Origin of the sequence: Mesorhizobium argentiipisi (SeqCode), assembly GCF_037179585.1 — a bacterium.
Classification (GTDB): domain Bacteria; phylum Pseudomonadota; class Alphaproteobacteria; order Rhizobiales; family Rhizobiaceae; genus Mesorhizobium; species Mesorhizobium argentiipisi.
This window is the reverse complement of record NZ_JAPYKO010000029.1, coordinates 1-55,573: the sequence shown is the minus strand read 5'-3', so window position 1 is coordinate 55,573 and position 55,573 is coordinate 1. Positions and strand designations below refer to the sequence as shown.

Annotated in this window: 53 protein-coding genes (1 of these 53 cut by a window edge); 23 read left to right on the top strand and 30 right to left on the bottom strand. The window is 64.8% G+C overall.

Annotated elements, in window-relative coordinates; translation table 11 throughout:
- Positions 1 to 829 carry the 5' portion of a LysR family transcriptional regulator gene (locus O7A05_RS28265; protein WP_337096371.1) on the bottom strand. It extends 122 nt beyond the left edge of the window, so the window shows 829 of its 951 coding nt (coding positions 1-829); it begins with the start codon at positions 827 to 829; its stop codon lies beyond the left edge, outside the window.
- A 13-nt stretch (positions 830 to 842) separates the two neighbouring features.
- Entirely contained in the window at positions 843 to 1,745 is a 903-nt protein-coding gene (locus tag O7A05_RS28260) for a S1C family serine protease (RefSeq protein WP_337096370.1), read from the bottom strand.
- A 202-nt stretch (positions 1,746 to 1,947) separates the two neighbouring features.
- Between O7A05_RS28260 and yghU the strand changes: the two genes are divergently transcribed.
- Complete coding sequence (yghU, locus tag O7A05_RS28255; RefSeq protein WP_337096369.1) at positions 1,948 to 2,817, top strand: glutathione-dependent disulfide-bond oxidoreductase; 870 nt, start codon at positions 1,948 to 1,950, stop codon at positions 2,815 to 2,817.
- A 43-nt stretch (positions 2,818 to 2,860) separates the two neighbouring features.
- Here yghU and O7A05_RS28250 read toward each other — a convergent pair whose 3' ends face one another.
- The gene (locus O7A05_RS28250) at positions 2,861 to 3,406 is read right to left on the bottom strand and encodes a YbhB/YbcL family Raf kinase inhibitor-like protein (RefSeq protein ID WP_337096367.1); all 546 of its coding nucleotides are present in this window, start codon (positions 3,404 to 3,406) and stop codon (positions 2,861 to 2,863) included.
- A gap of 419 nt (positions 3,407 to 3,825) precedes the next feature.
- Positions 3,826 to 4,995 (bottom strand): aminotransferase-like domain-containing protein, encoded by a 1,170-nt coding sequence (locus O7A05_RS28245; RefSeq protein WP_337096391.1) that lies wholly within the window; start codon positions 4,993 to 4,995, stop codon positions 3,826 to 3,828.
- A gap of 276 nt (positions 4,996 to 5,271) precedes the next feature.
- Between O7A05_RS28245 and O7A05_RS28240 the strand changes: the two genes are divergently transcribed.
- Complete coding sequence (locus O7A05_RS28240; protein ID WP_337096366.1) at positions 5,272 to 6,012, top strand: sulfotransferase family protein; 741 nt, start codon at positions 5,272 to 5,274, stop codon at positions 6,010 to 6,012.
- A gap of 58 nt (positions 6,013 to 6,070) precedes the next feature.
- Here the strand turns inward: O7A05_RS28240 and O7A05_RS28235 are convergent, their stop codons facing one another.
- The 3 genes from O7A05_RS28235 to O7A05_RS28225 all read right to left on the bottom strand — a co-directional run bounded on the left by O7A05_RS28235 (position 6,071) and on the right by O7A05_RS28225 (position 7,880).
- On the bottom strand, positions 6,071 to 6,202 hold the full coding sequence (locus tag O7A05_RS28235) for a DUF1127 domain-containing protein (protein WP_337096365.1): 132 nt from the start codon (positions 6,200 to 6,202) through the stop codon (positions 6,071 to 6,073).
- Between the two features lie 578 nt (positions 6,203 to 6,780).
- On the bottom strand, positions 6,781 to 7,236 hold the full coding sequence (locus O7A05_RS28230; protein WP_337096364.1) for a GFA family protein: 456 nt from the start codon (positions 7,234 to 7,236) through the stop codon (positions 6,781 to 6,783).
- A gap of 86 nt (positions 7,237 to 7,322) precedes the next feature.
- A complete protein-coding gene (locus tag O7A05_RS28225) occupies positions 7,323 to 7,880 on the bottom strand; it encodes an isochorismatase family protein (RefSeq protein ID WP_337096362.1) in 558 nt (185 codons plus the stop codon).
- 128 nt (positions 7,881 to 8,008) lie between these two features.
- Here O7A05_RS28225 and O7A05_RS28220 point away from each other — a divergent pair, with 128 nt between their 5' ends.
- Positions 8,009 to 8,419: a hypothetical protein gene (locus O7A05_RS28220; RefSeq protein WP_337096360.1), complete on the top strand. Its 411-nt coding sequence runs from the start codon at positions 8,009 to 8,011 to the stop codon at positions 8,417 to 8,419.
- Entirely contained in the window at positions 8,383 to 8,769 is a 387-nt protein-coding gene (locus tag O7A05_RS28215) for a hypothetical protein (protein WP_337096392.1), read from the top strand. The genes O7A05_RS28220 and O7A05_RS28215 overlap by 37 nt, the downstream gene beginning before the upstream one ends.
- A gap of 348 nt (positions 8,770 to 9,117) precedes the next feature.
- Here O7A05_RS28215 and O7A05_RS28210 read toward each other — a convergent pair whose 3' ends face one another.
- The 3 genes from O7A05_RS28210 to O7A05_RS28200 all read right to left on the bottom strand — a co-directional run bounded on the left by O7A05_RS28210 (position 9,118) and on the right by O7A05_RS28200 (position 13,791).
- Positions 9,118 to 11,115 (bottom strand): amidase, encoded by a 1,998-nt coding sequence (locus tag O7A05_RS28210; protein ID WP_337096358.1) that lies wholly within the window; start codon positions 11,113 to 11,115, stop codon positions 9,118 to 9,120.
- 232 nt (positions 11,116 to 11,347) lie between these two features.
- Entirely contained in the window at positions 11,348 to 12,028 is a 681-nt protein-coding gene (locus O7A05_RS28205) for a hypothetical protein (RefSeq protein WP_337096357.1), read from the bottom strand.
- Between the two features lie 182 nt (positions 12,029 to 12,210).
- Complete coding sequence (locus tag O7A05_RS28200) at positions 12,211 to 13,791, bottom strand: WD40 repeat domain-containing protein (protein ID WP_337096356.1); 1,581 nt, start codon at positions 13,789 to 13,791, stop codon at positions 12,211 to 12,213.
- Between the two features lie 280 nt (positions 13,792 to 14,071).
- Here O7A05_RS28200 and O7A05_RS28195 point away from each other — a divergent pair, with 280 nt between their 5' ends.
- Positions 14,072 to 14,170, top strand: a complete 99-nt coding sequence (locus tag O7A05_RS28195; protein WP_337096355.1) for a putative RiPP precursor — start codon at positions 14,072 to 14,074, stop codon at positions 14,168 to 14,170.
- A gap of 115 nt (positions 14,171 to 14,285) precedes the next feature.
- A complete protein-coding gene (locus tag O7A05_RS28190; RefSeq protein WP_337096353.1) occupies positions 14,286 to 14,375 on the top strand; it encodes a putative RiPP precursor in 90 nt (29 codons plus the stop codon).
- 70 nt (positions 14,376 to 14,445) lie between these two features.
- Here O7A05_RS28190 and O7A05_RS28185 read toward each other — a convergent pair whose 3' ends face one another.
- The 10 genes from O7A05_RS28185 to O7A05_RS28140 form a co-directional block, all read right to left on the bottom strand.
- Positions 14,446 to 15,636: a hypothetical protein gene (locus tag O7A05_RS28185; RefSeq protein WP_337096351.1), complete on the bottom strand. Its 1,191-nt coding sequence runs from the start codon at positions 15,634 to 15,636 to the stop codon at positions 14,446 to 14,448.
- A 285-nt stretch (positions 15,637 to 15,921) separates the two neighbouring features.
- Complete coding sequence (gene xth / locus O7A05_RS28180; RefSeq protein ID WP_337096349.1) at positions 15,922 to 16,698, bottom strand: exodeoxyribonuclease III; 777 nt, start codon at positions 16,696 to 16,698, stop codon at positions 15,922 to 15,924.
- Positions 16,699 to 16,851: 153 nt separating this feature from the next.
- Positions 16,852 to 17,487 carry an alpha/beta hydrolase family protein gene (locus tag O7A05_RS28175; protein ID WP_337096348.1) on the bottom strand — a complete coding sequence of 212 codons (636 nt, stop codon included), beginning with the start codon at positions 17,485 to 17,487 and terminating at the stop codon, positions 16,852 to 16,854.
- A gap of 192 nt (positions 17,488 to 17,679) precedes the next feature.
- Entirely contained in the window at positions 17,680 to 18,786 is a 1,107-nt protein-coding gene (locus O7A05_RS28170) for a tetratricopeptide repeat protein (RefSeq protein WP_415927070.1), read from the bottom strand.
- Positions 18,787 to 18,803: 17 nt separating this feature from the next.
- A complete protein-coding gene (gene ku, locus O7A05_RS28165; RefSeq protein WP_337096346.1) occupies positions 18,804 to 19,712 on the bottom strand; it encodes a non-homologous end joining protein Ku in 909 nt (302 codons plus the stop codon).
- A 397-nt stretch (positions 19,713 to 20,109) separates the two neighbouring features.
- Positions 20,110 to 22,602 carry a DNA ligase D gene (gene ligD / locus O7A05_RS28160; protein WP_337096345.1) on the bottom strand — a complete coding sequence of 831 codons (2,493 nt, stop codon included), beginning with the start codon at positions 22,600 to 22,602 and terminating at the stop codon, positions 20,110 to 20,112.
- Between the two features lie 106 nt (positions 22,603 to 22,708).
- Complete coding sequence (locus O7A05_RS28155) at positions 22,709 to 22,933, bottom strand: hypothetical protein (protein WP_095820755.1); 225 nt, start codon at positions 22,931 to 22,933, stop codon at positions 22,709 to 22,711.
- A 96-nt stretch (positions 22,934 to 23,029) separates the two neighbouring features.
- Complete coding sequence (locus O7A05_RS28150) at positions 23,030 to 24,256, bottom strand: GNAT family N-acetyltransferase (RefSeq protein ID WP_337096343.1); 1,227 nt, start codon at positions 24,254 to 24,256, stop codon at positions 23,030 to 23,032.
- 9 nt (positions 24,257 to 24,265) lie between these two features.
- Positions 24,266 to 25,573 (bottom strand): polysaccharide biosynthesis protein, encoded by a 1,308-nt coding sequence (locus O7A05_RS28145; protein ID WP_337096341.1) that lies wholly within the window; start codon positions 25,571 to 25,573, stop codon positions 24,266 to 24,268.
- Positions 25,570 to 26,754 carry a glycosyltransferase family 4 protein gene (locus tag O7A05_RS28140; RefSeq protein WP_415927069.1) on the bottom strand — a complete coding sequence of 395 codons (1,185 nt, stop codon included), beginning with the start codon at positions 26,752 to 26,754 and terminating at the stop codon, positions 25,570 to 25,572. The genes O7A05_RS28145 and O7A05_RS28140 overlap by 4 nt, the downstream gene beginning before the upstream one ends.
- Before the next feature lie 354 nt (positions 26,755 to 27,108).
- Here O7A05_RS28140 and O7A05_RS28135 point away from each other — a divergent pair, with 354 nt between their 5' ends.
- Both O7A05_RS28135 and O7A05_RS28130 read left to right on the top strand, forming a co-directional pair.
- Positions 27,109 to 28,296, top strand: coding sequence for a DUF1972 domain-containing protein (locus O7A05_RS28135; protein ID WP_337096338.1), 1,188 nt, complete (start codon positions 27,109 to 27,111; stop codon positions 28,294 to 28,296).
- Positions 28,293 to 29,564, top strand: a complete 1,272-nt coding sequence (locus O7A05_RS28130; protein ID WP_337096337.1) for a glycoside hydrolase family 5 protein — start codon at positions 28,293 to 28,295, stop codon at positions 29,562 to 29,564. Before O7A05_RS28135 ends, O7A05_RS28130 begins: the two co-directional genes overlap by 4 nt.
- Before the next feature lie 40 nt (positions 29,565 to 29,604).
- Here O7A05_RS28130 and O7A05_RS28125 read toward each other — a convergent pair whose 3' ends face one another.
- Positions 29,605 to 30,243 (bottom strand): TetR/AcrR family transcriptional regulator, encoded by a 639-nt coding sequence (locus O7A05_RS28125; RefSeq protein WP_337096390.1) that lies wholly within the window; start codon positions 30,241 to 30,243, stop codon positions 29,605 to 29,607.
- A gap of 177 nt (positions 30,244 to 30,420) precedes the next feature.
- On the opposite strand from O7A05_RS28125, the gene O7A05_RS28120 reads away from it, so the two are divergent.
- The gene (locus O7A05_RS28120; RefSeq protein WP_337096336.1) at positions 30,421 to 31,620 is read left to right on the top strand and encodes a TCR/Tet family MFS transporter; all 1,200 of its coding nucleotides are present in this window, start codon (positions 30,421 to 30,423) and stop codon (positions 31,618 to 31,620) included.
- A 66-nt stretch (positions 31,621 to 31,686) separates the two neighbouring features.
- On the opposite strand, the gene O7A05_RS28115 is transcribed toward O7A05_RS28120, so the two are convergent.
- Together O7A05_RS28115 and O7A05_RS28110 are read right to left on the bottom strand one after the other, a co-directional pair.
- A complete protein-coding gene (locus O7A05_RS28115) occupies positions 31,687 to 33,000 on the bottom strand; it encodes a VpsF family polysaccharide biosynthesis protein (protein ID WP_337096334.1) in 1,314 nt (437 codons plus the stop codon).
- 1 nt (position 33,001) lies between these two features.
- Positions 33,002 to 35,095 carry a GumC family protein gene (locus O7A05_RS28110; RefSeq protein WP_337096333.1) on the bottom strand — a complete coding sequence of 698 codons (2,094 nt, stop codon included), beginning with the start codon at positions 35,093 to 35,095 and terminating at the stop codon, positions 33,002 to 33,004.
- Positions 35,096 to 35,340: 245 nt separating this feature from the next.
- Between O7A05_RS28110 and O7A05_RS28105 the strand changes: the two genes are divergently transcribed.
- From O7A05_RS28105 to O7A05_RS28090, 4 genes are all read left to right on the top strand, one after another.
- Positions 35,341 to 36,873 carry a glucosamine inositolphosphorylceramide transferase family protein gene (locus tag O7A05_RS28105; protein WP_337096331.1) on the top strand — a complete coding sequence of 511 codons (1,533 nt, stop codon included), beginning with the start codon at positions 35,341 to 35,343 and terminating at the stop codon, positions 36,871 to 36,873.
- A complete protein-coding gene (locus O7A05_RS28100; protein ID WP_337096330.1) occupies positions 36,870 to 38,147 on the top strand; it encodes an FAD-dependent oxidoreductase in 1,278 nt (425 codons plus the stop codon). The genes O7A05_RS28105 and O7A05_RS28100 overlap by 4 nt, the downstream gene beginning before the upstream one ends.
- Before the next feature lie 271 nt (positions 38,148 to 38,418).
- Positions 38,419 to 39,627, top strand: coding sequence for an FAD-dependent oxidoreductase (locus tag O7A05_RS28095; RefSeq protein ID WP_337096329.1), 1,209 nt, complete (start codon positions 38,419 to 38,421; stop codon positions 39,625 to 39,627).
- A gap of 122 nt (positions 39,628 to 39,749) precedes the next feature.
- On the top strand, positions 39,750 to 40,247 hold the full coding sequence (locus tag O7A05_RS28090) for a GNAT family N-acetyltransferase (protein ID WP_337096328.1): 498 nt from the start codon (positions 39,750 to 39,752) through the stop codon (positions 40,245 to 40,247).
- Positions 40,248 to 40,307: 60 nt separating this feature from the next.
- Here O7A05_RS28090 and O7A05_RS28085 read toward each other — a convergent pair whose 3' ends face one another.
- Together O7A05_RS28085 and O7A05_RS28080 are read right to left on the bottom strand one after the other, a co-directional pair.
- The gene (locus tag O7A05_RS28085) at positions 40,308 to 41,060 is read right to left on the bottom strand and encodes an ABC transporter ATP-binding protein (RefSeq protein ID WP_337096327.1); all 753 of its coding nucleotides are present in this window, start codon (positions 41,058 to 41,060) and stop codon (positions 40,308 to 40,310) included.
- Entirely contained in the window at positions 41,053 to 42,204 is a 1,152-nt protein-coding gene (locus O7A05_RS28080) for a hypothetical protein (protein WP_337096326.1), read from the bottom strand. The genes O7A05_RS28085 and O7A05_RS28080 overlap by 8 nt, the downstream gene beginning before the upstream one ends.
- A gap of 131 nt (positions 42,205 to 42,335) precedes the next feature.
- Between O7A05_RS28080 and O7A05_RS28075 the strand changes: the two genes are divergently transcribed.
- A complete protein-coding gene (locus O7A05_RS28075) occupies positions 42,336 to 43,337 on the top strand; it encodes an aldo/keto reductase (RefSeq protein WP_337096325.1) in 1,002 nt (333 codons plus the stop codon).
- Between the two features lie 38 nt (positions 43,338 to 43,375).
- On the opposite strand, the gene O7A05_RS28070 is transcribed toward O7A05_RS28075, so the two are convergent.
- The 4 genes from O7A05_RS28070 to O7A05_RS28055 all read right to left on the bottom strand — a co-directional run bounded on the left by O7A05_RS28070 (position 43,376) and on the right by O7A05_RS28055 (position 45,869).
- Positions 43,376 to 43,603 carry a hypothetical protein gene (locus O7A05_RS28070; protein WP_337096324.1) on the bottom strand — a complete coding sequence of 76 codons (228 nt, stop codon included), beginning with the start codon at positions 43,601 to 43,603 and terminating at the stop codon, positions 43,376 to 43,378.
- A 115-nt stretch (positions 43,604 to 43,718) separates the two neighbouring features.
- Positions 43,719 to 44,348, bottom strand: a complete 630-nt coding sequence (locus O7A05_RS28065) for a glutathione S-transferase family protein (protein ID WP_337096322.1) — start codon at positions 44,346 to 44,348, stop codon at positions 43,719 to 43,721.
- 108 nt (positions 44,349 to 44,456) lie between these two features.
- Positions 44,457 to 45,554, bottom strand: coding sequence for a flavin-containing monooxygenase (locus O7A05_RS28060; protein ID WP_337096321.1), 1,098 nt, complete (start codon positions 45,552 to 45,554; stop codon positions 44,457 to 44,459).
- An 84-nt stretch (positions 45,555 to 45,638) separates the two neighbouring features.
- A complete protein-coding gene (locus tag O7A05_RS28055; RefSeq protein ID WP_224584411.1) occupies positions 45,639 to 45,869 on the bottom strand; it encodes a hypothetical protein in 231 nt (76 codons plus the stop codon).
- A 117-nt stretch (positions 45,870 to 45,986) separates the two neighbouring features.
- On the opposite strand from O7A05_RS28055, the gene O7A05_RS28050 reads away from it, so the two are divergent.
- From O7A05_RS28050 to O7A05_RS28015, 8 genes are all read left to right on the top strand, one after another.
- Positions 45,987 to 46,586 carry a DUF922 domain-containing Zn-dependent protease gene (locus tag O7A05_RS28050; protein WP_337096319.1) on the top strand — a complete coding sequence of 200 codons (600 nt, stop codon included), beginning with the start codon at positions 45,987 to 45,989 and terminating at the stop codon, positions 46,584 to 46,586.
- Positions 46,587 to 47,039: 453 nt separating this feature from the next.
- Positions 47,040 to 48,116, top strand: coding sequence for an ABC transporter ATP-binding protein (locus tag O7A05_RS28045; protein WP_224548948.1), 1,077 nt, complete (start codon positions 47,040 to 47,042; stop codon positions 48,114 to 48,116).
- Between the two features lie 37 nt (positions 48,117 to 48,153).
- Positions 48,154 to 49,479, top strand: a complete 1,326-nt coding sequence (locus tag O7A05_RS28040) for an ABC transporter substrate-binding protein (RefSeq protein WP_337096317.1) — start codon at positions 48,154 to 48,156, stop codon at positions 49,477 to 49,479.
- Between the two features lie 185 nt (positions 49,480 to 49,664).
- Positions 49,665 to 50,516, top strand: a complete 852-nt coding sequence (locus tag O7A05_RS28035) for a carbohydrate ABC transporter permease (RefSeq protein WP_415927068.1) — start codon at positions 49,665 to 49,667, stop codon at positions 50,514 to 50,516.
- 1 nt (position 50,517) lies between these two features.
- A complete protein-coding gene (locus O7A05_RS28030; RefSeq protein ID WP_224529496.1) occupies positions 50,518 to 51,411 on the top strand; it encodes a carbohydrate ABC transporter permease in 894 nt (297 codons plus the stop codon).
- 295 nt (positions 51,412 to 51,706) lie between these two features.
- A complete protein-coding gene (locus O7A05_RS28025) occupies positions 51,707 to 51,940 on the top strand; it encodes a hypothetical protein (protein ID WP_337096313.1) in 234 nt (77 codons plus the stop codon).
- A gap of 63 nt (positions 51,941 to 52,003) precedes the next feature.
- On the top strand, positions 52,004 to 52,357 hold the full coding sequence (locus tag O7A05_RS28020; protein WP_337096312.1) for a winged helix-turn-helix domain-containing protein: 354 nt from the start codon (positions 52,004 to 52,006) through the stop codon (positions 52,355 to 52,357).
- On the top strand, positions 52,351 to 53,544 hold the full coding sequence (locus O7A05_RS28015; protein ID WP_337096311.1) for a transcriptional regulator: 1,194 nt from the start codon (positions 52,351 to 52,353) through the stop codon (positions 53,542 to 53,544). Before O7A05_RS28020 ends, O7A05_RS28015 begins: the two co-directional genes overlap by 7 nt.
- Here O7A05_RS28015 and O7A05_RS28010 read toward each other — a convergent pair.
- A complete protein-coding gene (locus O7A05_RS28010) occupies positions 53,534 to 53,953 on the bottom strand; it encodes a VOC family protein (RefSeq protein WP_337096309.1) in 420 nt (139 codons plus the stop codon). The genes O7A05_RS28015 and O7A05_RS28010 overlap by 11 nt on opposite strands.
- 266 nt (positions 53,954 to 54,219) lie before the next feature.
- Here O7A05_RS28010 and O7A05_RS28005 point away from each other — a divergent pair, with 266 nt between their 5' ends.
- Complete coding sequence (locus O7A05_RS28005) at positions 54,220 to 55,428, top strand: MFS transporter (protein WP_337096308.1); 1,209 nt, start codon at positions 54,220 to 54,222, stop codon at positions 55,426 to 55,428.
- The last annotated feature ends 145 nt before the right edge of the window (positions 55,429 to 55,573 follow it).

Here is a 55,573-nt window from a genome sequence, read left to right as displayed (position 1 = left end):
AGATCATAACGATGTTGGACGAGCGGGGCGAGCCGGGCCAGGCAAGCTCGGCCACCTCGCCGCGATCGATCGCGGCGGCGACCGCCAGCCGCGGCACGAGGCCAAAACCGGCGCCTGCCGCCACCAGCCCGGCGATGGCGTCGATGCTGCCGGCCTCGGCGGCCAGTCTTGGCCTGCCCAACCCTGCCTCGGCGAATGCCTTGTCGACCATGGCGCGGTAGACGCAGCCGGTCTCGGTGGCAACGAACTGCTTCTCGGCCAGCGCCGCCAGATCGACATCCGCGCGGTTGTCGCGGGGCGGCGCGATCAGCGCCAGCGGCTCGGCCGCCACAACGCGTCTGGCAAAGCGGTCCGGCACACCGGCATCTTCAAGCTCGGGGGGCCGCTCAAAGCAGAAAGCGACGTCGACCTCGCCGTCGCCCAGCCGGCGCAGCAACTCGCCGCTGCCAGCGATCCGGAGCTTGATGTCGATGCCGGGATGATCGGCGCGAAAACCAGCGAGCCATGGCGCCAGTCTTGCCGCAGCGATCGTCTCCAGCGCGCCGATCGACAGGCTGCCGGCCGCCTCGGCGCTGGTGGCATCAATGGCGGCGCGGGCCTCGTCGGCAAGCGCCAGCAAGTCCTCGGCATAAGGTTTCAGCGCCTCGCCCGCCGGCGTCAGGGTGAGCCCCTGTCGCGATCGGGTGAAGAGGCTGGCGCCAAGCTCGGTTTCCAGCGCTTGGATCTGGTCGCTGACGCTCGACTGCGCGAGATTGACCTCGCGCGCCGCGCGCGTGACGTTGCGAGTGCGCGCGACCGCCAGGAAGGTGTTCAGCAGCCTGGGATGCATCGGCGCTTCAGGGCTACTGCAGTTGCGGCTTCTTCAGGAAGGAATTGCGGTCGGCCGATTTGACGCGCAGCCAAGTCTCGCGGCCGTCGCGGACGACGCGCAGCGGGATTTCCGAGCCGGCCGGGTTCTGCCAGAGTTTTCTGTAGAAATCGGCAAGACCGTCGACCTCGCCGTCGCGCACGTCGGAGATGATGTCGCCTTGACGCAGACCAGCCTTTGCCGCGGGGCCGCCTTCGGCCACGCTCATCACCACCACCATGCCGTTCGACTCGGCCGAGAAGGCGCCGAGCCACGGGCGCGGCGCCTTCGCCGCCTGGCCGCGCTTGACGAGATCGTCGAGGATCGGCGTCAAGAGATCGATCGGCACGACCATGTTGATGTCGGCCACCTCGCCGGCCCGGCTCATCTGCAGGCGCAGCGAGCCGACGCCGAGCAGCTTGCCGTCGTGGTCGAACAGCGCGGCACCGCCCCAGGAGGGATGCGCGGGCGCCGTGAAGATCGCTTCGTCGATCAGGTATTCCCAATAGCCGGCGAATTCCTGCTTGGTGACGATGTGGGCGTCGACCTGCTGGCCGATGCCGTCGGCCAACGTCACGGCATCGCCGATATTGGCCTTCCTGGCGCTGCCGAACTGGACCGCCGGCAGGCCGAGCGGCGCCAGCGCCTGGACGAGGCCGAAGCCGGTCTCCTGGTCATAGGCCAGCGCATGTGCCGCGACCACGCGGCCGTCCTGGTCGGTCAGCCACACTTCCTCGGCCTCGGTGATGAGATAGCCGATGGTGAGCACAAGCCCATTGTCGCGGATCACCACGCCGCTGCCCTCGCGGCGCGTACCAAGCGCATTGGCGGTGAAGGCGTCGTCCGGCACCATGGCGCGCACGGCAACGACGGAGCGCGAAATTTTCTCGATGGTCATCGATCCATCCTGCATTGCGGGTCTTTGCCTATAAGTATGGCCGAAGGAGCGCCGTGCAAGGGCGGATTTCCCCCTTGCCGGGCTGGCACAAGCGCTAGTTCAACGAAGATTGAACTTTTTTCTTTGACGCGCGCGGAACCGCACCTAAGTCTATCGCCATCAGCAGGCGTCACAGCCCTCCGAAACCAAAAGGCCTCCGCATATGGACGAATATATCCCGCCGAAAGTCTGGACCTGGAACAAGCCAAATGGCGGCGAGTTCGCTTCGATCAACCGGCCGATCGCAGGCCCGACGCATGAGAAAGAACTGCCGGTCGGCAAGCACCCGCTGCAGCTCTACTCGCTGGCCACGCCCAACGGCCAGAAGGTGACGATCATGCTGGAGGAGCTTCTGGCGCTCGGTCACAAGGGGGCGGAATACGATGCCTGGCTGATCAAGATCGGTGACGGCGACCAGTTCGGCAGCGGATTCGTCAAGGTCAATCCGAATTCGAAAATCCCGGCGCTGATGGACTATAGCGAGCCGAAGCCGGTGCGCGTGTTCGAGTCCGGCTCGATTCTCACCTATCTTGCCGAGAAATTCGGCGAATTCCTGCCGACCGAGCGCGCGGCGCGCGCGGAAACCTTCTCATGGCTGTTCTGGCAGATGGGCTCGGCGCCCTATCTCGGCGGCGGCTTCGGGCATTTCTATGCCTATGCGCCGCACAAGATCGAATATGCGATCGACCGCTTCGCCATGGAGACCAAGCGGCAGATGGATGTGCTCGACCGCAGGCTGGCGGAGAGCGAATATCTCGCCGGCCCCGACTATACGATCGCCGACATTGCGGTTTGGCCCTGGTATGGCGGGCTCGCCAAGGGCCGCAGCTACACCAACTCGGCGGAGTTCCTCTCGGTGCACGAATACAAGAACGTGCAGCGCTGGGCAGACGCGATCGACGCTAGGCCCGCTGTGACCCGCGGGCGCATGGTCAACCGTATGTCCGGTGATCCGGCCTTCCAACTGCGCGAGCGCCACGATGCCAGCGACTTCGAGACGAAGACGCAAGATAAGCTGCAGGCAGCGGAGTGAGGTAATCTCCCTCCCTGTGCGGGAGATGGCTGTCGCCAGCCCGCTACCTCCCATATGTGTACGTCACGGTCGCTTGGCCGAGCGCAGAGCTTTTGGCGGCGACCGAGATCATCTCCGGCAAGGGGTTGGCCGGTATGCGCAATGTCTTTTCACCCAGTGCATAGAGCGTGAACACATAGTGATGGTTGCCGCTGCCGGGCGGGGGGCACGGGCCGAAATAGCCGGCGCGGCCGATGCCGCCTTTGCCCTGCTCGGAGCCTTTGGGCATGCGCTTGCCACTTTGCGCGCCGGCGCCTTCGCGCAGTCCCTTGGCGCTCGCCGGGATGTTCCAGACCAGCCAGTGCCAGAAACCCTTGCCGCCATTGGCATCGGTGTCGAACATGGTCAAAGCGTAGCTTTTCGTTCCGGCCGGCGGATCCTTCCAGGCAAGCGCGATCGAGACGTTCTGTCCGCCGCAGCCGGGCTTGTCGCCGAGATATTTCGCATCCCATTTGCCGTTCGACACGGAGGGGCTGGAGATCTCGAAGGCGGACGCCTGGGTGGCGAAGGCGACGAGGGCAAGCATGGTGAAGCCGAGGCGCAAGGTCATCTGATCCTCCCTGAATGACGCAGCGTAGCCGCAAAGCGGCCCGAAAAAGGCAAGCTAGCGCGGCGGCCTGCCTGAGCAACAAAAAAAGCCCCGCCGGTGGAGGCCGTCGGGGCTCTTTCGTTCGGACCATGGAGGTGGGACCCCACGATCGGTCGATCCAGGGGGTGTTGGATCGGTCGCGACACTAGCTGAGGAATCGGCCGCGCGGACAATCACGCCTGCGCACTACCAATCACGCCTGCGCGAGTGGACGGTGACAGCGGCTGCTGATCTCCCCTCTTGAGGGGAGATGGCCGGCAGGCCAGAGGGGTCGTCTCACATAGAGCGCCAACCTCCTCACCTTTGCGGAAAGGCGTCGGCGCTCGATGCGCGGCGACCCCCTCTGTCGCGTCCGGCGACATCTCCCCCTCAAGGGGAGATTAACCCTGCAGCAGCTTTGCCAGTCTCGGCACGCCTTCGTTCACCGCACGGTCGTCGGCAAGCGTGAACGACATGCGCAGCGTGTTGCGGCCGGTGCCGTCGGCGTAGAAGGCGTTGCCCGGCACGAAGGCGACGCGCGCCTCCTTGACCGAACGCGCGAGGAGCCCGGTGGCGTCCGTGCCTTCCGGCAGCGTCAGCCAGACGAACATGCCGCCGTCCGGGCGGCTCCAGGAAATGCCGTCGGGCATGTCGGCTTCGAGCGCGGAAAGCAGCGCATCGCGGCGCTTGCGGTACGCACCGATCAGCTTGTCCACCTGGGCGTCGAAGATGGTTTCGGCAACGCGGTGCATGACCATCTGGTTGATCGAGGGGCTGTGCAGGTCGGAGGCCTGCTTCATCAGCACCAGTTTCTCCACCACATGGCGCGGCGCGCAGATCCAGCCGACGCGCATGCCGGGCGACAGGATCTTCGAGAAAGACCCGCAATAGAGCGTGCGTGCACGATCGATGCCGCCGGCGCGGGCGCAGTCGAGCGCCAGGATCGGCGGTTCGCCCTCGCCGTCATAGCGCAGCGCGCGGTAGGCGGCATCCTCGATGACGGCGATGTCGAGCTCGCCGGCGAGGTCGAGCACCGCCTCGCGCTGCTTGGCATCCAGCGTATTGCCGGTCGGGTTGGCGAAATCCGGCACCAGATAGGCGAACTTCACCTTGCCGCCATTTGCCGCCGTTGCCGCGCGATAAGCCTCGGGCGTCATGTTGCCGCCGGCGGTGTTCAGCCGGTCGTAGCGCGGCTCATAGGCGTTGAAGGCCTGCAGCGCGCCGAGATAGGTCGGCCATGTCACCAGCGCAGTGTCGCCGGGGGACAAAAAGAGCTTGCCGAGATAGTCGAGCGCCTGCTGCGAGCCGGAGGTGATGAAGATGTTGCCCTCGTCGCATTGAACGCCAAGCTTGCCCATATAGGCGGCCAGCCATTTGCGCAGCGGCAGGAAACCCTCGCTGACCTGGTACTGCAGCGCGGCGCCCGCCTCCTTGCCGCCCAGCACGGCCTGGTAGGCATCGCCGATGGCTTCGGCCGGAAACAGCGACGGGTCGGGAATGCCGCCGGCGAAGGAGATGATGTCGGGCTGGTCGAGCAGCTTCAACAGCTCGCGGATTTCCGAAGCCTTCATGCGCGAGGAACGCGAGGCCAGAAGGTTCAACAGGGTCAAGACGCACCTCCCGCAGCGTGCTTCTATTTAGGTCAGCTTAGTTGACCTATTATCAGGCCTGGCCTTTCGCGTGAATACACAAAACGGTCATGGCTCATCGTCCAGGCAACATTTGGCCCACAGATTTTCGCAAATGCTAATGAAAAGCCATTGCACGCTCGGCAAGGCCAGCGCACGATTATGACCAGAAACTGGAAGTTGATAGAAAATCAATCCGGAGCAAATGGGGGAACGCGTATGACGCTCGAGGTCATCGGGGCCGGCTTTGGCCGCACCGGCACGTGGTCGACTTTCGCCGCGCTGAACAGGCTCGGCTTTCCGAGCTACCACATGCAGGAAGTCATCATCAACAAGGCCAACAAGGGCCATCTCGACTTCTGGCGCAAGGTGGCGAACAGCCCGCCCGGCGCGCAGCATGACTGGAACCGGGTCTTCGCCAATTATCGGGCGACCGTCGACAATCCGGGCTGCTGCGTATGGCGCGAGCTGATGGCCGCCTATCCGGAAGCCAAGGTGCTTCTGACCCTGCATCCGCGCGGCGCCGAAGCCTGGTACGACAGCACCATCGACACGATCTACTTCACCGAGAATGTCTGGCAGTTCAGGGTGCTGGAATGGCTGACGCCGTTCGGCCGCAAGTTCGGCGACATGTCGCGCAAGCTGGTCTGGGGCCGAACGCTGAAGGGCGTGATGAACGACCGCGACAAAGCGGTGGCGCGCTACAACGCCTATGTCGACGAGGTGAAGGCGGCGGTGCCGCCTGAGAAGCTGCTTGTCTTCAAGGTCAGCGACGGCTGGCCGCCGCTCTGCAATTTCCTTGGCGTCGCGATGCCCAACGAACCGTTCCCCAACCTCAACGACCGCGCCAGCATCAAAAAGATCATCAACGGGATGATCATGGGGTCCTATCTGATGCTTGCCGGTGTCGCGGTGCTGATCGCGCTGGCGGCTGGCGGCTTGTGGTGGTGGCTGGGGTAGCGGACGGTATCCATTAAGCCACCACGACCGCCGATGCCGCGTCTTCGGCGCCACGCGATTAGAACGGCAGGCGGATTTCGTCGGGCTCGGCCCGCTCGGGCCAGCCGATGTCCTTCTGGATCTCTGCCGGCAGTTCGTAGAGCTCGCGCGTCGTCCTCCGGCGCTTGCTGGCCTGCGCGAAGGGGGGCACGGATCCTGTTAAGACTTTTGATCATGAGAGCCTCCATACATCTATCAGCGGCGGAAAACCGGCGCCGCCTCTTCCCGGCGTCGCTTTTGCGATGCGTCTGTAACCAGTCGATAGCGCGCGAACGGTGAAATGCTTCACGAAGCCGAAGCGGCTTGAAACATATGCATGCAAATTAGTTTGCGGGATCGGCCACGCAGGCTGCGCGAAAATTGGGAGCTTGCGTGGCCTGCAATGTCAGACGCTTGGGCTTGTCGCCTGATGGGTTGATTCATCTCCCCGAGAGGACCTTGAGGGGAGATGGCCGCGGAGCGGCCAGAGGGGTCGTCTCACATTGGGCGTCGACCTATAGCGGCCATGAAAGCCTCGCGCTCCACGCCCGCCATATACCGTTTTCGCGGAAGTTTCAGCCGGCTGCAAATGTGCCATGGTGACGTCTGCGGTACGAGGCCGCCGTGGTCGACGCGGACGCCCAAGCACATCCCCAACAATGCGCCCCCAACGGCCGCGTCGACCATGAACGGAAATGGCAATGGCGACCTTGCCCTAGGTCACCGTTTTTCGACCGGCCCGGCTTTTAGTCAGCCTTGGATGCCGGCGTATTCGGCGACCAGCGGCTCATATTCCTCGAAGGACGGCAGCGCTTCGTAGCTGTGCACGGCCGCCGTCGCCGCCCAGGGCAACTTCTCAGATGTCCAGGTCTCGATGAAGGGCGCAAACCAGGTATGGTCGTCGAGCATGGTCGGGCGCAGGTTGACGAACCAGTCAATCCCCTCCGGCCGCGTGAACATCCAGGTCATGCAGTAGCCGCAGAAATAGTGCTTCGACGCGCCGTGCAGGCCGCCGACCACCGGTTCGCCTTTTGTGATCTCGAACCCCTCCGAGGGGATCGCCGCGCTCAGCGAATAGGCGCTGGACGACATCGACTGGCAGCCGGTGCAGTGACAGGCCATGGTGAGCAAAGGTTTTGCCGAGATCTTCAGCCGCACGCGGCCGCAGCGGCAGCCTCCTTCAGCGGGCAGAGTGAGGGTGGGCAAGATCGGCTCCTTGGGTTGGATCGTTGGATCGAGACTTTACCGACAAATGTCGGCGGGACAGAGGGGGGGCGAAGGAACGCGGCCTTTCAGTTATTGCCCCCAACCAGCTCCGCCGTGGTCGTCATCCGCACGCCCTGCCCCGCGAAGGCCTCGTTGTGGCGGGCGATGATGTCGGGCGCCTTCTCCTCCAGTGAATCCAGCGTCGAATGCGCGTCGGAGACCAGGGTGACGCCAAGGCCTTCGGCGAAGGCTCCCTTCACGGTGGCGGCGACGCAGAAATCGGTCTGGGCGCCGATGAGCACGACGTCCTTCGCGCCCTGCCCCGCTATCCATGCTGCTAGGTCAGGGTTGGAGAAGGCGTTGCCGACATTCTTGCCGAAAGTCGGCTCGTCGTCGGCCTGGCCGAGCAGCGGCCAGACCGGCCAGCCGGAAGCGCCCGGCGCCAGCGGATCGCCGGGCGGTCCGTCATGGCGGATGAAGGCCACCTTGCGGCCGGTGCACCGCGCCCAATCAATCAGCCTGCGGGCGCGTTCGGCGATCGTGTCGGCGTCGTGGATCGGCGGATCGAAACGGCCATCGAACATGCCCGTCTGCAGGTCGATGACAATCAGCGGCGCGGCGGCGGAGGGAGAGGTGTCCGGCATGGCGCGAAGATAGCGTGGGCGGGAGGTGGGTCAAGGGCAAGTACAACTCACAAGCGACGCACAAACAATCATCAGTTGCAATATGAGCGTGATGCAACTATCGTTACCAATCAATGGGAGCGAAGATGATGGAACAACACACCGTGTTCCTGATCGGGGCAGGCACACAGGGTGATGACGAGCAGGCTGTCTTTACGCTGCATGATGCGAGGACAAAATGCCGACTCATCTGCAGTTATCAGGACAAGGTTATCGAGGCCGAAGAGGACGACTATTTCGAAGCGCTGTTCCAGATTCGCCTGCGCCTTGAATTGGATGGACTGCTGCCTTTCTGTTACGGCGCCAGCGGGAGAGTCTACCCGGAAGGAACAGTGATCGAGATGAGCCGCGGACTAATTGCCTGCAAAGTAAAGATGGGGCAGCCGCCGAAAGAGACCGATCTGGTCAACATCTTTGCCGACGGCCTCGATGTGGTGCCTGTCTTTCCACGAATGCAACAGGAATGCTGGGACGCCTGGCTCGCTTCATTGCCTTCCTGACGAGAAGCATCGATACGCCAACCCACGGGATTTTGCGTATGACTGCCACTGATCCTGATTGGCCTTTTGACGATCCGCCAAATGTGGCCGTCATTACGATTCATCAGATAATCAGGGGCGAGCACATTGTAGATTACGTTACTCACGACGACGATGATGGCGCTTGGCAGTTCCTGAACCGAGCTGTCGATTTCAAGATGGCCGATGCCATGCTCATCGGGCTGTCTGAGATGGTGAAATTCGATAGCTCGCTCCGCGAACTCTGGGACCTTCCTTATGGCTGGTGCGCATGGCGGGAAGGCAAGGGCCAACCGTGGCACCGCGCGCGGAAAGAGCCCGAGGAGGAATGATGGCTTGCAGGCATCAGGCCCAGAGTTCGTCATCGTAGGGCGGAGCAAGAGGCGATCGTCACGCCGGAACGCGGTGTGCGCGGCGGGCGCTGTGTTCGACATCATCGCGCTGGCGGCCGATCTGGCGGGCGGACCGGAGTAGTCGCCAACCGTTTCCGACGCTCCTCGGATCGGCCATGCATTATGGATTCGCGCGGGTGGCGGCGACCAGCTTGCCGCGCACTGCCGAAGGCCGGCGCAAATTCTGGCAGTAGGCGCTGATGCGCTTCATCTCGGTGCCCTCGCTGCCGCCCAGGGCGCGGGTCCAGCGGCCTCGTGAGTTGACTCTGTCAGATCGGCCGCAGCCTGTTACCCGATCCCGCCGGTGATTGTGAAGGTTCCCTTGCAGGAACCGTCGGGCAGGCGCGCGATGGCCGTGACGATCGAACCATAGGAACCGCGCCAGATGCTATGGAAGCCTTGATGGGTCGCGGCCGGTACGATCACGCGACCGGTGAATCGGTTACCGTTGCCTTGCATGGAAACCGGCTCGCCGTTGACGTGGACTTTCACTACCGCCGCGTCGGCGGTCCTCAGCGCGATCGCGATCTCATCGGTGTCGCCGGCGCGGGTCGTCTCAGCCGTGAGCGCCAGCGTGAGCGGGGGATCGCCAACACGACTCGCCGCGCCCCTGCCCTCGAACACATCATCGGCCAGCGCCGGCGTGCGCGGCGGAACGGTGCGGCGCCTTGTAGAGCGCTCGTACTCGCCGGCGATCGTCAGCAATGCCACGTCCTCATAAGCCTTGCCAGCGAAGGTGAGGCCGACGGGCATGCCGATATCGGCCATGGTGCCCATCGGCACCGTCACCGTCGGGATGCCGAGATGCCGCCAGACCAGATTGCCGTTGGCGACCCAGGTGCCGTTTCGCCAGGCAAGCCGGGCGGAAGCCTCGTTGATGTCGGCATCGGCCGGGCCGACGTCGGCGACCGCCGGCAGCACCACGGCGTCGAGCCGGTTGGCATCGAGCCAGTCTTCGAAGTCGGCGCGGCGCGTTGCTTCCAGGCCTTTCAGGCCCGCCTCGATGGTGGGAATGTCCGCGAGCGGCGCCACCCCGCGCTTCGCTCGCTCGACATACTGCGCCAGATCGAAATCGGCATCGCCATAGCGATCGCGCAACGTGCCCGGCGGCTGCGGGAAGATCTTTGCGCCGTCGACCGAGGCGAGATCGGGAATCGCCGGATCGGCGTTGGCGCGCAGGAAATCGTCCCAGGACCAGATGGACAGGTCCCAGATCTCGCGTTCGGCGAATTCCGGCGGCACAAGGCCGCGGTCGACCATCGACAGCGCGCCCGGACGGTCGCGTTCGTAGTTGGAGACGACAGGGAAATCGACCTCAACCACCTCGGCGCCGAGCGTTTCCAAATCGCGCGCCGCCTGCCGCCAGAGCTCAAGTACCGAGGCGCGCGTCTCGATCGGGCGGTCGGCGCCTTCGTCCTTGCCGATATACATTCTGGGCACACCGAGCCGCTTGCCCTTGAGTGAGCCTTGCAGAGGAAGCGCAGCATAGCTCGCCGGCCTGAGCTCGGATGCCTTCGGGATATTCACCCAAGGCTGCACGCGCCAGAAATCGCCGCGCGTCTCGTTGTCGTCGGCGACGATCACATCGAGCAGCTCCAGCATGTCGGGGATGCTGCGCGTATGCGGCACGACTACATCCATGGTCGGCACCAAAGGCCAATTGCCGCGCACCGAGATCACGCCGCGCGAGGGCGTGTAGGCGACCAGCGCGTTGTTGGAAGCGGGCGCCCGGCCGGACGACCAGGTTTCTTCGCCCAGCCCGAAAGCCGCGAAGCTGGCGGCCGTCGCCGTGCCCGAGCCGTTGGACGAGCCGGAGGCGAAGGCGGCGGTGAGGAAATCCTTGTTATACGGGCTTTCGGCGCGACCATAGACGCCGCGCTGCATGCCGCCATTGGCCATCGGCGGCATGTTGGTAAGGCCGATCAGCACCGCGCCGGCCGCGCGTAGCCGGGCGATGGTGAAAGCGTCTTCCGTAGCGACGAGATGCTCGAAGGCCGGCGAGCCGGCGGCAACCGTCAGGCCCGTCGCCTTGTAGCTATCCTTGGCGGTGTAGGGGATGCCGTCGAGCGATCCGAGCGTCTTGCCCTCGCGCCGGCGCCGGTCGGACGCTTCGGCCTCTTCGAACATCTTCGGGTTGAGGATGGGCACAGCGTTGAGCGCGATGCCGTGGCGGTCGTAATGGGCGATGCGCCGCAGATACGCAGCGACAAGCTCGACGCTGGTGACGGTGCCGTTTTCCAGCGCGCGGCGCAGATCGGCGATCGAGGCTTCGACGAGGTGGAGCATGATGGGGATCGAATTTCCTTACAGAAGCTGCGTTCCGTCACACCCCCCTCTGCCCTGCCGGGCATCTCCCCCACAAGGGGGGAGATTGGCCGGCGCGACGGCTTTCGCCAATCGCTGACGCTGCAGAGAGGGCGCCGTCGCAGGAACTGCCGATCGCCCCCCTTGCGGGGGGAGATGGCCGGCAGGCCAGAGGGGGTGCTATCCCGCCGACCCGTCAGGTAATCCAAAGGCTCTATTCATTTTTCCGACGAATGCCCGCCTCCCGCCGTCGTGCTCTACGCTCAACCCACCAATCATTCTGCCAATTCTCATAGCCGAGAAGTGAGCCCTCCATCCGTTCGAGGGCTTCGTTCCAGCCGGTCTTGGCGGAGACTTTCGATGCCAGCAGATATGCGTCTATTCGCCATTCCTCGCCGGGGAGTGCGAAGAAGGCGCGCCGCCATTTTTCGAACTTTGGGAAGCGAGCGCGCTCGGCCTCGGTGAAGGGCGTGTCGATTATGCGGCGCACCAACCGACCCGAGCGGACGAACGGGTCGAAGCGGGCCAGCGTTTCCGTCAGCCACTCCACCGGATAGGTGTCTTGGAACACCGCCAGAGGCTTGCGACCTTCCAGCATCAGCGGCAGCTCGAAATTCGTGTGAACGAGATACGGTGTTTCGCGGATCGGATGCCAGGATTCGATGCGATTGAGCCTCGGGTCAAGCTCGCGAGGTGGGATGCAGATCGCGCCCAGCCTTTGAATATCTCCCAGGTCCAATTCCCATGAGCCTGATAGCTGTGTGCTGCTGCAACCCAGAACCGCGCCAAGCTCTTTCAGGTCCAAGACGCAGATTCGAGCCTCAGCGACAGCCGAACCGGTCGCAGGATCGATCTCCTGCAAGACAAAATAAGTGGGTTCGGCAGTGTTGCTCATGCGGCAACGATGGCTGCTCGGACAATCCTTGTACAGATCTTCTTCGGATGGTCTGGCGGGACAGCACCCCTCTGCCCTGCCGTCCTTCGTAGCAGCTGCGCTGCAGCTTCGGCGGGTGAAACGGGCATCTCCCGCACAAGGGAGGAGAGTGGCTGTCACGCGGGCCTTCGCCAATCGCCTAGCTATTCCGGCGCCCCGGCAAACAGCACCGTGCCGTCCCCGCCCGCCGCCGGCCAGTCGCGGATGGTGCGGTCGATGCCGCCGGTCAATAGCGTGCCGTCGGCGGCGAAGGCAACCGAATACATAGGGCCAGTGCCGGGGTCGAATTCGGCGATCTCAGCGCCGGTGTCCACGTTCCAGATCCTGGCAGTGCCATCCAGCGAGACGGAGCCGAGACGCTTGCCGTCGGCCGACAAGGCGAGCGCATAGACCGTGCCGGAATGGCCGTCGAAGCGGCGGACCTCCTTGAAGGTGTCGAGGTCCCAGAGCTTGATCGTGTAGTCGCCGCTGCCGGTCACCGCGTGATGGCCATCGGCCAGGAAGACCGCGCCATAGGCGCCGCGGTCGTGGCCGTGCCAGCTGCGCAGCTGCTTGCCCGCAACGATATCCCAGAGCTTCAGCTCACCGTCGATGCTGCCCGTGAGCGCCCTGGTGCCGTCGGGCGAGATGGCGACAGAGCTCACCGACCAGTCGTGGCCCGGCAGCACATGCAAGACCGCCCCCTTCTCCAGGTCCCAGACAACCACGGAACCGGTGTCGTGACCGCTGACGGCGCGCTTGCCGTCCTGGCTGATCTTCAACTGCCTGACGCCGCCGTTCGCCCCTGAGGAGAAGACGTGCAGCACGGTGCCGTCGGATAGCTGGCGCAGCACGATTTCGCCGTCGTCGCCGGCGGTGAGCGCGGTCCTGCCGTCGGGCATGAAAAGCGCGGTGCGCGCCATATCCTTGTGCTGACCAAGATCGCGGATCAGCCGCTTGCCGTCGATGTCCCAGAGCTTGATCATGCGGTCGGTGCTGGCGCTCAAGATCTCGTGGCCGTCGGCCGACACCGCCAGCCAGACGACCGCGTCGCGGTGGCCTTCCAGCGCGGTCGGCTGGGCCGGAGGTGCCGGTGGAGGCGGCGCCTCCGTCTGCGGCGGCGTTGCGGGCGCGAGTGCCGTCTGCTCGGTTGGCTCGACCGGCTCTGCCGGTTGGGCAGGCTGCGGCGCTGACTCGGCCGGCGCGGCGGCTGTCGGTGCCGGCTGGACAGGAGCCGCAACCGGCTCGGGCAGCGCGGGCTTTGCGGCCTCTTCCTGTGCGGATGCAGGCGCGGCTGGCTCGATGCTCGCCTCGGGCGTGGTTGGTTTTGCGCTCGCCTTCGGCTCGGGCGGCCGAGGCGCCGGGTCCGCCGGCGCGGTGGCGACCTCCTTCGCCGGTTCGCTGCCCGGCGCCCGCCACGGACCAAACTGGTCGGCGACGATCACGATCAGGGCCAGAAGCGGCAAAGCGAGTGCTGCGCGGCGCAACCGCGGATGGCCGGCCGGCGCGATCCCGGCGTCGCGACCGAACAAAGGGGCGGCCGGATCGTGCCTGGCGGCGCCCGGCAGCAGGCCGGCGAGGAAAAGCAGCCCGGCAAGGACCGACAGCACGCCGGCCGCGCCGAAGACTTCCAGGCGCGCCGTCGCCGCCGGCCCACCGCCCAGCGCCGGATAGAGCTTGGCGAAAGAGGCAATGCCGACGATCAGCATCGCCAGCGCCAGCAGCCTGTCGGTCGATCTCTTCATCTGTTTCCCCCGCGCCTCGCGGCCTCAACCCCTTACAATCCGATGGCGGCAGGCGGCCCGGCATCTTAGCCGAGCCCACTGCAAGGCTAAGTGCAAGACATCACACAGCTTCATCGGCGATATCTTGGCATCCGGCTCCAACCGGCGCGGCGACCATTATTGGGCGATGTTGTATCGGTAGAACGGTATCCCCAAAACAGAAAAGCCTGCTCCACGCCGGTCATTGACAGAAATTGCTTATGTGAGATTATCCACCGGGATTTTCAGGGGAGAGCATCTTATGAAGAAAACTTACGAGAAGCCTGTTTTGGTCCGCAAGGGCAAGCTTTCGGCGGTGGTGGCCAGTCCGTCGGTCATCGTCAATGGCAGCACCACCTAATGATGTAATTTCAGCGCCGTAGCAGGAATGCTAACGGTGAAGAGCTTGCCCGGGCGTTTGCTTGACGGCAGACGTGCGTATGAGATCGTGCGGCGGAAGCTTCGGGAGAGCTTGGATGAAGAGAACCTATGTGATGCCGACCCTGGTCAAGAAGGACAGACTTTCGGCAATCACCGCGAACGGCGCAGCTTCCGTCGTCTTCTGAGCAAGGCTTCAGCCGACGCATTGGTCTCGTTTGGGATATCCCAAGAAGGCCGCGCTTTGGCCAGCGCAAATCAAAGCGCAAGAACCAGATCATCCAGCACCATCTGCCAATGATGCTTCGTTGACAGGCGCACACGTGTCACCGCCTGCAGCATGGGGGCGTATTGAACGGGCGCCAGCGCCGACAACACGATCTCGTCGCGCGCGACCGCCTCGTCCCCCAACCAGCTTTCCACCAGCGCGGTCTCTCCTTCCGAGGCCAGCCAGGCCACGGTCAGCATCACCGAGTGGAAGCCGAAGGGTGCGTCGCGGCCGAACTCGGCCGGATGGCCGCTGCTGGTATAGGCGATGTAGGCGCCGGACACGTTGCCGTTGACATAGCCCTCGCTGTTGGGGGTGTGGTCGCGCGCCATGGCGTTGAGATTGCGCCAGTCTAGCCCGGCGTGGCCGGAGGGCACTTTGCACAGGCCGCGCGGGGTTATGTCGTCGAAGCCGATGGCCTTGAGCGCCGCGCCGGGCGAGAGCGCGCCGGACACCAAAAGGCCGAGATCGACCGGATAGCACGACAGCTTCAGTCGCCGATCGAGCCCAGAGCCCGCAATGACGATTTCATCGGCGTCGACGCCGAGCGGGAAGCGGAAGGCGGCGTCGGCAGGCAGCGCCCGGTTCTCGAGCAACTGACCTTTGCCCATGATCGACAGCGTGACGCCCGTCGCGACCGGCGTCCTGCCGTTCAACGTCCGCCCCGGCGCTAGGCCGACCGGCTTCGGCAACGCCTCGCCGACGAGGCCGACCATGGCGCCCGGCGCATCCCGCAGGCGGACCGTCTGGTCCTGGTTGGCGCTGCTGGCGCGCCAGCCCGGCGGCACCGAGACCGAGAAACGATAGACACCGGGCCGCTGGATCGCCGCGCTGCGGCGCTTCGACGACATCGGGAAATTCGCGAAACCGGCAGCGTTGCTGCGCGCCGAAGCAAGGAAAGTGCCACGTTCGTCGTAGAGCCGCACCACGATGCCCGCCATCGGCCGGTCGGCTTGACCATAGGTGCCGTCGCCGTCGACATCCATGTAGACGAAGGACGAGAAGTTGAGCTTGCCGGATGTCGGCGCCCACGCGGCGCGCGGCGCATAGTCGCCCGCCGGATTGGGGTTGCCGCGCGCCCTGCGGCGCTTGCGGCGCCAGCTCAGTGCGATCGCGATGAGGGCGATCGCACCGGCAAAGACGAGGGCGGAGATGAGGGCGACGAGGGCGGTGTCAGCCATGGCGGCCAGGCGATGGCTGCAGACCGGTGTTCAAGACCATCAGGTCACTCCCCTCTGATTCTTGGCAGACTAGAGCATGATGCCGAAAAGTGTGAAGCGGTTTTCGGACGACATCATGCTCTATCTCTTTGATATAGAGACGGATTCAGATTTCAGGTCGATTCGACCTGAAATCATCCGGCTCTAGCGTTGGGCGCTGATGCTGCAAGATGCGTCCGCAGGAAATTCGTCTTGAATAGTAATCCCGGCGGGACGGCGCGGACCTTCCTTTCTTGCCGGAGAAGGTCAGGTCGCCAATTCCACCCAGACCGGCGCGTGATCGCTGGGGTTTTCTCCTCCCCGCACCTCGCGGTCGATGCCCGCCGCTTTCAGTTTTCGAGCGAGCTTCTTCGACAACAGGATGTGGTCGAGCCGCAAGCCGGCGTCGCGCGGCCAGCGGTTCCGGCGATAGTCCCAGAAAGTGTAGAGCCGCTGCTCCTTGGGAAAAACCTTGCGCAACGCGTCCGTCCAGCCCTGGTCGATCAGCGCGGCGAAGGCGGCGCGGCTTTCAGGCTGCACCAGCGCGTTGTCGTCATAGGAGCGGGTCTCATAGATATCGCGCGGCTCGGGCACGATGTTGAAATCGCCGGCGAGCGCCACCGGCAGGCCGGTGTCGAGGAGCTCGCCCGCATGCGCCGCGAAGCGCTCATGCCAGGCGAGCTTGTAGGCGAATTTCGGGCCGGGCTGCGGATTGCCGTTGGGGGCATAGAGGCAAGCGATGACGACGCCGTCGACCGCCGCCTCGATGTAGCGGGCCTGGCGGTCGGCATCGTCGCCGGGCAGCGCATCGCGCGTCAGCACAGGCTCGGCGCCGCGCGCGAGAATCGCGACGCCATTCCAGGCCGGCTCGCCCTTCCACACCGCGCCATAGCCGGCGTTGGCGAGCCGGGTCAGCGGGAATTGGGTGTCGCGGGATTTCAGCTCCTGCAGGCAGACGACATCGGGCTTTGCCTTGACGAGCCAGGCGAGCAGGTTTTCCAGCCGGCTGTTGATGTTGTTGATGTTGAAGGTGGCGAGTTTCATCAAGTCTGTCGATATTTAGGTGATGCCGGTCTGCAAATGGCGGCTTCCTGCGCTTCCGGTGCTCACGTACTTCAAGTACGCTCCGCTCCGGTTCTCGGAAACCACCATTTTCGACTCGGCCTGACCTGAATCTCGGCAGACTTGGCGGCGTAGTCAGTCCGCCATCCGGATTTTGATCGTCTCCGCCATCGTCTTTAGATGATCGCCCGTCGAAAAGCCCGAGATCGCCTTGCGTGGCTTCAGATCGTGGTCGCCGTCCTCCAGCCAGATCACCTCGATGGCAGGGGAAAGGCCGTAGGTCGCAACTTCCTCCTTGGTGCCGAACTCGTCGCGCGTGCCCTGGAAGATCAGCGTCGGCGTCTTCAGATCGGCGAGATGCTTTGTCCGCAACTGCTCCGGCTTGCCCGGCGGGTGGAAGGGATAGCCGAGACAGACCAGCCCGTCGATCTCGCCCTTGGCGGACATCTCGTCGGCGACCATGGAGGCGACGCGGCCGCCCATCGATTTGCCGCCGATTATCAGTCTGCCGGTCACGCCCTTGGCGCGCAGATCGGCGATTGCCTTGACGTATTCCGGGTTCACCGTCTCGGCGCGCGGCGGCGGCTTGCGATGGCCGTAGCGGCGCGCCGCCATATAGTGGAACTCGAAGCGTGCGACCTGAAAGCCGGCGGCAGCGAGTGCCTTGGCGGTGGCGGCCATCGAGGCGGAATCCATCGGCGCGCCGGCGCCGTGCGCGAGCAGGATGGTGACGGGGGCGGAGTCATCGCCGTCGAAGAGAAAACTGGTCATGGACAGCTCTCGCTTGCGAGGCCGAGTTCCGTCACACCCCCCTCTGCTCTGCCGGGCATCTCCCCCGCAAGGGGGGAGATCAGCCGTCGCGTCGGCTTTCGCCAACCGCCAACATGGGAGGATAGGTGCGGCGCCTGAACTGCCAATCTCCCCCCTTGCGGGGGAGATGGCCGGCAGGCCAGAGGGGGGTGTTCAAGCGCGAACATCTCGCTCACCTGCCGTATGCAGATCCACGAACTGTATCCCCTTCTGCGCAGTCCGCGCCCATTCGGATACTGCATCCAGCTCGAGATAGCGCACCCACAGCCGGCGAGCTTCGACGAGATTGCCGCCGTCAAACTCCAGCCGCGCCAGGTTGAACACCGGGTCGGCATAGGTCTTGTCGAGCGCGATCGCCTTTTGCAGATGCCGCCTTGCCGAAGCGACCTTGCCTTCGTCGCTCATCAGCCCGGCGAGGTTGAACCAGGCCTCGACGAAGCCGGGGTCGAGCTTTATCGCGCGGGCATAGTCATGCGCGGCTTCGGCAACCCGGCTGGCGCCGCGCAAGCAATTGGCGCGGTTGAAGGCGGCAATCGCGTCCTTGGGATCGATCGCCAGGCAACGCTGGTAGAGCGCGGCCGCATCGTCGTGGCGCCCCTCCTCTTCCGCCATCTCGGCCTCGGCGAAGAGTTCTTCCAGCGTGTCGTCCTCGGGTGAACCGAGGTCGAACAAAAGCTGGCCGTCGAGCTCGCTCCTGCCTTCGTCGAGATAGATCGCATCCGGGCGGCCATGCTGCGAGCCGAGATTGAGCGACTTGGCGGTAAGCGAGGCGACCGGGCCGGAACGATGCACCGAGCGCGCGATGGCGCCCCAGGTGGCGCCGCTGGCGATCAGCCCGGCATATTTGCGCGCGAGGATCAGGTCGCGGAAGGAATAGGGTTCGCCGTCATGCTCGAAGGCATCGAACAGCGACAGCATGTCGAGTTCGTCGCCGGCGAGTCGCGACTGGTCGATCAGAGACTGCCTGGAGAGCGACGAGGCGTCTGGCCCCTTCATCAGCCCAAGCAGACGCAGGAAACCGCTCTCGCTGATCAGCGCGCGGCCGGCTTCGCGTTCGACCTTCACGCGGCGCTCGATCTCGGCATCGCCGGATTTCGCCGCCTTGGCGAGAAGCGTGCGACCGAACACGACGTGAGTGGTGCGGCGGGTGACGCCGCGCCTCAGCTCCGCATGGCGGCGCTCGACCTCGCGGGCAGCGAGGCGCAGTGGAAAGGCGGCCAGCGCGCCGATGACGCCGAAGACGGCGCCGGGAACGATCAGTGGCCCTGCATTTCCCGTCACTTCTTGCTCTTGCCGACAGCCTTCAACAGGTTCGCCTTCAGCGGATTCTCAGCCGCGCCGCCGGCGGCTGCCTTCTTGGCGGGCTTGGCCGGCGCTTCCTCGGCCTTGCTCTTCGACTTGGCCGGCGGCTTCGCCTGCTGCGACAGGCTCGCCTTCAGCGCATCCATGAGGTTGATGACATTGCCGCGCTCGGGCGCGGCCGCGATGATCGGCTTGTGACCCTTCAGCTTCTCGCGGATCATCGCCATCAGAGCCACCTCGTAGCGATCCTCGTAGTTCTTCGGATCGAAGTGCGTTTCCTTCTGCTTGATCAGCGCCAGCGCAAGCTCCAGCATCTCCGGATCCGGCTTGCCGGCCGGGATGTTGCCAAAATATTCAGCGGTGCCGCGCACTTCGTTGGGATTCCTCAAGGTGCAGACGAACATGCCGTTCTCGCGCGCGCCGATCGTCACCACGCGCTCGCGGCTGGAGAGCACTAGGCGGGCGATCGCGAGCTTGCCGGACTTGCGCATCGCTTCCCTCAGCACCGCGAAGGTTTCCTCCGCCATGGCGCCGTCGGGCGCGAGGTAATAGGGCGAGTCCTGATAGATGACGTCGACCTCGTTCTCGTCGACGAAGGCCTCGATGTTCATCGTGTGGTTGGATTCGATCCGGACTGCGTCGAGATCGGCGTCATCGATGATGATGTACTGCTTGTCCTCATATTCGTAGCCGCGCACCAGGTCCGAGCGCTCGACAAGGCCGAGCTCGGGATCGACCGGCTTCATGTTGATGCGATTGTGCGTCTTCTTGTGCAGCTGATTGAACGAGATGCGCTCGCTCGCGCTGGTGGCCGGGTAAAGCCGGACCGGACAGCTGACGAGGCTGAGCTTGAGATAACCTTTCCAACTTGCCCTGGGCGCCATGATGAACTCCTACGCGGCCATGCACTGACACTATGTTGGAGCATGGTCTTGTCCAAAAACCGGTTCCCACTTTTTTGGAACCATGCTCTTTGCAGCGCTTCGTCCGGAGGACGATCAGCGCCGTGGAAATCCTACACCGACCCCTGATGATAGTGCCGAATTCCTAGCGAAATGTTTTTCGGGGCGGTTGGCGCGGAGAATAATTCAAATTGTAGGAAGCGTCGATGGAGACGGCGTCGCCCTTTTCCTCGCCGAGAGGTGGCTCGGCGAAGCCGAGACGGAGAGGGGGAGTGGCGCGGAGCTGAATATCTTTTGGCGCCTCGACCACCTACGTTAGCGCTGCCCCCTCTCCGGCCGCTACGCGGCCACCTCTCCCTCACTTTGTGGGGGCGAGGAACTAGCGCTCAAACACCGGCAGATCTCTCGCCGCCTCGTCGATCTCCGCCCAGGGATCGCCCGACGTCTCCAGCAGCCCCGGCAGCGAGGCGTAATTCAGGTCCTCCGGCGCGTCGATGGTCTCCAGGTCGGTCCAGATCACCGGCGTCGAGGCCGGCAGATTGGTGCGGGCGCGCAGCGAATAGGGCGCGGCTGAAGTGTGGCCGCGCGCGTTGCGGTGGAAGTCGATGAAGATGCGCTTCTTGCGGTTTTCCTTGCCCATCGTCGTGGTGAAGGTATCGGGCGCGCTTGCCGCCAGCAAAGTCGAAATCGCGCTCGAGGCCTGATGCAGTTTCTTCCAGTTCTGCTTTCGGGTCACCGGCACGGTGATGTGGATGCCTTTGCCACCCGAGGTTTTGGCGAATGGCACCAGTCCCAGGCTCTCCAGCCCGCCCTTTATGTGGACGGCGGCCTCCACCACCTCGCGCCAGGAAATCCCCTCGCCCGGGTCGAGGTCGAAGACGATCTGGTCGGGCTTGTCGAGTTTTGTGCGGTGCGTGCCCCAGGTGTGGAACTCGACGACGCCGAATTGCGCCAGCGCCAGATAGCCCTTGGCGTCCTCGACCGAGAGATAGGTTTTCGTCTCGCCCTCCGAATTGGTGCTCTCGAACACCGCCACCGAAGGCGGCATACCGGTGAAGGCGTGGCGTTGGAAGAAGCAGTCCTGCGGCTTGCCGGTCGGGCAGCGCACCAGCGACACCGGCCGGCCGATGATATGCGGCAGCATGAAATCGCCGACCAGCGCGTAATAGACGGCGATGTCGAGTTTTGTGGGACCGGTCTTGCCGAACAGCCGCCGCTCCGGATTGGTAACCCAGATGGTGGCGAGATCGGATTCGGCGATCAGCCGCTTACGCTTGACCGGCACCGGCGTGGTCAGCCCGCCGACATCGCGCAACCCGCGAAAGACGCCGTGCCGGATCGCATTGTCGCCGGTGCGGTTCGAATAATGGATGCGGGCCGACAGCAGCGGCTTCACCCAGTGCATCTCGCGCATGATCTCGCGCGGCACGCCTTCAGGCGGGCTGGCGCCAGCGGTCAACCGCTCCAGTCGGGCCAGTAGGTCAGTCGCCATGTTGCGGTCGAAGCCGGTGCCAACCTTGCCGCGATAGTGCAATTCGCCATCAACGAACTCGGCCATGCCGAGCGCCGCCAGCCCTTCCGCCCGGTCGGAAACGGTGTAGCCGGCGATGACGAAATCATCCGTCTTTTGCGCCTTCACCTTGGTCCAGCTCTTGGTTCGACCGCTCTGGTAGATGGCGTCCGCGCGTTTGGAGACGACGCCTTCAAGTCCCAGTTCCGTCGCCTGTTCATAGAGCCCGCGCCCGTCACCTTCGACATGGTCGCTATACTGGATGGCGGCGTTGGCGGCCTGGCCGGCGAGCAGTTCGGCGAGCAGGCCTTTGCGCTTCTGCAGCGGCACCTTGCGCAAATCCCAGCCGTCGAGATGGAGCAGGTCGAAAGCGTAGAAATGCAGCTTTGAGCCGGCACCTTCGGCCAGCGCATCCTGCAGCAGCGCGAAGCGCGAGATGCCCTTGTCGTCGAGCACCATGATCTCGCCGTCGATGATCGCTTGGGCGACCGGCAGTCGCAAAAAAGCCTGCGGAAGATCACCATAGCGCTTGGTCCAGTCGATGCCGCCGCGGGTGATCAGCCGCACCTCGCCATCCACGACATGCGCCATGGTGCGGTAGCCGTCGAACTTGATCTCATGCAGCCAGAGTTGGTCGGTGCGCTCCGCGGGATCGTCACTGCCTGGCGGCTTCGACACCTGCGTCGCGAGTTGCGGCTCGATGCGGCTCGGCGGCTCATCCTTGACGGCGCCGGGCAGCGCACCGGGCTTCAACGAGCCACGCTTTGGCGGCAGGCGTTCCGTCTTCTTCGGCGGCGCCGCCAGTTCTTCGATGCGGCGACCGGACTTCACGCTCTCCGGCCGGGCCTCGAGGATGTCGAGCGTGGTGTCGGAAGCGAGGTCGCGCTCCTTGAACAAGAGCCAGTTCTTCTTGCTCTCATCCTCGCCAGGCTTCGGCTTCAGCCGGGTCAGCATCCAGCCGCCATTGAGTTTTTGCCCGGCCAGCCGGAACTTGAAGGCGCCGGTCCTGAGGCTTTTTTCGACATCCTCCATCGGCGCCCAGGTGCCGGTGTCCCAGACGATCATCGGCCCGCCGCCATATTCGCCCTCGGGGATGACGCCCTCGAAATCGATATATTCGATCGGATGGTCCTCGGTCTCGACGGCGAGACGCTTGTCGGCGGGGTTGAGCGAGGGCCCGCGCGGGACGGCCCAGCTTTTGAGCACGCCGCCGATTTCGAGGCGCAGATCATAGTGGTCGGCGGTGGCGTGGTGCTTGTGCACGACGAAGCGGTTGGAACCGTCGGCGGAAAGGCTGCCGGCCGGTTCGGGGGTGCGGGAAAATTCGCGCTTGGCGCGGTAGGATTTGAGGTTGGCGGGCATGGATCAGGCGGGGGTAGTGCCAAGCGCAGGCTGCCAGCGCCGTGTTCCGGCCTGTCCCGCCAGCATTTCGGATTTTGCTACATCGCGGCGAAGCAAGGGATTTGGATCAATCGTCAATCGCCGGCGTCAGTTCCAGCTCCGCCGGCGTGAGCCCTTGCCTGAGCTGGCTCAGCCGGAACTCGTCGACCCAGTAGGCCTCGCCGTCGACCAGCACGCGGGCGCTGTAGGAGCCGCCGGAAAAGCGCTGCGCGGTGACATAGACCTTATGGCGCTCGAGCGCGGTCTTCACCGCGGCGCGGCGGGACTTTTCTCTGGCGACGGGACTGGCCATGGTCTCACTCGAACACGCTGCCGCCAAAGATGCGGCTGCCCGTAAGCATGGCGGAGAGCGGAATGTGAGTCAATTTGTCAGGCCCGCTTTACCCCTTCACCGCGCCCGCAGCCGCCGCCAGCGCTGCATGAATTCCTGCGCAACCTTGAACAGGCGCGGGTTGTCGCGCACGAAGGCGACGCCGCGGCCGCGGTATTTGATGGCATCGCTCGCGGCCACGCCTTTCAGCGTGATGCCATAGCAAAGCTCGGACAGAACCGACTTCACCGCCCCCATATGTTCCTTGTAGCTCTGGTTGCCGACCGACAGGTCGAAATAGTCGAAGCCGGCGCCCCGTCCCCATTTGATCAGCTCGCCCATGATGCAAAGCCCGGGCGAAACGTTGGGCAGCGCACCCTGGTCGATTGCGATCAGCAGCGCGTGCAAGGTGCCCAGATGGGCCGACAGGTACTGGACCGCGACTATCACGTCGCCGGCGCGCAGGCCGAAGATTCGCACCGAACCGTCGGTCAGGCCGCGATGCGCGGCCTTGCGGTAGAAATCGATGACCGGCGGCTGCGCCAGCAGATCGAAGCGGCCGAGCTCGCGAAAGCGGCTGAGCCGCATGTCGACCAGCTTGCCGAAGATGGAGTCGACAAGGGCCGGCGTGTCGGCTTCTACCAGCGCCAGGCCGCCATTGCGATCGAGCCGGCGCAGATCCTTGTTGAGCGCCTTGACGAAGGACGGGCGGCAGATGCGCTTGACGACGGTTTCGGCGTCGCCATCCATGGCGATGCCGTAATGCGAGTGGATGGAGTCGCGCGCCGCCGAAAGCAGCGCTAAGGGATTGGCGACGCCGCCGACCTCTTTCGGGATGCCGACGATGTGGATGCGGTCGGCCGGCGGCAGCACGGAAAGCACCGCCGCCCATGCGGCCTCGGCGGATTGCCTGGTCCAGGGCGTCGCGTCGGTGAGCAAGGGGGCGGAATAGTCGCACACTCCGCAGCTCAACCATTCGATCACCCAATGGTGGAATGCGCGGCGCCGCATCAGCGGTACAAGCATCCTCGGCTCGCCCGTGCCTGCATCCCTCACTTCGACGATCGCAAGGTCGGCTTTTTGCGGCAGGAGCCCTTCGACAATCCCCTCGGCCCAGGCGAAGTGCTGGTGGCCGGTGCACACGCCCGTCGCCTCGAGACGCAGCCAGAGCGGCTTGGCCGTTTCGAGGCTGGTGTGCAGCTCAGCCACGTATGCGGTGCTGGCGGCGGCGGCAGCGTGCGGCGCAGTCTCGCCGTCAACCAAGCCCGTCGTCATTGCGGCCATCGGCATTGCCTGGCTTGCCACATCATTCTCCTATCGTCGCTGCACGGCGAGCGTCGCCGCGCGGCGCCAGGCGCCGACCATCGTGGGGCGCTGCTTGCTCGGATGGTTGAGGTTCCACATTCGGTTGGCCGCGAAATACCATGAGGCCACGAGCACAAAGGTCTCGGACACCGCGGCGCCGGCCAGTGACCATGTCGGCGGCGCGACGGCCAACAGGATGCCGATCGTCGCGAGCCCGACAATCGCGCCGGCCATGGTGATGAAGGCGACGATGCGGAAATCGCCGACGATCTCGAGGACCACGCGCGGCATGATATAGGCCATGATCGGCACGAAGTTGGCGATGGCGAAAATTCCGATCAGGCCGACCGAGGCATGCTGTAGGGCCTGGGACTTGATCATCGGCAAGATGAACAGGATGCCGCAGCCATAGGCCAGACTGCCGACACCCATGACGAGCGCCCAGATCTTGGCCTGCGCCCATACGCGATCGAACTCTTTGTTGCGCACCAGCTTTGCCAGTTCCGGCTGCGCCATGTTCGAGAAGGCAAGGCTGGAAATGCGTAGCGGCGCAAACAGCACCAGCACCGCCGCCAACGGCGCGTAAGCGGCGGGCCCGGCGATGCCCGCGACCAGCAGCGCCAGGGATTGCCCCTGGATGTTGGTGGTGGTGGCGCTGAACCCTGACCAGCAGAGCTGCGGCCATAGCTTTGCATAGCGCTGCCAAGTCGGCGCGCGGAAGGAGATGCGCAGCCTGCGGCGCGCCAGTCTCACCAGCACGGCAATGCCGACGATATTGGCCGCGGCAAGCGCGTAGAAGGTGGCCTGAAGCGCATCCGTGAAAAACCAGATCGCCGCCCCCGCGAGGACTATGCCCGCGATCGTGAACACGGCGTCGCTGATGGAGACGACGAGCTGCATGCGGCGTGCGAAGAATGCCGTGCGCATATGGCTGCGCAGCGACCAGGCGCAGACGAAGCAGGCGGCGCCGATGCCGTTTGGGTCGCCCAGGACGCGCATCAGCAATCCCGTGCCCAGCCCCATCAGCAGCGCCACCACCAGCGCAGCCGATCCGAAGGTCACGTCATGGGCGTCGACGCCGGCGCTGTTGGTGCTCTTGCTCATCCATATGCTGGCGGGTACGGCGGTGAGCGAGCGGATGTAGGATAAGCCGACGCCGCCCATCACCATGGCCAGGGCGAAGAGGCCGTAGCCTTCTGCCGACAGAAGATGCAGCAGCGCGATGTTGAGGGCAAAATGGAAGCCGCTCTGCATCGCCTCGCCGCCGATCATCAGCATGAGGCGCCGCACCAGATGGGCCGGGAAGGTGAACTTCACGGGCTCGTCTCCGCCTCGCGGGCAATGTGCGCCCGCCCCTGTCGCGGCGTTGCCGGCTTCAGCTTGTCGGCCACGATCGCCGCGATCGCGGCGGCGGCGATATGTTCGCTGAACACCGCGTCGTAGCGTGCCCGGCCGGCGGCGGCGAAGCCGCGCCAGAGGTCCGGCCGCAGGATGATCTCTGCGAGCTTGCCGGCAAGGGCGGCGGCATTGCCGGGCGGCACATGCCAGCCGGTCTCGCCGTCCACCACCACTTCCACCAGCCCGCCGATCGCCGACACCAGCGGCGGTCGTCCCCAGCCCATTGCCTCGATGGCGACGCGACCAAGCGATTCCGGGCGGCGCGACGGCACCGCCACGATATCTGCCCAGCGATAGTGGTCGGCGGGATCGGCGACGAATGGCAGCACCTCGACATGCCCGGTCAGACCCATGCGCCCGACCAGTTCGGCCAATGCCTTCTCGCGCTCGACGCTTTCGAAGGCGCCGCCCACCAGCCGGACCTCTACACGGTCGCGCAACGCAGCGGGAAGCGAGGCGACCGCTTCGAGCAGCACCTCCTGCCCCTTGATGCGATTGACGCGGCCAAGCAGCAGGACCTTGAGCGGCCGGTTGCCGTCATAAGTCATCGGCAGGGCGGCCGGCGGCCCGGCGACGCCGTTATAGACGACATGCGTGCGCCGTCCCTTGGCATCGGTGACCGGCGGGTCGCCGAAGGTGGCGCGCGTGGCGCGTGAATTGAAGATCAGGTCGGCCTTGCTCCAGCGCATCAAGGCGACGAGCACCTTGCGCAGGATGCCCTCGGGAATCTCGTGGATGTGCAGCAGAGCCTTGCGCGGCAAAAGCCGCGCGGCCAGCGCGTAATCGGCGATGATCGAAGTGTTGATATAGGTCAGGTCGCTGCCCCGCATGCGCCGCCAGGCGCGCCACAGCGCCGCCGGCAGCCGCGCCATCTCGACGGTGGCGAGCCTGAGCATCGCCTGGCGCCTGAGCACCCAGAGCGGTTCGAACACGATACGGCTGGCATGCGGCTTGAGGATATCGACGATCGGCCCGTCGCGCGGCAGCACGACCTCGATCTCGGCGGCCGGAAACGCGGCGCGCAGCGCAGCTACGCTCTCCGCGAAGCTGCGGTCCGAACCGTAGAGCTCATAGCCCTGATGAACGCAGGCAATGCGCATCACTATCTTTCCACCTTGCACCCCAAGTCCGCTCAGCACCGGACCCTTCAAGCGCGGAAGAAACTTCATGCCAAATCCGCACGCCGCTACCCAGCGGTGGCCACTGCAGGCCCGGGAGCAAGGATTATGCCGGGTTCCTGAACGCCCTGCTGCGACCCCGGAACCCCGGCCGTGCCCCGTATCGGTACAGATACGCCGCGAAAGTTGACCGATAATGAAGCAAGCCATGCTTTCTGAAGAGAAATTTTACACCTTCATGCGAGTATTCGTCCTGGGGGTACCCTGGCACGCAAGTTGCTGGGCGTGTCATTGACGTAACAACAACCATGACCGAACCCCGGGGATTCCTTCATTTTGAAACCGGAACGACCTTCCAAGCTGATCGAAAAGCCTTCGATCCTGATCCTAGGGACACGCGGCATTCCGGCTTCTCACGGCGGCTTCGAGACTTTCGCCGAGCGGCTGGCCCTTTTCCTGGCCGGACGCGGCTGGAAGGTCGGTGTCTATTGCCAAAAAGAGGTCGAGCGCGTCGGCCAAAGGGTGACGAGCGAGACCTGGCGCGGCATCGAGCTCATCACCATCGAGGTCGCCTCCAAGGGTCCGCGCGCGACGCTGGAATTCGACTGGCAATGCGTGCTCGACGCGGCCAAGCGGCCGGGCGTGTGCCTGGTGCTCGGCTATAATGGCGCGGTTTTCCTGACCTGGCTCAGGCTCATGCGGCGCAAGATCATCACCAACATGGATGGCATCGAGTGGAGGCGGCCGAAATGGGGACCGGCGGCGCGCAGCTGGTTCTGGCTCAACGAATGGATTGGCGCCTGGCTCTCGCACCGGCTTGTGGCCGACCACCCGGCGATCGCCGATCACCTGGCGACAAGGCGGCCGCGCAGCGCTATCGCCACCATTGCCTATGGCGCGGACCCGGTCACTTCGGCTCCGGAGGAACCCATTCGCGCGCTTGGGCTCGAGCCCAGCAAATATCTGGTCTCGATCGCGCGGATCGAACCCGACAACAATATCCTGCCGATCATCGAAGCCTTCCGCCGCCGCGACCGTGGCGAGATGAAGCTGGTCGTGCTGGGTACGCTCAACGACGAGATCCCCTATCACCGCGCGGTGCGCGAAGCGGCAGGTTCGGTGGTGATGATGCCGGGCGCGATCTACGACCAGGTGACGGTGAAGGCGCTGCGCTACCATGCGCGCGCCTATATGCACGGCCACACCGTGGGCGGCACCAACCCCTCGCTGGTCGAGGCGCTTGCCGCCGGCAACATGGTGATTGCGCATGACAATCGCTACAATCGCTGGGTCGCCGGCGATGCGGCAATATATTTCAACGACACGGACAGCCTGAGCCAACGGATCGACGAGGCGCTGGCCGACGACGCGCTGGTGGCGCGCTGCAGCAAGGCGGCGCGGGCACGCGCCCGCGAGGCTTTCCGCTGGGAAGACGTTCTCACCGCCTATGAGAAGGAAGCGCTGCGGCAGCTCGGTGTTGCCACCGCCGTACCGGCGAAAGCCGACCGCGCCAAGCACGCATGACCGGCTGGTCGCGCCGCCGGATCCTCGGCGCGGCGCTGGTCGCGGCAACAGCACCACTGGCGACTGCGATTCCGCCACTCTCATCTTCCGCGCGAGCCGCCGGCGCATGGCCTTTCAGGCGCGGCGTCAACACCTGGCCGTGGTTTGCCTTGACGCGGGAATTTCCCGCGCCCCGCACCGACTATGACTGGCCGCCCTTCCAGCCACAGCGGCCGGTGCCGGCGCCGGCCGACCTTGCCCGGCTGCGCGCCAGCGGGCTCGATTTCATCCGCCTGCCTGTCGATCCGGGCCCGTTCCTGGCCGCCGATGCGGGCCAGCGCGCCGAGCTGCTGGGCATGCTGAGCGCGGCGGTCAAGGCAGCGCTCGCGGCCGATCTCGCCGTCATCGTCAACGTGCAGGCCAACGGCGCCACGCATTACTGGAATCCCGACCGCATGTATTCCAGCACTGCCGCGCCGGAATTCGCACGCTACCAGGTCTTTGTCGGCGAAGTGGCCGGCATGCTGACGGATATGGCGCCGGCCAAAGTCGCGCTGGAGCCGGTCAACGAGCCGCCGCAGGACTGTGCCTCCGAGGCATGGTCCAAGGTACAGGCGGCGTTGCTGACCGCCACGCGCGGCTCGGCGAAAGACCTGCCGCTGCTCGTCACCGGTGGCTGCGGCTCGATGGTGCGGGGCTTGACGGCGCTCGATCCGGCGCCGCTGGCGGATTTCGAGCCGATCCTGTTCACCTTCCATTTCTATGAGCCCTATCTCTTCAGCCACCAGGGCGCGCCATGGATGCGCGAGCCGGTGTACCGCGCACTGAACGACGTGCCGTGGCCGGCCTCCGCAGGAACGCTGGAAAGGACCCTGGCGTCGGTCAGGGCAAGGATGGCGCAGGATTCCGAGAGGTCCGACGAGGCCAAGAAAGCCGCCTACGAAGAGACTGAAAAGGTGCTCAAAGTCTATTTCGACGCCCAGCCCGACCGCCGCTTCATCGATGGCTATCTCAAGCAGGTGAGCGACTGGGCGGAAGCCCATGACATCGTGCGCGAGCGCATCATCATGGGCGAGTTCGGCGCGTTGCGCACCGATGACCGCTACACCGCCGCGCCCAATCCCGACCGCGCCCGCTACATCGCCGACGTCCGGCAAAGCGCCGAGGCCTTCGGCTTTGCCTGGGCGTTCTGGGACCTGTTCGACGGCATGGGGATGATGGACGACACCACGCGCGCACTCGACCCCGCGGTGGTCGAAGCGCTCGGGTTGAGGATGCCACGCGCTTGATTTGTTGAATCACCAAACCGCGCCAAAGGTTTGGTTTCGCTCACAGGTACGGCGTGCCGGCCATCGCGGCCTTCAGGCCCGCCGCCCCCTTGTCGACGAGCGCGAGGAAAACATCGTTAGCTTTCTCCTGGCTGCGGGTCTGGCGGAACGCGCGATGCGCCTCGAGGAAGGCAACAGTCCAGGTCGCCAACAGCAGGTTTGCCGCGAGATGCGCGTCGGGATCGGCGGCGTCGCGGCCGACGCTTTCAGCCAGCGCCGCCGCCGCCATGTCGGCCAGTTCGTCGCGGATCGCCCGCGCCCTAGCCTTCAAGGTTTCGCTGCCGGCGACCGTCGGCACCAGGCGCTCGCTTCTGGCGGAAAATTCGACCACCGGGCTGCGTTCGGCGACCAGCCGGTGCGCAAGCAGGTGCAATGCCTCCAGTGGTGCGACACCGGCCTCACGCTGGCGCACGGCCTCGCGCAGCATCTCGCGCCCCTCCTCGTCGCGGTCGAAGAACATGTCCTCCTTGCGGGGGAAGTGGTTGAAGACCGTCATGCGCCCGACGTCGGCGGCCGCGGCGATCTCGTCCACGGTCACATGATCGAAGCCGCGTTCCATGAACAGGCGCGTGGCGGCATCGGAGATAGCCTTGCTGGTAGCGAGGCGTTTTCGGGAACGGCGGTCGGACGGTTCTGGCATGGCTTTCGGTAGCATGATTTTTGTACTCAGTACATATTTGTATTGACTCTGCCTCGCCGTCCTCCGATATGTGTACTCAGTACATATTAAAACTCGGTACACAGAAGGTTTGACGCCCTGGCGCGAGGTGCCCTCCCGCCGGCCGGCGAAGAAGCCTTTGCTCCCGGAGCTTACCCCATGAACAAACCCCGCATCGTCATCTTTGCCGCCATTTGCCTCGACGCCGTCGGCATCGGCCTCGTCTTTCCCATCCTGCCGCGCCTTCTCGAGGAGGTGACCCACAGCCCCGATATCGTCGCCTATATCGGCATCATGACCGCGCTCTACGCGGCCATGCAGTTCCTCTTCGCGCCGGTGCTCGGCGCCTTGAGCGACAATCTGGGCAGGCGGCCGGTCCTGCTGATTTCGCTGGCGGGCGCCGCGATCAATTACCTCATCATGGCCTTTGCGCCGCAGCTCTGGATGCTGCTCATCGGCCGCGCCGTCGCGGGTCTCACGAGCGCCAACATTTCCGTAGCGAGCGCCTACATCACCGACATCACGCCAGAGGAGAAACGCGCCGGCCGCTTCGGCCTGTTCAGCGCCATGTTCGGCATCGGCTTCACCATTGGCCCGGTGCTGGGCGGCGTGCTCGGCGACCACTGGATCCGGCTGCCATTCATCGCCGCCGCCGTACTCAACGCCGCGAACCTGTTGCTGGCCGTCTTCATCCTGCCGGAGTCGCGGATGCCCACCCGGCAGAGGATCGACCTTGCCGCGCTCAACCCGCTGAAGCCGCTGCGCTGGGTGTTTTCGATGAAAGGGCTCCTGCCCATCGTCCTGGTTTATTTCATCCTCTCCGGCGCCGGCGAGGCCTACGGCACCTGCTGGGCGCTTTGGGGTTTCGACACGTTCGGGTGGAACGGCCTCTGGATCGGGCTTTCGCTCGGCGCGTTCGGCCTTTGCCAGACGCTGGCGCAGGCCTTCCTGCCCGGTCCGGCCGCCCGGCTGCTCGGCGAGCGCAAGGCCTTCGTCGCCGGCATCGGCTTTGCCTGCATCGCCCTCGCCACAATGGCCTTCGCCGACCAAGACTGGATGGTGTTCGCCATCATGCCGGTCTTCGCACTCTCCGGCATCGGCACGCCGGCCTTCCAGGCGCTAGCGACAAGGCAGGTCGATGCTGAACGCCAGGGCCAGTTGCAGGGCGTGCTGGCTTCGGCCGTCAGCCTCGCCTCCATAGTCGCCCCGCTCGCCTTCTCGACTTTCTACTTCGCCACGCGAAGAGAATGGCCCGGCGCCATCTGGCTTTCGGTGATCGCGATCAATCTGGTCGCCGTGCCGCTGGTGTTGCTTGGGACAAGGAGAATTGAGCCGGTTGGTCGGCCCGTGAATGCATAATGCGAGCGGCCGCGTTCCTTCGCGCCCCCTCTGTCCGGCAGGACAGAGGGGGGCGCCGTAGAGTGCCTACGCCTGCGTCCTTTGACGCGCAACAGGCCTCGCCGGCCGATAAAGCGCCAGCACGATGACCACGAATTTGGTCATCAGCGTCGTCTTGGAGGCGATGCTTTCGGAGGTGTTGATCAGGATGAGCCAGCCCAGCATCGGCAGCCAGATGCCGGGATGGCAGCGGCGCGCGATCTCGTGCATGAACAACGCGAAGCCGAAGAAGATCAGGAGCGTGAAGAAGGCCCCTTGGTAGAGCGTCAGGCGCAGGACCGGGTTTTCGATACCCTGCTCCAGACCGCTGATGCGGCGCATGCTGTCAAGCAGGTCGACATCGGGCCCGACGATCAGGTCGCGCAGTTCCAGATGGCTGAAGAGATCGAACATCTCGACGCGGGCATTGGCGCTGCCGCTGTCGGAGACGAAACGTTCGAGCAGCGCGTCGAAGAAGCCGTAATAGCCGGCAAGCGCGATGGCCAGCGGCAGCAGCGCGGCGAGCATGATCACCAGCGCGGCGCCCAAGAGGTTGACGCGCCCGGTCCTGAGCTGCGCCAGGCCCTGGATCAGCAGATAGACGCCGCCGAGCAAGATCGTCAGCACCATGCCCGAGCGGCCGCCGAAGGCAACCAGCGCGCAGAACTGCAGGCCGACAAGCGTCAGCCTGAGCGGCGTCGACAGGGAACGCGAGCCGGACAGCAGCGACAGCACATAGATAGAGGTGACCGTGGCATTGGAGAGCGGGTGTCCCTGCAGCGCCGTCGAGCGCAGGTCGTTGACGAACACCGCGCCGTCGAACCTGTAGGGGAACACCAGATGCTTGGTGCCGAACTCGAACAGCGCCAGCAGCGCATTCGTGGTCATGACGACATGGATGACGAGCTGCAGCCAGGCAAAGGTCTTCTCGTCATCCTCGCTGAGCAGCAGCACGAGCAGCGCCGGGGCGACGAACGTGTCGATCATGCCGGCCATGCCGGGACGCTGCCTGAGGATGACGACGAAGAGAAGCACCGTCGAGATCACCGCCATCAGCATCGTTGCCGGCCGCTTGTTGGTGACATGGACCACATAGCCGACCGGATTGCCGAAGGTGCAGGATCGCCAGACGAAGATGAGCACGAAAAGATAGGTGGACGGGTGGATCTTGCTCAGCGGGCTGCCTTGCAGGCCGTCGTAATTATAGCCGGCCAGCCACAGCATGCCGCCGGAGACGGAAAACAGAAGCAGCACCGCCAAGGTGATGCCGATCCGGGTCAGCGCGTCGACGGTACGCCGGCCGGCCATGCCGTAACCCGAAGCGGGGACAGACCGGGCAGGACCAACCGGGATCGAGGCCATGTCAGGCCGCCTCGTCGACCAGCACGGCGCCAGTCGGCAGCCGCCCCATGACCGAGACAGCTTCGGAGGTCGAGGCGACGTCGCGCATCGGCGTTGCGTTCAGCCTGGCCACGAGCAGTATCTCGTCGGCCATGGCGACCAGCGGCAGGACGTTGAGGTCGTCGGCCAGCGCGCCGCCGTCGACGACGACGAGCTCGAAACTGTGATTGGCCTCGGCCAGCATGCGATGGGCGAAATAGAGCGCCTGGGCTTCCTGGAACACCGCCGTCGGCCGGCCCCGGCCGACAAGCGCCACCGAACTGCCGGGCGCATAACGGCTGACCGCCTCGAGCGGATATTCGCCGCGCAGCACGTCGAGCACGCCGGGTTGAGGGTCCTTCTGGCCCTTGCCGGCATTGATGTCGATGAACAGCACGCGACGGCCCCTGGCCGCCGCGGCGTTGGCGAGCTGCCAGGCAACCCTCGACCGCTGCGCCTTGTCATCGGCCGGTGACGCTACCAGGATCGAGGGCACCAGCGGCCAGTCGTGCGGGCGCCTGGTGGCGGCGGCGATGCGCTGCAGCGCAAGGCCCGCCACGGCGTCGGTCTTCTGGGCGGCCGCGCCGGAGCGGCGGCGTCCCCTGCCCGGCAGTACGCCAAGCACCGGCGCTTCGATGGCCGACTGCATCTGGTTGGCGGAAAGCACGGTCGGCGAAAGATATTCGGCGATAAGCGCCATGCCGATGCCCAGCGCCAGCCCGCCGAAGATAGCGCCGAAGACAAGCAACCCCTTCGGCGGCCAGCTCTTCTTCAGCGCCGGCATGGCCTGCGAGATGATGCGGGCGTTGGTGCTGTTGACGTTGGTCTGCTCGCGCGTTTCCTGGGCGCGCTGCAGGTAATTGGCATAGACGGTGCGCACTGCATCGAGATCGCGCTGCAGCTCGCGCAGCTTGACCGACGCCTGGTCGGTGTCGAGCGACTTGCCCTTCAGCGACGCCATCTTGGCCTCCAGTTCCTTCTGGTTGGCCAGGGCGCGTTCATAATCCGTCTCGGCGGCGGCGACGAGGCGGCCGAGCTCACGGGAAATCAGCTTGCGCAGGTCGCTCAATTGCTGCTGCGCCGAGATCATCGAAGGGTGGCGCGGCCCGAGCGCGGTGCCGAACTGCGATATCTGATCGACGAGCGTCGCCTCCTGCGCCCTGAGGCTGGCAATGACCGGCGAACGCATCGCCTCGGAGGTCGCGTCCGGCGCGCTGCCCTGCCGGCGCAGCTGGTCGACCTGGGCCTTGAGCTGCGCCGTTCGGGTCTGAGCGGCGGTCAGCTGCGTGTTGAGGTCGGTCAGCTCCTGGTCGCTCACCAGGTTGCCGGCGGCCATCACCATGTTGTGCTCGGCCTTGTAGGTCTCGACGGCGTTGGCAGCCTGCTCGACGCGCTTGCGCTGGTCTTCCAGCCGGGCGCTGATCGCATCGGAGGCGTCGGCGGCGGCTTTCGAACGCGCCGCCGCCTGATCGTCGAGATAGGCCTGAGCGATGGCGTTGGCGAGCTTCGCCGCGAGGTCGGCGCTCTTGGCGGTGACGATGATGTTGAGGACCAGCACCTTATCGTCGCGCTTCACGGCAAGGCGGCGGCGCAGCGCGTCGAGCGTCTCAGCCGTCCTGTCGCCGTCGTCGGAGCCGAAGACCATGCCCAGCCAGCGGTCGAGCACGCCCTGTCCGTTGAATTCCGGGTTGTGGGTCAGATCGGTCGCCGCGATGGCGCGCAGAAGGACGCCGTTCGATTGCGCCACGCTCACTTGGCTTTCGACCTGGGTGATGCCGCCATCCGGCGAAATGCGGCTCGGATTGACGTCGTTGGTGACGACCTGGAGATCCTGCGGATCGATGATGATCTGTGCCGTCGAGGAGTAGAGCGCCGGCGTCAGCATCGTATAGACAAGCGTCACCGCGGTGAGCAGCGCGACGGTGAGAAGGATCAGGAAACGGCGGCGCAACAGGATGCGGCCGAGATCGCCAAGCTCGACGGTGGCTTGCGCGGGCGCGGGCGCGTAATAGGCCGGCGCCGGCGCAATCGCCTCCGGAGCGTTCTGCTGAGGCACCATGAGCAGGGGTGGTTGCAAAGGTCGCTCCGACAACGCTCCATCGGCCGGCAAAGATGACAATGCGGCGTTGGCCTAGCTATTCCCGGCAACGATTAAAACACTGTTAATTATGTTCTTAAATTGATGCGGCCGTGGCACGAAGTTTGCACCAACCAAGTAGAATTAAGTGCAGCCTAAACTGGAGACATCGTGCGCATGCGGCGGAAGCTTGACCTGGCCAGCTGGGCCGCCGGCACCGGATATGAGTCGCCCGGGGATCAGCCATGCGCCTGACCCTGCGCCTCAACGGCGACCGCGTGCGCGCTTTCCATGTGGCGCTGGCTGAACGGCTATCGCGGCTGCCCGGCGTGGAGCTTGCCGTAGACGCGCGTCCGGCGCCCGGCGGTGTGCCGCGCAGTGCCGAAGCGCTGTTCCAGCTTGAGACGCTTATCCATCGGCTGCCCGCCAATGGGACGGCAAAGCGTGTGCCACTTTCGACACTGGCCAGCCATGCGAGACCATCCGGGCCGGCCGATCTCACGATCGATCTCGTCGGCGACGTCGAGCCGCAGGGCCGACGGGTCTGGCGCCTGGCCTATGACGGCGTCTGCGGCGAAGAGGCCCTGCTGGCGCTGATCCTTGCCGGCCGCACGCCATTCGTCCGTCTGGAACAGAACGGCGCGACAGTCTCCGAAGGACGGCTCGGCACCGAATATCACGGCATAGCGCTGGCTTCCTTCCAGGACATGCTGGCGCGCACGGCCGGTTTGATCATCGCGGCAGTCAACGGCGCCGCGCGCTCGTCGCTTCCGGTGCTGCCGGAACCGTTGTCGGAGGCGCCGGCCCCAGCCTTACCGTCGGCCACGAAGCTCGGCGTGCGTGCGGCCAAGGCAACTGCGCGCCGCATCGTCCAGCAGATCTACCATCTGTGCTACAACGCCCCGCACTGGCGGGTCGGCTGGCGCAAGACTGGAGGCCGGGACCTCTACGAGTTGCGCGCCCATCCGCAATCGGGCTGGCGCGACTTGGCCGACGACGGCAGCCGCTTCTATGCCGACCCGTTCCCGGTGCTTTATCGCGGCCAGGTGACGCTTTTCGTCGAAGACTATATCCACCGCACCGGCAAGGCGATCCTTTCGGCGGTGGCTTTCGGGCCGAGCGGACCGATGGGCACTCCGAAGCCGGTGCTGGAACTGCCCTATCACCTTTCCTACCCCTTCGTGTTCGAGCGCGACGGCGAGATGTGGATGGTGCCGGAGAGTTCGGCCAACCGGACGGTCGACCTCTACCGCGCCACCGCGTTCCCGGGCAGTTGGGTCAAGGAAGCGACGCTGCTGTCGGATATCGTCGCCAGCGACGCCACGCTCATCGAGCATGGCGGGCGCTGGTGGATGTTCGCCACCGTGCGCGACGGCGGCGGCGCCTTCTCGGACCAACTGCATCTGTGGTCGGGACCAGATTTCCGCGGGCCGTGGACACCGCATCCGAAGAACCCGTTGCTGATCGACATCGCCTCGGCGCGACCGGCGGGCCACATGGTCAGCCGCAACGGCCAGCTCCTGCGCCCGGTTCAGGATTGCCGCAGGAGCTATGGCGCCGCGCTCGGCATCGCGCGCGTCACGCAGCTTGACGAGAGCGGCTTCGAGCAGGTCGTCGAAACGATCCTCAACCCCGGTGCCGGCTGGGCCGGCCGCAAGTTGCACACGCTCAACGAGGCGGGCGGACTGGAATTCATCGACGGTTCGGCAATGGCGCCGCGCTGGAAACGCACACAGATACAGGACCCCATGCCTACGGCCGGTGGAGAAAAGACATGAGCATCGCAGAAGATCGCGAAACGCCTGCCGTGCCGGCCGTTCGGACCGAGGTCGAAGTGGCGATCGTCGGCGCGGGACTCGCCGGAACCGTGCTGGCTCTGTCTCTCGCCAGAGCGGGCCGCAAGGTCGCACTGGTCGACCCGCATCGCATCCACCATGACGAATTCCGGGCCGAGAAAACCCGCGCGGAGCAGATGGGGCTATTCGAGAAGCTCGGGCTCGGCCCGGTTTTCAGGTCGCTCGTCACGCCGATGACGGATCTCCATGTTTTCCGCTTCGGCCATTTGTTCGAGCGCAAGCAGGCCTGGGAATACGCCTTTTCTTACACGCCGCTGGTCAACGGCCTGCGCTCGGCGCTGCCGCCGCAAGTGCCGCTGACGGTAGGCAAGGTCGCCGAAGTCTTTACCGGACCGGACCGGCAGCGCCTGGTGCTCACCGACGGCTCCGTCATCGAAGCCCGGCTCCTGGTGGTAGCCACCGGTTACAGCGAGGCGGTGCGGCGCGCCATCGGCGTCGAGCGCATCGAGGAATCGAAGGCGCATTCGCTGACGATGGGATTCGATTTCGCGATCTCGCCGCAGGAATTCGGCCTGCAGTCCCTCACCTTCTACGGAAGGCGGGTCGCCGACCGCATTGCCTTCCTTACCATCTTCCGGATCGGCGAGCGGGTGCGAGCCAACATGTTCGTCTACCGGACCGTCGCCGATCCGTGGGTGCGGGCATTCCGCGAAAACCCGCAAAAGATGCTGCTGGAACTGATGCCGGAAATTGCCGAGCGATGCGGCAACTTCGCCGTCGCCAGCGAGGTGGAAGTGAGGCAGGTCAGCCTGACGACGACGCAGGGGCACCGCCGCGACGGCGTCGTCTTCATCGGCGATGCGTTCGCCACGACCTGCCCGGCGCAAGGCGACGGCATCCACCGCGTGCTCACCGATGTCGATTGCCTCACGACGCACATCCCGGCCTGGTTCGCAACACCCGGCATGGCGGCCGACAAGATCTGCGCCTTCTACGACGATCCGGTCAAGATCGCCGCCGACGAAAGAGCTATGCGCGCCAGCATCTATGCCAGGCGGATCACCACCGAGACCGGGCTGGAATGGCGCCTGCGCCGCCTGCGCAACAACACCGCGCGGCACCTGATGATTTTCGCCCGCCGGTTTCGGGAGGCGGGAAAACCGAGCGACGCCAGGCCTGGCGTAACAGGGGTTGCTTTCGACCACTCCGACGAGGCAGGTCAGGAATTGCCCGCCGGGCCGCCCTTAGGAACATAAACCCTGAGCGAGCTTACGAATCCGTAAGTCGCGCTTCCTGACGAAGCTGGCTTAGTTTTCACGATGAGCAGTGTCTCCTGCTCGGCGGGACAGCACTCCCGTCGCACGAACGGCCCGCTGCCGCTCTACCGTTTCGGCAGCGGGCTATCGTCAGGCGGCTCGCACAAAGCGAATTAACCTAATTTTTCGTTGCTACCCGGCTCGCGCCTGGGTTGCTTGAGATTGCTCATACCACTCAAGATATTCACGGCTTGAGCTGTGGAGTGCAAACATGAACACTGTGCAGGGCCAGGAAACACCTGCCGTCCAGGCTGGTTCGGCCCAAGTCGACGTGGCGATCGTCGGTGCCGGGCTGGCGGGTACGAGCTTGGCCGCGGTGCTGGGCAAGGCCGGCCGCAAGGTGGCGCTGATCGACCCCCATCTGGTCCATCACGACGAGTTCCGCGCCGAGAAGATCGGCATGAAGCAAATGCAGGCGTTCGAGAAGCTTGGGCTCGGGCCTGCTATCAGGCCTTTGGTCACGCCGGTGACCGGCACCCATGTCTTCCGCCTCGGACAATTTTTCGAGCGCGAACGGAAATGGGAGTTCGGTTTCTCCTACGGTGCGCTGGTCAATGGGATGCGGCAGGCCTTGCCGGCCGAAGTTCCGCTGACTGTGGGCAAGGTTGCCGAGGTCTCGACCGGGCCGGACCGGCAGCGCCTGGTTCTCGCTGACGGCGCCGTGATCGAATCCCGCCTTCTGGTGGTGGCCACCGGCAACGGCGAGACGGTGCGACGCGCCATCGGCATGGAGCGTATCGAGGAATCGAAGGCGCATTCGATGTCGATCGGGTTCGACCTGGCGATTACGCCGCGGGAATGCGCCTATCCGGCGATCATCTGCTATCCTCGGCGGCCGGCCGACCGGGTCGCCTATCTCAGCGTCTTCCCTATCGGCAACCGCATGCGGGCAAACCTGTTCCTCTACCGCACCGTGGCGGAAGAGTGGACGCGAGCGTTCCGCGAAAATCCCCAAGCCGTGCTTTGCGAAATCATGCCGGAAGTGGCCCCGCAATGCGGCAATTTCGGCGTCGTCGGCCCCGTCGAGGTGAGACAGGTAAGCCTGACGACGACCAGGGCGCATCGCCGCGCCGGGGTCGTCGCCATCGGCGATGCGTTCTGGACGACATGCCCGACGCCTGGCGTCGGCATCAACCGCGCGATGACGGATGTCGACCGGCTCGCTTCGACCTATATTCCCGCCTGGCTGGAAACGCCCGGCATGGACGTGGACAAGATCTGTGCCTTCTACGACGATGCCGTGAAGGTCACGACTGACCAAGCCGGGATGCGTTCCAGCATCTACGCCAAGCGGATCACGACAGAAACCGGGCTCGAATGGCGGCTGCGCCGCCTGCGCAACAACACGGCGCGCCAGTTGATGATCCTCGGCCGCAGGATAAGCCGCCGCGCAGAGCTGCCGGCGCCGAGCACAGCCTAAAGCGGAGATCCCGAGCGCGGATAGGCTGGCGGAACAGCACCCCCCTCTGCCCTGCCGGGCGGGGGAGATTGGCTGTGCCGGTCGCATCGCCCTATCTTCAGACTCCAACAGGAATGACGACCATGACCCGCATCCGGGCGATGACGAGGAACGACCTGGCCGACGTGTCGCGGCTGCTCGGGCAATCCTGGCGGCGGACCTATGCGCCGATCATGGGCGACGAGACCGTGGCCAGGCTCTCCGACGAAAGGCACGCCCCGCAAAGGCTCGCCGCTGAGCTCGACGACGAGGACAAGATGTCCTTCGTCGCCGAGCGCGCCGATGGCTCGATTGCCGGCTATGCGATGGCGGCAATGGACGGGAAAGGCGATGTGATGCTGCAGCGGCTCCACATCGAGCCGCAGGCGTTCGGCAGCGGCCTCGCGGTCGACCTTCTGCACGCGGTGCTCGCCGCGCATGCCGGCATTCCGAGCATTGCGCTGGAGGTGATCGAGGGCAATGACCGCGCGATCGCCTTCTACCGCAAGCACGGCTTCGAGGTGGTCGAACGCCGGGAAGCGGCCCACGGCGTCGGCGGCCACGCGTCGCTGATCATGCGCCGCATGCTGCCGATGGCTTAGAGCTTTGTTTTTGCAATTCCAGGCGAAAACCGCTCACACTTTTCCTGGAATTGCCCTAGATCAGGCAGCCGCCCGCATGCGCAACGCCTGCATGACGCTTTCCTCAAACACCCCAGGCGCCCTGCCCGCTTCGGCCAGCTGAGCCGCATCCCAGCTTCGGCTCAGGCTGCCGTCGGCCATCAGCACCGCGCGATTGCAGAGCGTCGGCACGGCCTCCACCACATGGGTCGAGACGAGGGCGGCATGCCGCCCGCTCGCGCAGAGCGCGGTGATCACGCGTTTCACCTCCCAGGCGGCAACCGGGTCGAGGCCGTTCAGCGTCTCGTCGAAGATCAGAAGTGGCGGCCGGCCGAGAAGCGCTGCGACGATCGCGATCTTGGCTCGCGTGCCAAGGGAATATTCGGCGATCGGGCGGTCGATCCAGCGTCCAAGGTCTAGTCGCTCCAGGAGGTCGCCGCCCGGCAGGTCGCCGCTTGGCAGGTCGTTTGGCGCGCAGCCACGGATCGAGGCGACGAGCTCGATATACTGGCGTCCCGAAAGCGGCGCCGGCAGCTCGTGCGGCTCGATGGCGAGGCCGAAGCCGGCTTTGGCGCGTTCCAGCGCGGCGGCGAGGTCGATGCCGTCGATCGCCACGCTGCCGCCGATCAACGGGATCTGGCCGGTGATCGCCCTGGTGAGCGTCGACTTGCCAGAGCCATTGGCACCGAGCAGGCCGACTATATCGCCGCGATGGAGCGAAAGATCGATGCCGCGAACGACAATGCGCCCGCGATAGCCGGCGCTGAGCTCTTCGACGGTGAGGACTTCATCCATTGCGATACCTCTGTCGGGTTCGGTGCCACAGGAAGAATACCAGCGCGGCCAGGCCGATCAGCACGGTCCGGCCATATTCGAAGGTCTCGTAGCCGGCATAGGCGAGCGCGCCGACGAAACTCAGCATGGCAGCGAAGGGCGCATTCAGGAAATAGGCGCCGAACACCGCATAGGCGCCGTTCAGCACCAGCAGCCAAAGGCCGCTCGCGACCGGCACCGACCAGGCCGACGGCTCGGCCGCGAGCGCTGCGCCGGCCGGCAGAAGGAAGAAGGCGAGCGACAATTGCAGCGGCAGTCGCACCAGCCGCAGCCATACGCGGGTAAAGCCGATGGGCGCCGTGCGCAGCACCGGCGAGCCGAGCGGCTGGCAGCGCAGGCTGAGCATGAAAACAAGAATGCCGCCGGCCAGGCCCGCGACCGCCGCCGGCCCAGCCGTGCGGCCGGCCAGGCTGACCCAGGCAGCAAGGATGGTGGCAAGCCCGAGCAGCAAGCTGGCGGCCGCCAGCTTCCAAGACGGCCGTATATGGCCGGCCGGCAGTTTCCAGGCCCAGCTGGAAAGCCAGCTTGGACGCGCCCGGTCGAAGCGGCGCAGCCAGGGCTTTCCGACCGGCGCCGCCTCGCTCGCCGCCGCATCGACGAGAAGGCGTGGCCGCCGCAGGCGCCAAAAGGCTGCCGTGGCGAAGCTCAAGGCAAACAGGATGGCCGCGCCCAAGCCCCAGGCCGGCGCCAACGGCTTTCCGATGACGGCACAGGCGAAGCCGACCGCCGTGGCGATCATCAGCGTGAGTGGAAGGCCAAGCGCGAAGGCTCCCACCGCCGCCATGCGACGGCGCTCCGCCGAAGCGACCGGCAACGCCTTGAGGAAGGGGGCAAACGCGCGAGAAAGGCAAAGCCGCGACATTGCATTGCCCCCCAGGCATCCCAGCGCGGCGAAAGTGATTGGCAGTCCAAGCATCCACAGAAGCTGGTCGTGCCGCAGCTTCGGACCCGCGGCATGCAGGGCGATGACGATATCCGCGATCGCATAGGCCAGAAGTCCACCGCCGCCGAGCGCAATCCAGGCGAGATCGCGGCGCCGCGTTGCGCGCAGGCCGGCGACCAGCTCGCGCCAGAGCAATATCAGGACAAGCCTGCCGTGCCGCATTGGCCGTCACCACAGTGGAATCGCCACCGGCAAGGATGGCGACGATTGCGCCGTCAATAGGGCCAGCGCTGGACGCATTCACGCCCGGCCCTATAATTTAGCCGGATCGAAAATTCGGCGGAGCAAGACGCATGGGTCTCGGCAAACACAAACTCGGCAGCCAGGGGCTCGAAGTCTCTGCCATCGGCCTCGGCTGCATGGGCATGAGCCAGGCCTATGGTCCGGCCGACGAGGCGGAGTCGATCGCGACGATCCACCGGGCGATCGAGCTCGGCTGCACTTTTCTCGACACGGCCGAGATCTACGGCCCCTTCGTCAATGAGGAACTGCTTGGACGCGCGCTGAAAGGCCGGCGAGACCAGGTGGCGATCGCGACGAAATTCGGCTTCCGCATCGTCGACGGCAAGCAGGCCGGCCTCGACAGCCGGCCCGAGCATATACGCGAGGTGGTCGACGCTTCGCTCTCGCGGCTCGCCACGGACCGGATCGACCTCCTTTACCAGCACCGCGTCGACCCCGCCGTGCCGATGGAGGATGTCGCGGGCGCGGTCGGCGAACTGGTAGCCGAGGGCAAGGTGCGCTTCTTCGGCCTGTCGGAAGCGGGCATTGCCAACATCCGCCGCGCGCATGCCGTGCATCCGGTCTCGGCGCTGCAGAGCGAATATTCGCTTTGGGAGCGCAACCTCGAGCCCGAGATCATCCCGGCGCTGGAGGAGCTCGGCATCGGCCTGGTGCCGTTCGCGCCACTCGGACGCGGCTTCCTCGCCGGCGACGTCAAGCGCGCGGAAGACTATCCCGAAGGCGATTTCCGCCGCGGCGATCCACGCTACCAGGGTGAGAATTTCGACCTGAATGTCGCCGCGGCCGCCACGGTGCGCGACATCGCCGCGGCAAAAGGCGTCAAGCCCGGCCAGGTCGCGATCGCCTGGCTGCTCGCCAAAGGCCCGGATTTCGGCATCGACATCGTGCCGATCCCCGGCACCAAGCGCCGGACCTATCTGGAGGAGAACGTCGCGGCGGCGGACATAGCGCTCGACGCCACCGAGATGCTGGGGCTCGACATGGCGCTGACGCCCGACAAGGTGTCGGGGCCGCGATACAACGAACGGACGATGTCGTTGGTGGACCGATAGAAGCTGGCTATCTCCCTCGGGAGGATTGGGCAACGGCCCTACTTCTTCTTGCAGTCCGCCATCGCCTCCATCGCCTTCCTCGCTTCGCCCTCGCTGGCGTATTTCTTCTTGCCGAGGTCGATGACAAGCGTGCCGTCGGGCTTCTTGGGCACGATCTCGCATTGCTTCGACACGGCGTCCCTGGCGACCCAGTATTGCTCGGCTGCCATGACAGGCAGGCTCATGATGCCGGTGGCGAGGATTGCGACGGAGATGGTGCGAACCATTGCGGACCTCCATGGCTCTGGTTGGAACGCAACGCAAACAGCCGGATGCCGATTGGGCGACGCCCGACACGCTGCCTTTTGGAGAACGCCTTGTCCGCCACTGTGTTCCGGCGGCTCAGGCGCGCGAATGCGGATCGATGCTGTAAGGATGCACCGGATGATCCGGTCCGATCGCCTCGCTGAGGCGCACCATCCAGGCATCGACCGCGGGATAGTCGGCGAGCGAGAAACCGCAGTCCTCGGCGCGGTGGCTGTAGGCGTAGACGGCGATGTCGGCGATGGTGAGCGCATTGCCGACCAGGAATTGCGTGTTGGCCAGGCTGCGCTCCAGCGCACCCAGCGCGCGCACGCCCGCCTCGCGCTTGCCGGCAACCATCGCCTGGCTGCGCTCCAGCCGACCGGTCAGCGTCCAGTAGCGCAACGAGCCGATGACGGGCTCGACATGGTACTGCTCGAAGAACAGCCACTGCATCACCTTGGCGCGGGCAAAGCGATCCGACGGAAGGTAGGGCGTGCCCTCGGCAAGATAGGTCAGGATCGCGTTCGACTCGGCGATCGCCTCGCCGTTTTCCAGTCCGAGCACGGGCACAGCGCCTGCCGGGTTGAGCTTCAGGAAGGCCTCCGTGTGGCTCTCGCCCTCGAAGATCGAGACGATACGGGTTTCGTAGGCGATGCCGAGCAGGCCGAGCAGGACGCGAATCTTCCAGGCATTTTGCGACGGGAGATAATCATAGAGCGTGAGCATGGCGGTCCTCCATTGGTGGGACCGGCTTCGCATGCAGAACGAAGAGCGCCACCCGATTCAGGCACTGCTGATCTCCACCCCAAGAGGGAGATCAGCGACGTTGGTGCCTCACCGCCTCGCAATATCCTTCGCCACCGCCTGCGCCTCCATGCCGATCTCGCGCAGCAGGCCGGTGACCGGGTTGTAGAAGCCGACAAGATAGACACCGAGCTCCGTCGCGCGGGCATTCACGCCGCTCTTGTCCGGCCTAAGCTCCGCCGGCAGGAGGGCGTCGTAGCCTGGACGGTAGCCGGTGGCGAAAATCGCCGCGTCGAACTTCTTCTCCACCCCGTCGGCAAATTTCACGCCGTCCCGGGTGAAGCCTGCAATGTCCGGCGCAATGCTGATCCGACCCTGCTTGATCGCCGCCACCGTGCCGACATCGATCACCGGGATGCGGCCGGCATCGATCCCTTGCAGGATGCCCTGCTTCGGCCGCACGATCCCGTATCGCTCCAGCCGCCCCAGCGCCAGATCGAGGATCTTGGGAAACATCCAGTCGTTCAGCGCCTGCGGCATCAGCCGGCTGGCGATGCCCACCATCTGGATCGGTACGCCGAACAGCTGGCGCGGCACGATGTGGACGCCCTTGCGCACCGAGATGGTCGGGTGGGCGCCGCTCTCCGCAAGATCGAGCGCGATCTCCGCGCCCGTGTTGCCCATGCCGACGACCAGCACGTTTTTGCCGACATAGGGTGCTGCCTCTGTATAGGCGGCGCTGTGCAGCACTTTGCCCCCGAAAGCTTCGAGTTCGGGGAAGCTCGGCATGACCGGTTGGGCGTTGTTGCCGGTGGCGACAACAATTTTGCGGGCATTGAACAGCCCGGTATCGGTCTGGACCAGCAGCCGATCGCCTTCGCGGCGGATGGATTTCACTGTTATGCCGAAGTGCGGCTCGAGGCCGAACCGCTCGGCATAAGCCTCGAGATAGGCCACGACCTTCTCGCGCGGCACATAACGCGGATGGCTCCTCGGAAACCGCACGAAGGGTAGCGACGAGAGCGATTTCACCGTGTGCAGGTGCAGCCGCCGGTAATGCCGGCGCCAGGACGGCGCAACCTCATCGGCCCTTTCAAGGATGATGAAATCCTGCCCAGCCTTTTTGAGGCAGGCGGCAACGGCGAGCCCGGCAGGGCCGGCGCCGACGATGACGACATTGGTATCCAAAGGCCTCTCCTCCCGCCCAAGCGGCAAAAGCTAAGACGGGAGGTGTGTGGCGACAAGTAGGGAGAAGCACCTAGAGGTGGCGCTCTACTCCACGGCCGGCGTCTCGGGCTCGTCCTCGGGAGGTTCGAGGATTTCGATCAGTTTCGCCACGCGGGCGCCGGGCATGGCGTGGCCTTCATTGACGAGCGCCTCGTCGGCGCCGATCCAGGCGAAGGCCTCGCGCAATTCCTCGAGGCTGGCGCCGGTGAGCGCGATGTCGGCGATGACGGCCTCATCGACCGGTCCAAGCACGGAAATGATCTCATTGCGGGTCATCTTGTCCTCCCCCATGGGTCGAGACGATTGCCCAAGGAAACGATTGACCGGTGAAGCGGGTTCCGAAAATCCGCGGGCCGGCTTCTTCCAAACGAGGCCCAATGCTATGGCTCGCCCATGAAGCCCGCCCTTCTCCTCGCTGCCCTGCTCCTGTCCACGCCGGCACTTGCCGATTGGAAGCCCATCGAGAAGGTCGAGACTTATGCCGTCTCAGGCGAAAGCGCGGAGCAGCTCTACCTCTCGATCGGCGAGAAGGGACCGGTGGTCGGCACGGATTCGGCCGGCAACGCACGGCGCGTCATCGCGCATACTTTCTTCAAGCTGACTTGGCAGCGCGACTACCAGCCGCAAGGCGATGCCTGCGTGCTGAAGACGGCGCGGCCGAAGCTCACCATCACCTACACGCTGCCCAAGCCGGCGGGAAAGCTGGCGCCCGCCTTGCAGGCGCGCTGGGACACATTCGCCGCCGGGCTGATCGCGCATGAGAAGGTGCATGGCGCCGGCATCGTCGACATGGTGGACAAGATCGTCGCCTTCAGCACCGGCCTGACCGCTCAGAACGATCCCGGCTGCAAGAAGGTCCGGGCGGAGCTGACATCCTATCTCGACCAGCTCTCCAAGGCGCAGCACCAGGGCAGCCGCGATTTCGACAAGATAGAGTTCGGCCGAGACGGCAACATGCTGAAGCTGATCGCGGCGTTTCTGGGCGGAGGCTGAGAACGAAGGCAAGAGCGGCAGCGACCGCCCTGGTTCCTGCGCTATGTAGGAAAGTAATGCGCGCGTCCTGGACGGATAGCGGCCAATCCCGTTGGCGCTCTGAATCGGCAGGAGTCGGCTTTTCCCGGACACGCTGAAATCTATTGCATTAACGATGTCTAATATCCATCGGCGGTCGTTTGAAGATGAATCGGCGGTCCTTCGGCAACTGGCTGGATCCACTTCGCTTCAGCGCAGCCCCGCTCAACTGTCTTCAACGACGAAAGTAAGCAAGGCGCGCCGGCGCTTTACAGGCGAATGTGGTAGCGCTACCGTTTCACAGTCGCGTGACCCGGGGGAGCTGGGGCAAATGTCGCCGACGCCAGTGGTGGGTGCTTGCCGGCATCCGTTTCAGCCACACCTTGATTGGAACGGCTCCCGGCGGGATTCGCAGGGACCATCGGGAGGAGTTCGATGGCGTCTGTCGCGATTGGAGATGTCTACAAATCGTTCGGGGCCACCCAGATCCTGCACGGCGTCAGCGTCGATATAGACGACGGTGAGTTCGTCACGCTGGTGGGACCCTCGGGCTGCGGAAAATCAACGCTTCTCCGGATGATTGCAGGCCTGGAAAAAATCTCGCGGGGCCATATCTCGATCGGCAGCCGTATCGTCAACGACGTTGCGCCGAAGGAGCGCGACGTCGCCATGGTCTTCCAGAATTACGCGCTCTACCCGCATATGACGGTTGCCGAGAACATGGCGTTCTCGCTCATGCTCAAGGGTGTCCCGAAGGCTGAAAGCGATGCCGGGGTGAAGCGGGCGGCCGAAATCCTCGGGCTGGTGCCGCTTCTGTCGCGCTATCCCCGCCAGCTTTCGGGCGGCCAGCGCCAGCGCGTCGCGATGGGCCGGGCAATCGTGCGCAATCCGCAGGTGTTCCTGTTCGACGAGCCGCTCAGCAATCTCGACGCCAAGCTGAGGGTCCAGATGCGGGCCGAAATCAAGGAACTGCACCAGCGGCTGAAGACCACGACGGTCTATGTCACCCACGACCAGATCGAGGCCATGACCATGGCGGACAAGATCGTGGTCATGCATGACGGCCTCGTCGAGCAGATCGGGCCGCCGCTCGAGCTTTACGACCGGCCGAACAATCTGTTCGTGGCAAGCTTTATCGGCTCGCCCGCCATGAACCTGCTCAAGGGCGCATTCGCCAATGATGGCCCACCGTCTTTCCGGGGCGCGGGAGGCATTTCCGTGCCTTTGCGGAAGCCTCCCTCCATCGGCAACGGCGAAGCCATGGTGCTCGGAGTACGGCCCGAGCATCTGCGGCTGGCCGACGACGGCATTCCGGTCAAGGTGGCGGTGATCGAGCCGACCGGGTCGGAAGTGCAGATCATCGGCCGGACGGCCGGCGGGGAGGACATCGTCGCCAATTTCCGCGAGCGCCATTCCTTCGCGCCGGGAGAAACCATTCGGCTGTCGGTCGACCCTGGCCCGATCCACCTGTTCCACGGCGAAACCGGCAAGCGAATCGAGACGGCGCGATAAAAACCAGGCAACGACAGAGCAACAGGAGGAAACGAGTATGAAGTTCACCAGACGCGATGTAATCCGCACCACCGCAGCCGCGGCGGCCGGAGCCCTGGGCAGCCGCTTCGTCGGCTCGAGCGCTTTCGCCCAGGAAGGCCTGACCTACAAGCCCGAGGAAGGTGCCAAGCTCAGGCTGCTGCGCTGGTCGCCCTTCGTGCAGGGCGACGAGGACCAGTGGCTGAAGAATACCAAGCGGTTCACCGAGGCGACGGGCGTGGAGGTGCGCGTCGACAAGGAAAGCTGGGAAGACATCCGTCCCAAGGCGGCGGTCGCCGCCAATGTCGGCTCCGGCCCCGACCTGATGTTCGTCTGGTTCGACGACCCGCACCAGTATCCCGACAAGCTGCTCGATGTGACGGAACTGGGTGATCATCTCGGCAAGAAGTATGGCGGCTGGTACGACGGCCCGAAACAATATGCGACGCGCGAGGGCAAGTTCATCGGCTTGCCGCTGGCCACCATCGGCAACGCCATTGTCTACCGCGAAAGCTGGGTCAAGGAGGCAGGCTTCTCCGAATTCCCCAAGGACACGGCCGGTTTCCTGGAGCTTTGCAAGGCGTTGAAGGCGAAAGGCCATCCCGCCGGCTTCACCCATGGCCACGGCGTTGGCGACGGCAACAATTACGCGCATTGGCTGCTGTGGAGCCACGGCGGCCAGATGGTCGACGAAGCCGGCAAGGTGACGATCAACAGTCCGGAGACGCTCAAGGCGATCCAGTATGCGCAGGAGCTCTACAAGACCTTCATCCCCGGCACCGAAAGCTGGCTCGACGTCAACAACAACCGCGCATTCCTGGCCGGGGAAGTGAGCGTGATCGCCAACGGCATCTCAGTCTACAACACAGCAAAGGTCAACAAGGACAAGGACCCGAAGCTGGCCGAGATCGCTAAGGACATCCGCACGACCAACATGCCGATCGGTCCGGTCGGGAAATCGGTCGAGCTTTTCCAGGTGACCACGGCTGTCATCTTCAACTACACGCCCTACCCCAATGCCGCCAAAGCCTATCTGCAGTTCATGTTCGAGGACCCGCAAATGTCCGACTGGATCACTTCGTCGGCGGGCTATTGCTGCCAGACGCTGAAAGCCTTCGACAATAACCCGGTTTGGAAAGCCGACCCTAACAATGCGGCCTACGCGAAAGCCTCGGCGACGCTGCGCCCCAACGGCTATGCCGGGCCGCTCGGCTATGCATCCGCCGCGACAATGGCCGATTACGTGCTGGTGGACATGTTCGCCAAGGCGGTGACGGGCCAGGCGACGCCGCAGGAAGCGATGGAAGAGGCCGAAAAACGCGCCAACCGCTATTACCGCGTCTGATCCTGGCGTAGCTGAAGCAGGATGACCGCGCTTTGCGGGCTTACGCAAGCCGAGCGCGGTCAGCCACAGTTCCACCCGCATAGCAAGGAGCCCGCGCCATGGCCGTGCCGTCCGTTGCCGTTCAGTCGCGCCCGTCGATCCTGTCGCGGCTCGCCGAGAGCAGGAACGCTCTCGGCTTCGGCTTCATGCTGCCGGCGGCGGCGCTGCTCCTGGTCTTTCTCACCTATCCGCTCGGGCTCGGCGTCTGGCTCGGCTTCACCGACGCACGCATCGGCCGACCGGGCATCTTCATCGGCGTCGAGAACTACGAATATCTGTGGAGCGACAGCGTCTTCTGGCTCTCGGTGTTCAACACGCTGCTCTACACGGTCAGCGCTTCGATCCTAAAATTCGTGCTCGGCCTCTGGCTGGCTCTCATCCTCAACGAGAAGCTGCCCTTCAAGTCGTTCTTCCGCGCCGTCGTGCTGCTGCCCTGGGTCGTACCGACGGTGCTGTCGGCCATTGCCTTCTGGTGGATCTACGACTCGCAGTTTTCGATCCTGTCCTGGGCGTTGCAGCAGATGGGCCTGATCGACCACCGCATCAATTTTCTCGGTGACCCGACCAATGCGCGCGCCTCGGTCATCGCGGCCAATGTGTGGCGCGGCATTCCCTTCGTCGCCATCACGCTGCTTGCCGGACTGCAGACCATTCCGCAATCGCTCTACGAGGCCGCTACGCTCGACGGCGCCAGCCGCTGGCAGCTGTTCCGCTACGTGACCCTACCGTTGCTGACGCCGATCATAGCCATCACGATGACGTTTTCGGTGCTGTTCACCTTCACCGATTTCCAGCTGATCTATGTGCTGACCCGCGGCGGGCCGGTGAACGCCACGCATCTGATGGCGACATTGTCTTTCCAGCGCGGTATTGCGGGGGGCCAACTGGGCGAAGGCGCGGCAATCGCCGTCGCCATGATTCCTTTCCTGCTGGCTGCGATCCTGTTCAGCTATTTCGGGCTGCAACGGCGCAGATGGCAGCAAGGCGGCGGAGACTGACATGGCCGCGATCAAGGAAGTCGAGCGCCTGGAGACCGACGAAGGCGGCATGGGTTACCTGCAAAGCCTTCCGCGGCGGGTGGTGACGGTCTATCTGCCGCTGCTGGTGTTCCTGATCGTGCTCCTGTTTCCGTTCTACTGGATGACGATCACGGCGATTAAGCCCAATCTCGAGATGACCGACTATGTGAACTACAATCCGCTCTGGGTCGTGCATCCGACGCTGGAGCACATTCGCTATTTGCTCTTCGAGACCTCCTATCCAGGTTGGCTGCTCAACACGATCATCATTTCGACCGCCGCAACTTTCCTGTCGCTGGCGGCTGCCGTGCTTGCCGCCTATGCGATCGAGCGGCTGAGGTTTTCGGGCGCGCGGCAGGTTGGCCTCGCCGTCTTCCTCGCCTATCTCGTGCCGCCCTCTATCCTGTTCATCCCGCTGTCGGTGATGGTGTTCAACCTCGGTCTTTACGACACGCCGTTCGCGCTGATCCTCACCTATCCGACCTTCCTCATCCCGTTCTGCACCTGGCTTCTGATGGGCTACTTCCGCTCGATCCCCTTCGAGTTGGAGGAATGCGCGCTCATCGATGGCGCGAGCCGCTGGCAGATCCTCACCAAGATCGTGCTGCCGCTGTCGGTGCCCGGCCTGATCTCGGCCGGCATCTTCGCCTTCACCTTGTCCTGGAATGAGTTCATCTATGCGCTGACCTTCATCCAGTCTTCGGAGAAGAAGACGGTGCCGGTAGGCGTGCTCACCGAACTCGTTCGCTCCGACGTCTATGAATGGGGCGCGCTCATGGCCGGCGCGCTGATCGGCTCGCTGCCGGTGGTGGTGCTCTATTCCTTCTTCGTCGAGCACTATGTTTCATCGATGACGGGCGCGGTGAAGGAATAGAAGCGCACCAGCGCCAGCTTCGCCGTGTCGGGCATGGTGCGGACGCGACGGGAGTTCCGCGTTAAGCCGCCCGCCAGATAGGCGCCATCGATGGCATCGCCCGACGCCAGACCATCGGCACACCGAAAGTATCGGAGTGTTTCGACGCGTGGCGTCATAACCCGACTTTGCCGCCATCGTGAACCGGACCCGGCGATCGAATTCAGCAAAATATCAGCAGCCGTTCAGGACAAATAAGCTCGCTCGCGGCAATGCTTGCGCTTCGATGACTGCGACGCGCACCTGGAGGTTGCTCATGAACATCAACGCTGACGCGCCGTTCCCTCCCGCCCGGCTGGCGCGAGAGGAATTGCTTCGTTTCCTCTCGACCGGTTTCGCCGGCCCGTGCTTCGGCGAGACCAACGAGATGCTGAACTATCTCGAAAAGGCGGCATCCAGCGAGACATCGGCTGATCCGACCTCCGAACGCCCCTGGCCGCGGCTGAACCTTCGCGGCTTCGTCTCACGCCTGCACCTGTTTCCGGCTTGACCTCAGCCGCATTTGCCGTTCCCATAAACGGCGCGCAATGAGGCGCGGCGATGAGGCAGCGGGTTGGCGCTACGGATCGGCGGCGCGGTTCTGGATCTTGACCGGGGTACGCTCCGGCGCGACGGCGAGATCGTGCCGGTCCGGCCAAAAACTTTCGAGTTGCTCGCCTTCCTGACGCGCAACCCGGGCCGGGTGCTGAGCAAGGGCGAATTGCTACAGGCGATCTGGCCGGACATCATCGTCTCAGAGGACTCGCTCACCCAGTCAATCCGTGATGCGCGCAAATCGATCGGCGACGAGGCGCAGGCGCTGATCCGCACCGTGCCGCGCCGCGGTTACCTGTTCCAGCCCCCCGACAGCCAGGCAGCGTCGCCTCCCGCTACCGAAGCGGCAGTGCCCGGGCGGAGCCGATGGTAGCCATCCTCCCATTCCAGGTCGATCCGGCCGACAGCGCCACCAAGGCGTTGTTCGACGGCGCGGTTGAGGAAATCACCAACGCGCTTTCCTATTTCAAAACCGTCGCCGTGCTGGCGCGTCATTCGGCCTTCGCGCTGGCCCAGCATTCAAGTGATGACATCAGGGCGACCGCCGAGCGCCTGGGGGCCGACTATGTCGCCGAGGGCAGTGTCGAGGCCGCCGATGGCGAGTACAGCGCGCGCGTCGTGCTCACCGAGTCGGCGTCCGGCCGGCGCGTCTGGGCCCAGAACTTCACTTTTGCCAGAGGCGAGATCTTTGCCTTCCAGACGATAGTCGCGCAGCGGGTCGTAACGGCCCTGGTTGCCAATATCGAAAGCGCGGTAATGCGGCGCGGGCTGCCCGCGCCCGCCGCCAATGTCGAAGCCTATCTGCATTTCCTGCGCGGGAAGGAGCTACTGCGCAGCTATGGCGAACGGGTCAACCAGGAGGCGCGCGCGCATTTCCTGAAAGCCATCGAGCTCGATCCTCGTTCTGGCCTGGCGCACGCTTATCTGGCGCTGGCCGAGGTGATCATCGGCGGTTATGCCGATGCCTCGCGCGCCGTGCTCGACCAGGCGCGCGACCGGGCGCTGCATGCGATCGCTCTTAGCCCCGACGAGGCGCGGTGCCACCGCATACTGGCGCTGATACTTCTCTATCGCGGCCGTGACGAATACGATGCCGCCGAGAAGCATTTCGCCCGCGCGCTGGATCTCAATCCGTACGACGCGGACACACTCGCCCAGACTGGCTTTTTCCGAGCGCTGCGTGGCGATGGCGAGGCCGGATTGGCCCTGCTCGACAAGGCCGTCCAGCTCAATCCCATGCACCCGACCTGGTACTACTACGACCGGGGCGAAGCCCTGCTGATCCTCAGCCGCTACCGCGAAGCGGCTGCATCCTTCTCGTGCCTCCCTCGCAAAAGCGCCTGGCAATGGGCGAGACTGGCAACATGCTATGCCTTGGCCGGGGACGCCCGGAAGGCGTCGGCCTGCGTCCGTGAAGGACGCGCCCTGGAGCCCGACCTCACCATCGCGCAAATCATCAGCGAAATGCGCATGGAGCGTTCCGAGGACCGCGAGAGAATACGCGGGGGACTTGAGCTGACAGGCTGGGACGCGAACCGCCCGCCGCTCGCTAAAAACTGATCTCCACCGCATCCGCGCTCCGCTTCGCCTCGCCGTGGAACACTGCCTCGATGTTGTTGCCGTCAGGGTCGAGCAGGAAGCAGGCGTAGTAGCCGGGATGGTAGCGCCGTTCGCCCGGCGCGCCATTGTCCTTGCCGCCGGCGGCGAGCCCGGCGTGGTAGAAGGCGTCGACCCCGGCGCGGTCCTTGGCCTGGAAGGCGAGATGGTGACGGCCGGTGAGCACGCCTTGGGCGGAACGGCTGTCGGGGCTCGAGACGAACAGCTCATCGGCCCAGAAATGGTCCTCAGCGCCACCGCCGATCGGGATTCCCAGCACTTCGAACAGAGCGCCGTAGAAACGCCTACTGGCCTCGATGTCGTGCACCACCAGGTGAAGGTGATCGATGAGCCGGCCGCGATAGAGTTCCATGGGGACGCTTCCTGGTTGAGAGGGTCAAATCTAGATGGGACTGGCGTTCGGTCAATGACGGATACTGCCGGCTGCTGACAGTTTCAGCCACTCGCGGGACGGCGCCCGGGACAACAAAATCGGTCCCTCAAAAAAATCCGGATAAAAAATGCAACCAGATTGTAGGATCGGCTTCCGCCCCGGCGTCCTTCGGACGCAAACGGCCCGGTGGACTGGAAAAACCGTGCCGCATCAAACAGGATGCCTTTCGGCATGGGAGCAGAACCATGAACCATTCCTATCGTTGGGTCATCGTCGCGGCCGGCGCGCTGATGACCTGCGTGGCGCTCGGCGCCATGTTTTCGCTGGCGATCTTTCTGGAGCCGATGTCGCTCGACACGAATTGGTCGCGCACCGGCATTTCCAGCGCCATGACCTTGAATTTCCTGGTGATGGGTCTGGGCGGCTTCGCCTGGGGCGCGATCTATGACCGGGTCGGCGCCAGGCCCGTGGTGCTTGCCGGCGCGGTGCTGCTCGGCCTGTCGCTGGTGGTGGCGAGCCGGGCCACCTCGCTCATCGTCTTCCAACTGAGCTACGGCGTCATCGTCGGGCTGGCGGCCAGCGCCTTCTTCGCACCGATGATCGCGCTCACCACCGCCTGGTTCGACACCAACCGCAGCCTCGCCGTCTCGCTGGTCTCGGCCGGCATGGGCGTCGCGCCGATGACCATCTCGCCCTTCGCCCGCTGGCTGATCACCGCCTATGACTGGCGCACCGCCATGTTCGATATCGGCGTCATGGCCTGGGTGCTGCTTTTGCCCGCCGTCTTGCTGGTGCGCCAGCCGCCGGCGGCGGCCGCGGCGAGCGACGGGACGCCGGCGCCCGTCATCGATGATCCCGGCATGAGCGTCGGCCAAGCGCTGCGCTCGCCGCAATTCATCGTGCTCGGCCTCACCTTCTTTGCCTGCTGCGCGGCGCATTCGGGCCCGATCTTCCACATGGTGAGCTATGCCATGTCCTGCGGCGTCGCGCCGATGGCAGCCGTGTCGATCTACAGCGTCGAGGGGCTGGCCGGCCTTGGCGGGCGCGTGCTCTATGGCGTGCTCGGCGACCGGCTTGGCGTGAAGCCGGTGCTGGTCACCGGGCTCGCCATCCAGGGGCTGGTGATCGCCGCTTACCTCACCGTCGGCCAGCTCGAGCAGTTCTATCTTCTGGCCGTCATCTTCGGCGCCACTTATGGCGGCGTGATGCCGCTTTACGCGGTGCTGGCGCGGGAATATTTCGGTCTGCGCATCATCGGCACCATCCTCGGCGCGGCCACGATGCTCTCAAGCCTCGGCATGTCGCTCGGCCCGCTTGCCGGCGGCATGATCTACGACGCCACCGCCAGCTACCACTGGCTGTTCATCGGCTCGGCGCTGATCGGGCTGGGCGCCGCCGGCATCGCAATCGCCTTCCCGCCGCAGCCAAGCCGGCAGAAGCTGCAGATGGCTTGAGAACTGCTGATGTGATCTCCCCCTTGTGGGCATATGCGCTAAGATAGCTTTGGCATGGCTTGAAACTTGCGCTTTCGTGGTGGCTCGCGCCAACGATGTCGCAAGGCATGGAGATTCTGGCGCAGGGTTGCCAAGGGCGGCTGAG

What these genes read in the sequence shown, in the direction of transcription:
- O7A05_RS28185 (WP_337096351.1), bottom strand. Translation starts at nt 15,636, where the DNA reads ATGGCTGACACCGCCCTCGTCGCCCTCATCTCCGCCCTCGTCTTTGCC.
- O7A05_RS28155 (WP_095820755.1), bottom strand. Translation starts at nt 22,933, where the DNA reads ATGGCCAGTCCCGTCGCCAGAGAAAAGTCCCGCCGCGCCGCGGTGAAG.
- ligD (WP_337096345.1), bottom strand. Translation starts at nt 22,602, where the DNA reads ATGCCCGCCAACCTCAAATCCTACCGCGCCAAGCGCGAATTTTCCCGC.
- xth (WP_337096349.1), bottom strand. Translation starts at nt 16,698, where the DNA reads ATGAAACTCGCCACCTTCAACATCAACAACATCAACAGCCGGCTGGAA.
- O7A05_RS28015 (WP_337096311.1), top strand. Translation starts at nt 52,351, where the DNA reads ATGGTAGCCATCCTCCCATTCCAGGTCGATCCGGCCGACAGCGCCACC.
- ku (WP_337096346.1), bottom strand. Translation starts at nt 19,712, where the DNA reads ATGGCGCCCAGGGCAAGTTGGAAAGGTTATCTCAAGCTCAGCCTCGTC.
- O7A05_RS28120 (WP_337096336.1), top strand. Translation starts at nt 30,421, where the DNA reads ATGAACAAACCCCGCATCGTCATCTTTGCCGCCATTTGCCTCGACGCC.
- O7A05_RS28245 (WP_337096391.1), bottom strand. Translation starts at nt 4,995, where the DNA reads ATGAAGGCTTCGGAAATCCGCGAGCTGTTGAAGCTGCTCGACCAGCCC.
- O7A05_RS28200 (WP_337096356.1), bottom strand. Translation starts at nt 13,791, where the DNA reads ATGAAGAGATCGACCGACAGGCTGCTGGCGCTGGCGATGCTGATCGTC.
- O7A05_RS28215 (WP_337096392.1), top strand. Translation starts at nt 8,383, where the DNA reads ATGCTGGGACGCCTGGCTCGCTTCATTGCCTTCCTGACGAGAAGCATC.
- O7A05_RS28095 (WP_337096329.1), top strand. Translation starts at nt 38,419, where the DNA reads ATGAACACTGTGCAGGGCCAGGAAACACCTGCCGTCCAGGCTGGTTCG.
- O7A05_RS28105 (WP_337096331.1), top strand. Translation starts at nt 35,341, where the DNA reads ATGCGCCTGACCCTGCGCCTCAACGGCGACCGCGTGCGCGCTTTCCAT.
- O7A05_RS28010 (WP_337096309.1), bottom strand. Translation starts at nt 53,953, where the DNA reads ATGGAACTCTATCGCGGCCGGCTCATCGATCACCTTCACCTGGTGGTG.
- O7A05_RS28225 (WP_337096362.1), bottom strand. Translation starts at nt 7,880, where the DNA reads ATGCCGGACACCTCTCCCTCCGCCGCCGCGCCGCTGATTGTCATCGAC.
- O7A05_RS28090 (WP_337096328.1), top strand. Translation starts at nt 39,750, where the DNA reads ATGACCCGCATCCGGGCGATGACGAGGAACGACCTGGCCGACGTGTCG.
- O7A05_RS28190 (WP_337096353.1), top strand. Translation starts at nt 14,286, where the DNA reads ATGAAGAGAACCTATGTGATGCCGACCCTGGTCAAGAAGGACAGACTT.
- O7A05_RS28085 (WP_337096327.1), bottom strand. Translation starts at nt 41,060, where the DNA reads ATGGATGAAGTCCTCACCGTCGAAGAGCTCAGCGCCGGCTATCGCGGG.
- O7A05_RS28130 (WP_337096337.1), top strand. Translation starts at nt 28,293, where the DNA reads ATGACCGGCTGGTCGCGCCGCCGGATCCTCGGCGCGGCGCTGGTCGCG.
- O7A05_RS28005 (WP_337096308.1), top strand. Translation starts at nt 54,220, where the DNA reads ATGAACCATTCCTATCGTTGGGTCATCGTCGCGGCCGGCGCGCTGATG.
- O7A05_RS28035 (WP_415927068.1), top strand. Translation starts at nt 49,665, where the DNA reads ATGCTGCCGGCGGCGGCGCTGCTCCTGGTCTTTCTCACCTATCCGCTC.
- O7A05_RS28240 (WP_337096366.1), top strand. Translation starts at nt 5,272, where the DNA reads ATGACGCTCGAGGTCATCGGGGCCGGCTTTGGCCGCACCGGCACGTGG.
- O7A05_RS28175 (WP_337096348.1), bottom strand. Translation starts at nt 17,487, where the DNA reads ATGACCAGTTTTCTCTTCGACGGCGATGACTCCGCCCCCGTCACCATC.
- O7A05_RS28140 (WP_415927069.1), bottom strand. Translation starts at nt 26,754, where the DNA reads ATGCGCATTGCCTGCGTTCATCAGGGCTATGAGCTCTACGGTTCGGAC.
- O7A05_RS28115 (WP_337096334.1), bottom strand. Translation starts at nt 33,000, where the DNA reads ATGGCCTCGATCCCGGTTGGTCCTGCCCGGTCTGTCCCCGCTTCGGGT.
- O7A05_RS28045 (WP_224548948.1), top strand. Translation starts at nt 47,040, where the DNA reads ATGGCGTCTGTCGCGATTGGAGATGTCTACAAATCGTTCGGGGCCACC.
- O7A05_RS28025 (WP_337096313.1), top strand. Translation starts at nt 51,707, where the DNA reads ATGAACATCAACGCTGACGCGCCGTTCCCTCCCGCCCGGCTGGCGCGA.
- O7A05_RS28195 (WP_337096355.1), top strand. Translation starts at nt 14,072, where the DNA reads ATGAAGAAAACTTACGAGAAGCCTGTTTTGGTCCGCAAGGGCAAGCTT.
- O7A05_RS28205 (WP_337096357.1), bottom strand. Translation starts at nt 12,028, where the DNA reads ATGAGCAACACTGCCGAACCCACTTATTTTGTCTTGCAGGAGATCGAT.
- O7A05_RS28050 (WP_337096319.1), top strand. Translation starts at nt 45,987, where the DNA reads ATGAAGCCCGCCCTTCTCCTCGCTGCCCTGCTCCTGTCCACGCCGGCA.
- O7A05_RS28210 (WP_337096358.1), bottom strand. Translation starts at nt 11,115, where the DNA reads ATGCTCCACCTCGTCGAAGCCTCGATCGCCGATCTGCGCCGCGCGCTG.
- yghU (WP_337096369.1), top strand. Translation starts at nt 1,948, where the DNA reads ATGGACGAATATATCCCGCCGAAAGTCTGGACCTGGAACAAGCCAAAT.
- O7A05_RS28100 (WP_337096330.1), top strand. Translation starts at nt 36,870, where the DNA reads ATGAGCATCGCAGAAGATCGCGAAACGCCTGCCGTGCCGGCCGTTCGG.
- O7A05_RS28040 (WP_337096317.1), top strand. Translation starts at nt 48,154, where the DNA reads ATGAAGTTCACCAGACGCGATGTAATCCGCACCACCGCAGCCGCGGCG.
- O7A05_RS28220 (WP_337096360.1), top strand. Translation starts at nt 8,009, where the DNA reads ATGGAACAACACACCGTGTTCCTGATCGGGGCAGGCACACAGGGTGAT.
- O7A05_RS28260 (WP_337096370.1), bottom strand. Translation starts at nt 1,745, where the DNA reads ATGACCATCGAGAAAATTTCGCGCTCCGTCGTTGCCGTGCGCGCCATG.
- O7A05_RS28055 (WP_224584411.1), bottom strand. Translation starts at nt 45,869, where the DNA reads ATGACCCGCAATGAGATCATTTCCGTGCTTGGACCGGTCGATGAGGCC.
- O7A05_RS28065 (WP_337096322.1), bottom strand. Translation starts at nt 44,348, where the DNA reads ATGCTCACGCTCTATGATTATCTCCCGTCGCAAAATGCCTGGAAGATT.
- O7A05_RS28250 (WP_337096367.1), bottom strand. Translation starts at nt 3,406, where the DNA reads ATGACCTTGCGCCTCGGCTTCACCATGCTTGCCCTCGTCGCCTTCGCC.
- O7A05_RS28075 (WP_337096325.1), top strand. Translation starts at nt 42,336, where the DNA reads ATGGGTCTCGGCAAACACAAACTCGGCAGCCAGGGGCTCGAAGTCTCT.
- O7A05_RS28125 (WP_337096390.1), bottom strand. Translation starts at nt 30,243, where the DNA reads ATGCCAGAACCGTCCGACCGCCGTTCCCGAAAACGCCTCGCTACCAGC.
- O7A05_RS28070 (WP_337096324.1), bottom strand. Translation starts at nt 43,603, where the DNA reads ATGGTTCGCACCATCTCCGTCGCAATCCTCGCCACCGGCATCATGAGC.
- O7A05_RS28030 (WP_224529496.1), top strand. Translation starts at nt 50,518, where the DNA reads ATGGCCGCGATCAAGGAAGTCGAGCGCCTGGAGACCGACGAAGGCGGC.
- O7A05_RS28080 (WP_337096326.1), bottom strand. Translation starts at nt 42,204, where the DNA reads ATGCGGCACGGCAGGCTTGTCCTGATATTGCTCTGGCGCGAGCTGGTC.